At 45.3% G+C, this 57,671-nt stretch carries 48 protein-coding genes and 1 riboswitch (2 of these 49 cut by a window edge); of the genes, 24 read left to right on the top strand and 24 right to left on the bottom strand.

Annotated features, from left to right (window positions below; all coding sequences use genetic code 11):
- Window positions 1–1,531, bottom strand: the 5' portion of a protein-coding gene (locus B9A91_RS15070) for a DUF7133 domain-containing protein (RefSeq protein WP_084239843.1). It extends 749 nt beyond the left edge of the window; 1,531 of the gene's 2,280 nt are visible here — the first part of the coding sequence; its start codon is at window positions 1,529–1,531; its stop codon lies off the left edge, out of view.
- 6 nt (window positions 1,532–1,537) lie between these two features.
- On the bottom strand, window positions 1,538–1,987 hold the full coding sequence (gene rpiB / locus B9A91_RS15065) for a ribose 5-phosphate isomerase B (RefSeq protein WP_084239842.1): 450 nt from the start codon (window positions 1,985–1,987) through the stop codon (window positions 1,538–1,540).
- 161 nt (window positions 1,988–2,148) lie between these two features.
- On the opposite strand from rpiB, the gene B9A91_RS15060 reads away from it, so the two are divergent.
- Window positions 2,149–2,847 carry a DUF4397 domain-containing protein gene (locus B9A91_RS15060; protein WP_084239841.1) on the top strand — a complete coding sequence of 233 codons (699 nt, stop codon included), beginning with the start codon at window positions 2,149–2,151 and terminating at the stop codon, window positions 2,845–2,847.
- A gap of 75 nt (window positions 2,848–2,922) precedes the next feature.
- On the opposite strand, the gene B9A91_RS15055 is transcribed toward B9A91_RS15060, so the two are convergent.
- Complete coding sequence (locus tag B9A91_RS15055; protein WP_084239840.1) at window positions 2,923–3,390, bottom strand: hypothetical protein; 468 nt, start codon at window positions 3,388–3,390, stop codon at window positions 2,923–2,925.
- Between the two features lie 238 nt (window positions 3,391–3,628).
- Between B9A91_RS15055 and B9A91_RS15050 the strand changes: the two genes are divergently transcribed.
- The 4 genes from B9A91_RS15050 to B9A91_RS15035 are packed head-to-tail and all read left to right on the top strand — an operon-like array spanning window position 3,629 to window position 6,434.
- Window positions 3,629–3,901, top strand: coding sequence for a hypothetical protein (locus B9A91_RS15050; RefSeq protein ID WP_084239839.1), 273 nt, complete (start codon window positions 3,629–3,631; stop codon window positions 3,899–3,901).
- Complete coding sequence (locus tag B9A91_RS15045) at window positions 3,901–4,575, top strand: response regulator transcription factor (protein ID WP_084239838.1); 675 nt, start codon at window positions 3,901–3,903, stop codon at window positions 4,573–4,575. Before B9A91_RS15050 ends, B9A91_RS15045 begins: the two co-directional genes overlap by 1 nt.
- A complete protein-coding gene (locus B9A91_RS15040; protein ID WP_084239837.1) occupies window positions 4,576–5,895 on the top strand; it encodes a sensor histidine kinase in 1,320 nt (439 codons plus the stop codon).
- 44 nt (window positions 5,896–5,939) lie between these two features.
- A complete protein-coding gene (locus B9A91_RS15035; protein WP_084239836.1) occupies window positions 5,940–6,434 on the top strand; it encodes a redoxin domain-containing protein in 495 nt (164 codons plus the stop codon).
- Between the two features lie 14 nt (window positions 6,435–6,448).
- Here the strand turns inward: B9A91_RS15035 and B9A91_RS15030 are convergent, their stop codons facing one another.
- From B9A91_RS15030 to B9A91_RS14990, 9 genes are all read right to left on the bottom strand, one after another.
- On the bottom strand, window positions 6,449–8,587 hold the full coding sequence (locus B9A91_RS15030) for a prolyl oligopeptidase family serine peptidase (protein WP_084239835.1): 2,139 nt from the start codon (window positions 8,585–8,587) through the stop codon (window positions 6,449–6,451).
- Between the two features lie 9 nt (window positions 8,588–8,596).
- Window positions 8,597–9,418 (bottom strand): universal stress protein, encoded by an 822-nt coding sequence (locus B9A91_RS15025; RefSeq protein ID WP_235012571.1) that lies wholly within the window; start codon window positions 9,416–9,418, stop codon window positions 8,597–8,599.
- Window positions 9,419–9,527: 109 nt separating this feature from the next.
- Window positions 9,528–10,316 (bottom strand): DUF3050 domain-containing protein, encoded by a 789-nt coding sequence (locus B9A91_RS15020; protein ID WP_084239833.1) that lies wholly within the window; start codon window positions 10,314–10,316, stop codon window positions 9,528–9,530.
- 76 nt (window positions 10,317–10,392) lie between these two features.
- The gene (locus B9A91_RS15015; protein WP_084239832.1) at window positions 10,393–11,727 is read right to left on the bottom strand and encodes a serine hydrolase domain-containing protein; all 1,335 of its coding nucleotides are present in this window, start codon (window positions 11,725–11,727) and stop codon (window positions 10,393–10,395) included.
- Between the two features lie 89 nt (window positions 11,728–11,816).
- Complete coding sequence (locus B9A91_RS15010; protein WP_084239831.1) at window positions 11,817–13,496, bottom strand: RagB/SusD family nutrient uptake outer membrane protein; 1,680 nt, start codon at window positions 13,494–13,496, stop codon at window positions 11,817–11,819.
- Window positions 13,497–13,515: 19 nt separating this feature from the next.
- Window positions 13,516–16,917 carry a TonB-dependent receptor gene (locus tag B9A91_RS15005; protein WP_159451705.1) on the bottom strand — a complete coding sequence of 1,134 codons (3,402 nt, stop codon included), beginning with the start codon at window positions 16,915–16,917 and terminating at the stop codon, window positions 13,516–13,518.
- 178 nt (window positions 16,918–17,095) lie between these two features.
- Window positions 17,096–18,148, bottom strand: a complete 1,053-nt coding sequence (locus B9A91_RS15000) for a FecR family protein (RefSeq protein ID WP_084239829.1) — start codon at window positions 18,146–18,148, stop codon at window positions 17,096–17,098.
- 77 nt (window positions 18,149–18,225) lie between these two features.
- The gene (locus B9A91_RS14995) at window positions 18,226–18,807 is read right to left on the bottom strand and encodes an RNA polymerase sigma-70 factor (protein WP_084239828.1); all 582 of its coding nucleotides are present in this window, start codon (window positions 18,805–18,807) and stop codon (window positions 18,226–18,228) included.
- Between the two features lie 131 nt (window positions 18,808–18,938).
- The gene (locus B9A91_RS14990; protein WP_084239827.1) at window positions 18,939–20,099 is read right to left on the bottom strand and encodes an MFS transporter; all 1,161 of its coding nucleotides are present in this window, start codon (window positions 20,097–20,099) and stop codon (window positions 18,939–18,941) included.
- A 231-nt stretch (window positions 20,100–20,330) separates the two neighbouring features.
- On the opposite strand from B9A91_RS14990, the gene B9A91_RS14985 reads away from it, so the two are divergent.
- A complete protein-coding gene (locus tag B9A91_RS14985) occupies window positions 20,331–20,735 on the top strand; it encodes a YtxH domain-containing protein (protein WP_235012570.1) in 405 nt (134 codons plus the stop codon).
- A 39-nt stretch (window positions 20,736–20,774) separates the two neighbouring features.
- Here B9A91_RS14985 and B9A91_RS14980 read toward each other — a convergent pair whose 3' ends face one another.
- Window positions 20,775–21,926 carry an MFS transporter gene (locus B9A91_RS14980; protein ID WP_084239826.1) on the bottom strand — a complete coding sequence of 384 codons (1,152 nt, stop codon included), beginning with the start codon at window positions 21,924–21,926 and terminating at the stop codon, window positions 20,775–20,777.
- A 156-nt stretch (window positions 21,927–22,082) separates the two neighbouring features.
- Window positions 22,083–22,170: riboswitch (TPP riboswitch) on the top strand.
- A 59-nt stretch (window positions 22,171–22,229) separates the two neighbouring features.
- Here B9A91_RS14980 and thiS point away from each other — a divergent pair.
- The 10 genes from thiS (at window position 22,230) to B9A91_RS14930 (ending at window position 30,521) form a co-directional block, all read left to right on the top strand.
- Window positions 22,230–22,433, top strand: a complete 204-nt coding sequence (gene thiS, locus B9A91_RS14975; RefSeq protein ID WP_084239825.1) for a sulfur carrier protein ThiS — start codon at window positions 22,230–22,232, stop codon at window positions 22,431–22,433.
- A gap of 22 nt (window positions 22,434–22,455) precedes the next feature.
- Window positions 22,456–24,339, top strand: a complete 1,884-nt coding sequence (gene thiC, locus B9A91_RS14970; protein WP_084239824.1) for a phosphomethylpyrimidine synthase ThiC — start codon at window positions 22,456–22,458, stop codon at window positions 24,337–24,339.
- A gap of 3 nt (window positions 24,340–24,342) precedes the next feature.
- On the top strand, window positions 24,343–24,933 hold the full coding sequence (locus B9A91_RS14965) for a thiamine phosphate synthase (protein WP_084239823.1): 591 nt from the start codon (window positions 24,343–24,345) through the stop codon (window positions 24,931–24,933).
- Window positions 24,921–25,676, top strand: coding sequence for a hydroxymethylpyrimidine/phosphomethylpyrimidine kinase (locus B9A91_RS14960; RefSeq protein WP_084239822.1), 756 nt, complete (start codon window positions 24,921–24,923; stop codon window positions 25,674–25,676). Before B9A91_RS14965 ends, B9A91_RS14960 begins: the two co-directional genes overlap by 13 nt.
- Entirely contained in the window at window positions 25,673–26,314 is a 642-nt protein-coding gene (locus B9A91_RS14955) for a thiamine phosphate synthase (protein WP_084239821.1), read from the top strand. Before B9A91_RS14960 ends, B9A91_RS14955 begins: the two co-directional genes overlap by 4 nt.
- A 3-nt stretch (window positions 26,315–26,317) precedes the next feature.
- Window positions 26,318–27,085 carry a thiazole synthase gene (locus B9A91_RS14950; RefSeq protein WP_084239820.1) on the top strand — a complete coding sequence of 256 codons (768 nt, stop codon included), beginning with the start codon at window positions 26,318–26,320 and terminating at the stop codon, window positions 27,083–27,085.
- A 6-nt stretch (window positions 27,086–27,091) separates the two neighbouring features.
- Window positions 27,092–28,201 (top strand): 2-iminoacetate synthase ThiH, encoded by a 1,110-nt coding sequence (thiH, locus tag B9A91_RS14945; protein ID WP_084239819.1) that lies wholly within the window; start codon window positions 27,092–27,094, stop codon window positions 28,199–28,201.
- The gene (locus B9A91_RS14940) at window positions 28,174–29,235 is read left to right on the top strand and encodes a HesA/MoeB/ThiF family protein (protein ID WP_144008950.1); all 1,062 of its coding nucleotides are present in this window, start codon (window positions 28,174–28,176) and stop codon (window positions 29,233–29,235) included. The genes thiH and B9A91_RS14940 overlap by 28 nt, the downstream gene beginning before the upstream one ends.
- 121 nt (window positions 29,236–29,356) lie before the next feature.
- Window positions 29,357–29,743, top strand: a complete 387-nt coding sequence (locus B9A91_RS14935) for a hypothetical protein (RefSeq protein ID WP_084239818.1) — start codon at window positions 29,357–29,359, stop codon at window positions 29,741–29,743.
- The gene (locus B9A91_RS14930) at window positions 29,673–30,521 is read left to right on the top strand and encodes a CvfB family protein (RefSeq protein ID WP_084239817.1); all 849 of its coding nucleotides are present in this window, start codon (window positions 29,673–29,675) and stop codon (window positions 30,519–30,521) included. Before B9A91_RS14935 ends, B9A91_RS14930 begins: the two co-directional genes overlap by 71 nt.
- A 331-nt stretch (window positions 30,522–30,852) precedes the next feature.
- Here B9A91_RS14930 and B9A91_RS14925 read toward each other — a convergent pair whose 3' ends face one another.
- From B9A91_RS14925 to B9A91_RS14875, 11 genes are all read right to left on the bottom strand, one after another.
- Window positions 30,853–32,553, bottom strand: coding sequence for a GMC oxidoreductase (locus B9A91_RS14925; protein WP_200815669.1), 1,701 nt, complete (start codon window positions 32,551–32,553; stop codon window positions 30,853–30,855).
- Window positions 32,554–32,579: 26 nt separating this feature from the next.
- Complete coding sequence (locus B9A91_RS14920; RefSeq protein WP_084239816.1) at window positions 32,580–33,164, bottom strand: gluconate 2-dehydrogenase subunit 3 family protein; 585 nt, start codon at window positions 33,162–33,164, stop codon at window positions 32,580–32,582.
- Between the two features lie 145 nt (window positions 33,165–33,309).
- A complete protein-coding gene (locus tag B9A91_RS14915) occupies window positions 33,310–35,178 on the bottom strand; it encodes a RagB/SusD family nutrient uptake outer membrane protein (RefSeq protein WP_084239815.1) in 1,869 nt (622 codons plus the stop codon).
- A 4-nt stretch (window positions 35,179–35,182) separates the two neighbouring features.
- On the bottom strand, window positions 35,183–38,569 hold the full coding sequence (locus B9A91_RS14910; protein WP_084239814.1) for a SusC/RagA family TonB-linked outer membrane protein: 3,387 nt from the start codon (window positions 38,567–38,569) through the stop codon (window positions 35,183–35,185).
- A 202-nt stretch (window positions 38,570–38,771) separates the two neighbouring features.
- Window positions 38,772–39,683, bottom strand: coding sequence for a FecR family protein (locus tag B9A91_RS14905; RefSeq protein ID WP_084239813.1), 912 nt, complete (start codon window positions 39,681–39,683; stop codon window positions 38,772–38,774).
- A 59-nt stretch (window positions 39,684–39,742) separates the two neighbouring features.
- Window positions 39,743–40,321: an RNA polymerase sigma-70 factor gene (locus tag B9A91_RS14900; RefSeq protein ID WP_084239812.1), complete on the bottom strand. Its 579-nt coding sequence runs from the start codon at window positions 40,319–40,321 to the stop codon at window positions 39,743–39,745.
- A gap of 161 nt (window positions 40,322–40,482) precedes the next feature.
- On the bottom strand, window positions 40,483–43,074 hold the full coding sequence (locus B9A91_RS14895; protein ID WP_084239811.1) for a BamA/TamA family outer membrane protein: 2,592 nt from the start codon (window positions 43,072–43,074) through the stop codon (window positions 40,483–40,485).
- Window positions 43,075–43,103: 29 nt separating this feature from the next.
- The gene (locus B9A91_RS14890; RefSeq protein WP_084239810.1) at window positions 43,104–45,461 is read right to left on the bottom strand and encodes a GAF domain-containing protein; all 2,358 of its coding nucleotides are present in this window, start codon (window positions 45,459–45,461) and stop codon (window positions 43,104–43,106) included.
- A gap of 81 nt (window positions 45,462–45,542) precedes the next feature.
- Complete coding sequence (locus B9A91_RS14885; protein ID WP_084239809.1) at window positions 45,543–46,427, bottom strand: SdiA-regulated domain-containing protein; 885 nt, start codon at window positions 46,425–46,427, stop codon at window positions 45,543–45,545.
- Window positions 46,428–46,439: 12 nt separating this feature from the next.
- The gene (gene ppk1 / locus B9A91_RS14880; RefSeq protein ID WP_084239808.1) at window positions 46,440–48,404 is read right to left on the bottom strand and encodes a polyphosphate kinase 1; all 1,965 of its coding nucleotides are present in this window, start codon (window positions 48,402–48,404) and stop codon (window positions 46,440–46,442) included.
- A 7-nt stretch (window positions 48,405–48,411) separates the two neighbouring features.
- The gene (locus tag B9A91_RS14875) at window positions 48,412–49,593 is read right to left on the bottom strand and encodes a Pycsar system effector family protein (protein ID WP_084239807.1); all 1,182 of its coding nucleotides are present in this window, start codon (window positions 49,591–49,593) and stop codon (window positions 48,412–48,414) included.
- 221 nt (window positions 49,594–49,814) lie between these two features.
- On the opposite strand from B9A91_RS14875, the gene B9A91_RS14870 reads away from it, so the two are divergent.
- From B9A91_RS14870 to B9A91_RS14840, 8 genes are all read left to right on the top strand, one after another.
- On the top strand, window positions 49,815–52,217 hold the full coding sequence (locus tag B9A91_RS14870) for a heavy metal translocating P-type ATPase (protein ID WP_084239806.1): 2,403 nt from the start codon (window positions 49,815–49,817) through the stop codon (window positions 52,215–52,217).
- Window positions 52,214–52,399, top strand: coding sequence for a cbb3-type cytochrome oxidase assembly protein CcoS (gene ccoS / locus B9A91_RS14865; RefSeq protein WP_084239805.1), 186 nt, complete (start codon window positions 52,214–52,216; stop codon window positions 52,397–52,399). Before B9A91_RS14870 ends, ccoS begins: the two co-directional genes overlap by 4 nt.
- 73 nt (window positions 52,400–52,472) lie before the next feature.
- Window positions 52,473–54,584, top strand: a complete 2,112-nt coding sequence (gene ccoN, locus B9A91_RS14860; RefSeq protein WP_084239804.1) for a cytochrome-c oxidase, cbb3-type subunit I — start codon at window positions 52,473–52,475, stop codon at window positions 54,582–54,584.
- A gap of 19 nt (window positions 54,585–54,603) precedes the next feature.
- Window positions 54,604–54,771, top strand: a complete 168-nt coding sequence (locus B9A91_RS24255) for a hypothetical protein (RefSeq protein WP_200815668.1) — start codon at window positions 54,604–54,606, stop codon at window positions 54,769–54,771.
- Window positions 54,768–55,580, top strand: coding sequence for a cbb3-type cytochrome c oxidase N-terminal domain-containing protein (locus B9A91_RS14855; protein WP_084239803.1), 813 nt, complete (start codon window positions 54,768–54,770; stop codon window positions 55,578–55,580). The genes B9A91_RS24255 and B9A91_RS14855 overlap by 4 nt, the downstream gene beginning before the upstream one ends.
- A gap of 2 nt (window positions 55,581–55,582) precedes the next feature.
- Window positions 55,583–56,980, top strand: coding sequence for a cytochrome c oxidase accessory protein CcoG (gene ccoG, locus B9A91_RS14850; RefSeq protein WP_084239802.1), 1,398 nt, complete (start codon window positions 55,583–55,585; stop codon window positions 56,978–56,980).
- Between the two features lie 3 nt (window positions 56,981–56,983).
- Window positions 56,984–57,409: a FixH family protein gene (locus B9A91_RS14845; protein WP_084239801.1), complete on the top strand. Its 426-nt coding sequence runs from the start codon at window positions 56,984–56,986 to the stop codon at window positions 57,407–57,409.
- Window positions 57,406–57,671 carry the beginning of a sulfite exporter TauE/SafE family protein gene (locus B9A91_RS14840; protein ID WP_084239800.1) on the top strand. Its footprint extends 415 nt past the window's final position, so only the first 266 of its 681 coding nucleotides appear in the window; it begins with the start codon at window positions 57,406–57,408; its stop codon lies off the right edge, out of view. Before B9A91_RS14845 ends, B9A91_RS14840 begins: the two co-directional genes overlap by 4 nt.

Raw genomic sequence — 57,671 nt, 5'->3', positions numbered from 1 at the left:
GTATAACACTCAAAGCCTGCATCCTGACTGGCCATGATTCCGATTTTAACAATGCCAGTACCTCATTGGTTTGCAAAGCAGATAAGCCTTCCAGCACCCACATGGCATGCATAACCTGCAAAGGGCTACCACTTTTAAGCGTCTCACGCAAATAAGGCACCGCAGCATTATGATGACTATCAACCAGCATTTGCTGGGCCATATCCCGCACTTGTCCGTTTGCATCTCCCAGCAAGGCTACCAGACTTTTAGCGTCCTGGTTAAACTTGACTTTAGCAGCTGCCTTGTTTTTAGGCAGCACTTTATAAATCCGTCCGCACCCCAGAGGTTCCGATAGCTTTCTTTGTTCTATTACATTTTTAAGATAAGGTGTCACATAAGTTTTGTGCTGGATAATCCCCCGGTACATATCTACTACATATAACGCACCGTCCAGGCCGTTATATAAACTCACCGGACGAAAACGCTCGTCGGTACTGGCCAGAAATTCTTTGCCCTGATAAGCCTGTTTACCTGTTACCACAAGCCCATTTTCAACAAGGATATCCCGCTTAATCAGGTTGGCAGAGGGCTCTGCTACAAAAGCATTAAAACGATAGGCGTCACCAAATAAATCACCTCTATAAATTATAGGGCCGCAAGCTGCTGTAAAATTCCTTAAGCGCAAACTGTCGTCCAATGTACCTGGCATATAGCCCCTGTTTACACCCGGAGTCGGCCTTGCCGGATAAACGCGGTTATCCTTTACTGTCCGTTCTGAAAAGCCCTCTACTGTTCTCTGGTGGGGATTCGTTGCCCCATAGCCAGGGGCAAAATAATCACCCATCAGGTTGGTAGAGTTATCGTTATAATACAAACGTCCATAGTCATCCTGACTGATACCCCACTGTCCCCTGAAATGGGTTTCCTCAATGATCCACTGTAAACCTTTTTTACGGTAGCGTTTGGTCGACTTGGCATTGTAGATCCAGTTGTCCATAGCCCTCAGCAAGCCATTGGGCTGATGTTCCACATTACCCTCATCCGCATATTTACTATCTACCAATATTCTCTTTCCGGGTTTATCGTTATGGATCTCATAATACCAGAGATTCGGTGATTCGGCTACCAATATGCCTCCGTCGATCAGACAAATTGCCCTGGGCAGCACCAGTGAATCCAAAAATACTTTTCTTTCATCCGCCACACCATCCCCATTTTTATCTTCCAGGATCACAATTTTCCCATTGGGTTCATCTTCTCCTTTTCCATACACATCCGGCATATAACCCATCATTTCCACCACCCAAATCCGTCCTTTATTGTCAAATGTCAGTGCTACTGGAGCTGTAACAAGAGGTTCAGCAGCAACCAGCTTTACTTCAAAGCCCTCTTCGACCTTCATTAGCCTAATGGCCTCAGCAGCATTGATCACTGGCGATCCTGTAGTATCTGGTACAACCGTAGTACCTGTATTTGTTTTTTTATAGGTCTGGCATTGATACAAGGTAAATACCAGCGCTGCCATAGCGATGTAAATGTATAATTTCATAAAGCTTTAAAGTTCCTGGTTTTCTATGGCGGTTATCTTTGCCAGTCTTTTTACATGGCGCTCCTCATGGGTAAATGAAGCTTTTAAAAATGCAAGGGCAATGTCTTTCGCCAGTTCAATTCCGATAACCCGCTCTCCCATGCACAATATATTTACATCATCATGTTCAACACATTGATGTGCAGAATAAGTGTCATGACAAACACCGGCCCTTATCCCCTTAAATTTATTGGCAGCAATACTTACCCCCACTGAGCTTCCGCATACCAGTATCCCTCTGTCGCCCTTCCCGGCAATAATTGCCCGCGCCACATCGGCAGCATGGTCGGGATAATCGCTTGGCTCATTGGTGTATGTCCCCAGGTCCAGGATCTCATATCCCGCATCCCTTAAGGTACTAGTCAAAATATTCTTATAGTTGAAGCCTGCGTGATCCGACCCAATAATTACTTTCATTGCTTTATTTTTTTACTACGTGGAAACGTATATTTGATAAAATGTTCTAATGTAGCCAAAAGAATAACTTTGTACAAAACCGATTTGTGCTTTTTATTGTAGCGTTTCTATGACAGCATACGTTTCAATAAAGTCACATTTACAAATTCTAAAAAATAATTATGAATAAATCAACTTACTTTAAAACCTTGACTATCGCTGCAGCGCTAACACTTGGCGCATTGTTGTTCAATTCCTGCTCTAAAGATCCGGCCCCCACACCTGAAATTTCTTATCTGAACATCACCAATGCATCCCCGACATTAAACAGTTACAATATATACGTTGGATCAGCAAAAGTAAACCCCGCGGCATTGGGCTTTACGAGCGTTGTTCCCTACGGGCAATACGTTCCGGGTACCAGCGCCATAAAACTAACTACAGGCAGCAGTACTGAAAGCGTATTCACTAAAAACGTAAACCTTGAAGCAAACACTGTACAATCACTTTTTGTAATTGGTAAAGGAGCTACGATCGATTACCTGGTGATTAAAGATCAGCTGGGCAGCCTTACGTCCGACAAAGCATTTGTCCGGTTCATCAACCTCTCACCAGATGCAGCAGCATTAAACCTTACAATTAAAGATGGCAATACTATTGTAACCGATAAAGCCTATAAAGCCAGCAGCGAATTTGTTGAAATCGAGGCAAAAGCCTATGTGCTTCAAATTAAAGACAAAGCAAGCGGAGCAGACAAAGGCCTTACCTTTAACCTGGATGCCAAAGCTGGCAAATCGTACACTGTTATGGCGGCTGGCATGCTTAGCCCGGCCTCTGATACCGAGCAAGCTTTTAAAGGCCACGTGATTAACAACCAATAATAGTTACGCTATAAACAGAAAGGGCGCCTACATTGATACATGTATGGCGCCCTTTGGTTTGTTGGTTTCAGTTCATTAATGCCTTCCCCGGCCATGTCCATGTCCTTTCCCTCTATCATGATCACGGTCCCGGCCCCTGTCACGGCCTCCCCAGTTATGATCCTCCCTGTCGTAATCCCTTGAATAATATTTTTTTCCATGTCCGTGTCCGGAGTAAATTACCCTATGACGGTCAAAATCCCTGTAGGCATTCCTGGAATTTACCACTACTGTACGTCCGTGATAAAGGTCGTATCCTCTCCATCTGGATGGTAAAGACCGTGAAAACCTCCACCTGCTGCCTTCCATATAAATGAACTGACGTTTTGGTACATGATAGTAGCATTCGATATCAGGCAGGTAATAATAATCTACGTAGTCATAGCCCCTTGGCCCCCAGGCCGGCTGCGAACCAATATTTACGCTTATACTCAGCTGTGCCGATGCCTGGTAAGGCAACCAAGCCAATAACCCAAGCAATCCTGTTAATACTAACCTTTTCATAGTCTTGTTATTTTAATGTTTCATTTGTGTGTTGTTAAGCCAAATCTCTATAGCCAACATGAAATCAACATGAAATTTTGGGATTATTATTTTTTTTGTTTTTCATCTTAATTTCATGTTCGATGTTCAACTTTGATCTATAATTACAGTGGCGCGGATATTAAAACACACAAAAGTTTTAAGTTGAGGGGAATGTTAGTTTGCCTCGCAAGAGGCAAACTTTCTTTATATTTACACCATGAGCACGCTTCGTTTTTTACATTTACTTACTGTAGCCACACTCCTCACCTGGCTTCCATCCGGTACCTTTGCCGGCGGCAAACATGCAACACCTTCGTTTTTAACCGAAAATAGCTGGCAGGACAGGCGGGGCAAAAAACAGGAAAAAGGTAAAGAAGGCCGAAAAGAAGAGGTAAAAGAAGTCCCCCAATCCAGGAAACAAGGCAAACCGGAAGAAGTAAAATCTGATAAAAGAGGAAAACCTAAAGACAATAAAAGAAGGAATGACTGATGAAGGTACTGATCGTTGAAGATGAAAAAACCATGGCCTATGAAATGAGGGATTTTCTGAAAAAGGCTTTTTATATCTGCGACCTGGCCCATAACATCAAAGACGGGCTTGAAAAGATGGAAATGAACAGTTACGATTTCATCCTGCTCGACCTTGGCTTACCTGATGGTGATGGCCTTGCCTTATTGCCCAAAGCAAAAAAATACAATCCCGATGCAGCCTATATCATCCTTACGGCAAGAGGAAACCTGGAAGACCGCATCACGGGGCTCGACCTGGGGGCCGACGATTACCTGCCCAAACCATTCTCGCTCCTGGAGCTGCAGTCCAGAATGCAGGCCATAGCCAGACGAAAGTTCAATGTTAAAGAAGAGTTGTTGCCTTTGGGCGATTTTAAACTCGATCTTCAGAAAAGGCTCATCCTCTTTGAACAAAATCATATCGAATTGTCCAGAAAAGAATTCGACATCCTGAGCTATCTCTTTCTGCACAGCAATAGGGTACTTACCAGAATGCAACTCAGTGAGCACATCTGGGGCACCTTTGCCGATGACGACTACGATTCCAATTACATAGATGCGCACATCAAGAACATCAGAAAAAAACTCAATGCCTGGGGACCCACAGATTTTCTGGAAACTGTACGCGGGGTGGGCTACAGAATAAGGAAATAAATGAAACTATCGTCCAAACTGATCCTCTTCATTACCGGCTCAAAATTGGCCATAGTATTGCTTTTTATCATCTCTCTACCTTTCCTGGTTAATGAAATTGTCTCACAGTACATTACCTATTCTTTGCGCACACAGCAAGACAAAGTCATCAGGATCATCCATAAAAACGGAATAGATTATTACCTGCAGGGCGACAACAATTATGGTAGTTATACCATGCTGAAGGAAGAATACATTGCCCTCGAACCGGCAGCCGCAAACAGCAGGATAGATACCATAAAAACAGCCCGGCGTGTGGTAGAGCGCGACACCCTCAATTACCGGATCCTGATGCATACCTTTAATTATGAGCATAAAAACTACCTGCTCGAAATCGGCAAAACCACCAGCAGCATCAATCAATACAGCAAGCCTTTACAACGCATTGCATTGTACGTCCTGATGGGCCTTATTGTGCTCAGCCTGCTGTTCGACCTGTTTTTCACCCGTGTACTCATTAGCCCGCTTGGCAAAATTATCAAATCCAAACTGATCAACAGGAAATTTCCTTTTAAAGACCAGCCCAGCAAAGTACCTACCTCTACGCAAGACTTTAAATACCTGGACGAGTCACTGATCCTGCTCATGGAACAGATCAATGAAGCCTTCGAAAAGGAACGTGAATTTACCGCAAATGCTTCGCATGAGCTCATGACACCCATCAGTATCCTGCAAAATAAGCTGGAAAATATGATTGGTGATGAGCAGCTTAACGACGATGCCGTCATGAAGATTGCCGATATGATGAAAACGCTCGACCGGTTAAAAAAGATCTCTGGTTCCCTGTTGCTCATATCCCGGATTGAGAATGAGCAGTTTGTAAAATCAGATAACATTCAACCCATGCGGCTGTTAAACGAAGTAACAGAAGAGATCAGTCACCGGCTGGAAGAGAAAAAACTCAGGATCAACATCAACCTGAACGAAAGCAAAACGATAAAAGGCGTAAACCACGATCTGTTGTTCCAATTGTTTTACAACCTGATCAACAATGCCATCAAATACAATGTAAATAATGGCAGTATCAGCATCAGTGACGAAGAATCCGGCAAAAGCCGCTATACCATAACCATAAAAGATACCGGGATCGGCATTCCAGCAGAAGAACTTCCTTTCATTTTCGATCGTTTCAGAAAAGCGAACCTGGGCCAGAATGTAGGCTATGGACTGGGCCTTTCCATTGTAAAAAGCATTGCTTTATACCATGGTATCACCATCAATGTAAATTCAAAACAAGGCGAAGGCAGCACTTTCAGGCTTCATTTTCCTCAAAGCAATTGACGGGGCCTTAAAAAAATCAGATATTAGTAATTTTAAAACAGATTATGAAACGACTATTTTTTGTCTTTATCCTGGGGTTATTTTCAACTGCTGCTTTTGCGCAGGCACCAGCACCCATTGTCGGAACTGATATGCCTTTAGCCGGCTTTTACCGGGCCGATGGTTCTGTATTTTCTACAGAACAAATTCCTAAGGGTACAAAATCCTTTATCATGCTGTTCGATGCCACCTGCGAACACTGCCAGAAAGTGGTATCGAACTTTTCAAAACGGAGTAAGGAACTGGAAGGTGCCAATTTTTATCTTGTTTCACAGGATGAATACCGGTCCATCAACTATTTTATGGACAATTTCGGCAAGCCGCTCAAAACCATGAAAAATGTTATGGTGCTGCAAGACCGCAATCATATTTTTATTCCGCTGTTCCATCCCAAACAATATCCTTCCATGTACTTGTATGGAAAAGACAAAAAGCTGGAGCTTTATTCTGCCGATGAAAGGGATGTTCCACGTTTCATCAGCAGAGTTAAATCCAAATAGATAAACGCTGATACTTAATTGCGGTACTTCAGTCCCATATTGTAAAACATAAAGGCCCAGCGGTCAGCAATTTCCTCTATCGCCTTGTCTGTAGGTTTACCTGCACCATGCCCCGCATTGGTCTGAATACTGATCAGTACCGGCGCATCCCCTGCCTGATCTTTTTGTAAGGTAGCTGCAAATTTAAAAGAATGTGCAGGCACTACCCTGTCATCATGATCGGCCGTGGTTACCAGCGTGGCCGGGTATTTGACCCCTGGCTTTAAAGCATGTAATGGTGAATATTTGTATAAATATTCAAACATCTCCTTCGAATCTGCAGCTGTACCATAATCAAAACTCCAGCCCGCGCCGGCAGTAAACTTATGGTAACGCAACATATCCATTACCCCCACCGCCGGGAAAGCGACTTTGAACAGATCGGGGCGCTGCGCCATCGTAGCACCCACCAGTAAACCTCCGTTAGAGCCGCCCATACTGGCCAGGTAATCACTGGAAGTATATTTATTGGTAATCAGATAGTCTGCAGCTGCAATAAAATCATCAAACACGTTCTGCTTCTGCAGCTTTGTTCCGGCAACATGCCATTGCTCTCCATACTCTCCTCCTCCTCTTAAATTTGCTACTGCATATACCCCACCCTGATCCAGTAATACAATATTTGCAGTACTAAATGCAGGAGTTAAGCTCACATTAAAGCCTCCATAACCATACAATACTGTCGGGTTCTTGCCATTTAGCAAAAGGCCTTTTTTATAAGTGATGATCATAGGCACCTTTGTGCCATCCTTCGAGGTGTAAAACACCTGTTTGGATTCATAGGCAGCAGGATCAAAATCGACCCCTGATTTCTTATATATTTCCGATTTACCAGTGGCTACCGCATATTTAAAAATGGTGGCCGGGTAAGTATAGGAAGTAAAGGTATAATAAAGTGTTACATCCTTTTCTTTACCAGAAAAACCACTTACTGCACCAATCCCGGGCAGATTGATCTGATGTTCCAGTTTTCCGTTCATGTCGTATTGCAGTACCATAGAAACCGCATCTTTAAGGTAATTGGCAAACAGTTTTCCAGCACCCGTGCCAGGCTGCAATACATTCGCTGTCTCTGCAATCAGTACCTTCCAGTTTGCCGGCTTAGGATTTGCAGCATCAACCGTTACGATACGGCCGTTTGGCGCCCCGAGATTGGTATAAATATAGAGTTTGCTCCCTTTATTGCTGATGATGCTGTGGTCTTTTTCAAAGTTATCTACCACGTTAATGATCGGCGAATTGGGTACCGACAGGTCCTGAATGTACAATTCGTTCCCAGATGTAGAATTTGCAGCAGTAATGACCAGGTAACGCTCATCTTCGGTCAGTCCCGCCCCTACATAACGCCTGGGCGTTTTGCTTCCGCCAAAAATCAGCTGATCGGTACTCTGGGGAGTGCCCAGTTTATGATAGTACAGTTTATGCTGATCGGTCATACCTGAAAGCTGACTGCCATCTTTGGGCTTATCGTAGCTGCTGTAATAAAACCCTTCGTTTCCTTTCCAGGCAATACCCGAAAATTTTACATCTATAAGTGCTTGGCCAACAACCGTTTTATCTGACGCCTTTAAAACCACTACTTTGGTCCAGTCCGATCCACCTTCTGAAAGCTGGTAAGCAAGTAAACTGCCATCTCTACTAAAACTGATGCCGGCCATAGCTGTGGTTGCATCTTTTGAAAAGGTATTCGGGTCCAGAAAAATTTCCGGCTCGGCACCATCTTTCTGCCGGTAAAGCACGCTCTGGTTTTGCAGCCCTGTATTCTTGTAAAAATAAGTATAAGCGCCTTCCTTAAATGGCTGTGAATATTTTTCGTAATTCATCAGATGCCTCAGCCTGTCCTTAATCTGGTTGCGGTAAGGGATCTGGTCTATAAATTTACGGGTAACCGCATTCTGCGCATCTACCCAGGCTTTCGTTTCTGCAGAACGGTCATCCTCGAGCCAGCGATAAGGATCGGCCACTTCAGTTCCAAAATAATTGTCGGTTATTGCTGTTTTCTTGGTTTCAGGATAAGTCATTACAGATTTTTGTGCGATATTGTTCAATTGTGCCATGGTAAACAGAGGTGATAGTAGGGCCATTGCAATCAGGCCTTTTATATTTTTTTTCATAGCTCGTTTTTATATAGGGATAGAAAGTAAGGGAATATGCAATCCTGAGGCCATCATCCTTGTTTTACTCCGATGTATCAATGAGGCCCAGAAACCATATTTCTTGGGTACCATGATCAGCATATCAGCTCCAAATATCTCTATTTCCTTTTCAATTTCAGCTATAACTGCATAGGATTTAACATTTTTATAGTAATAACTGATTCCCTCCAGCGCTTCATCTATTGCGTTGGTTGACAGCTGGTTTTCACTTTCTGGCTTTAGTTCTTCCAGCACTTCATTTACACTAAAAACCTCTACTTCGGCGTTCAGGCTTAAAGCCAGTTCCTTAATTTGTGCCAGTACCCTTTCAGATACCCCGCTAAGCACATCACAAGCAAACAATACTTTCCTGGCGCCCTCAAATCTGGCACCCAGCGGCACCGCCAGCACTGGGAATTTTAGCTGTTTAATGGCCGAAGTGGTGGTATTGCCCCAAAGGTCCTGCTCCAGGCTTTTTGTACGCATGCCCAAAACGACCAGGCTGGCTTCATATTTCAGCAGCAATGCTTTCAATTCGTCTTCCACGAAAGACAAAGCAGATTCATGACCTACCTCTATATCATAATCCAGGGAAAGGGCGATTGCCCTTTCTATCAGCCTGATCTCATTATCGCTTAGCAACTTCTGAATACTCGATGCAGGCAAAAGGGTATTGGCAGCATGTACAGGCATTTCAAATGAATTGAAAAGGATCAACCTGGCATTGCTGTGTTTTGCTATCGCTGCCGCGTATTCTACTGCATTTTCCGCTACTTCCGAAAAATCGGTCGCTACAATTATTGTCATCATTACTAAGGTTTTTTGAATCCCGTAAATCTAACCATAACCTTTTTCAATAGGCTTTATCCAGGCCTGAAAGCAAACTAATTTTACACTAAGATAACCGTAAAACCGGGGCTCATTTCAAATCTGCATTGCGGCGCAAAATGGCTTCATAAGCGCCGTCCCAAAGGTGTATCCTTTTTTGAAGCGCTGTAACACTGGCCTGCTCCGCTTCCTGCCAGCAAGCGGCATTGTCGCCGCAAAGTTCCGCAGTCATGGCCAGGGCCAGATAGCTATGGTGGTCGCCATCCACTTCAATATGACGGTCCAGGTAGTATTTAAAGAGCGACAGCTGCTCAGGGAATTTCTGGTTCAGGTCATTCACAATAGACAGGAACATATTCGGGATCAGGTCTTCCCTGCCAAAAGTAAAAGTACTTGCCTGTAAATGCGCCTGGTTGCTCCGGATAATCTTAAAGGTAAAGTCTACAAAGTCACGTGCATGTTCAGGACTTCCGGCCAGTTCAAAAGCAGTATGCAAATCGCCCTTGTTTTTCAGCGCTGTTAAGAAATTTCCTATTTCAACAGTCGACGCACCACATTGCTCCATGGCATCAAGATACATCTCAAAATGACTTTTACGCTGCCCCGTGCTATCCACATCCGATTCTTCTCCGGCCACAATTTCATTAATAAGGTACCTTGTATTGGCCGATCCTACAGGAAACCAGGGAATGGTGGTACAGGTGAGGTTAATCTGCAAAGCTTTTAAGATCGACATGAAGTCCCATACCGCATATACATGGTACTCCATAAAAATCCGTAAGTCTTCCACACTGTTGATCAGTTCATAAACCTTATGATTGATGATCTGCTGACGTAAAGGTTCAATATGATCCTGGATTCTTTTAAGTGCTTCGCTCATAACAGTACTGCATATTTTTGGCGCAAATGTAACATTTAAGCGCTACAGTAGTTTAAGCTCTTTGTCATTTCTTGTGCTACTTTTCCCGGGCATACCGGAAGGTTTTCCCTCCTTGTTTCAGCAGCATCAGACCTTTTTCCGGGTTAAATTCCATCATTAGTCCACTGGGATCGAATTTAAAGCTGTTGGTACCAATCGCTTCCATCTGAAAAGCGCCCTGCCCTGTTGCCTGTCCCATCAGCGTATCCTCTTTCCGGCTTATGGTAATTTTCAGCGGCATATCTGTACTCGAATAAAGCCCCAGCAAAGGTTCCAGATCTTTCGCTGCAACTGCAATTTTTTTGAAGGAAGGAAGTTCAAAAGGTAGCTTATAAACTACATTCAGCATCGCTATATTGATGTCATTTAAGGGATAGCTCAGCCCGTTTGTACAAACTGCCATTGCTAAACTATCAGGCCCAAAACGCTGCAACACCGAAAAACTGCCATAAGTCCCCCCGTTATGTCCATATCCTTTCTTCGAATAAAATGGAAACTCAAAAAGCCCCATTCCCGAAGTATTTGGTCCATCTCCAGACTTCATAATGGCCAGACTTTTACTACTCAGCAATTTGCCGGTATCCAGCGCCTCCATAAAAAGGAGCAGGTCCTGCGGGGTAGATAAGATGTCGCCAACCGCAACTACATTGCCAAAGTAAATGTCTTTAATATCCGTCCATTTGCCCTGGAAGTGATAAGCCCTGGCTTCCTCCACACCTGTATTGTTGGCCAGACCCGACTGTGAATTTTTCATTCCCAGTTTGTTAAAAATCCTATCGGCCACAACTTTCGGGTAGGGCTTTCGGGTCAGCTTTTCTATCAGGTACCCCAGCAGCAAATAACCCGAATTGCAGTAAGCAGATCCTTTGCCCGGTTCAAAGTGCGTTTTGCCGTTTTTAATAGCCACCAACAGTTCGGTTTTGCTTCGCGGCACCGTTACCCAGGTCTGGTCTTTGGTATCATTCACATAATCATACAGTCCGCTGGTATGCTTCAATAAATCAGCTATACTAATTAATTTTGCACCGGGCAGCTCCGGAAAATACTTATCAATCCTGGTATCCAGGCTTAGCTTTCCTTGTTCTATAAGCTGAAATACGAGCACAGCAGTGAAAATCTTGGTAATGGAGCCAATTCGATATTGGGTACTGGCCTTTGCCGCAACCTTTTTGTCGCCTTCAACTATGCAATAGCCAATCGTCTTGTGGTAAATAACCTTTCCCTTTTTAGCAATGGCAAAACTGCCCATGGCTTTGTTGTTCCCGGCTAAAGTATTAAAGAAACTATCCAATTTAGCGGTATTGATTTCCTGAGCATTAAGCCTGCCTGCAATAAGAAAAACAAGCAGTAAAGAAACATGAATCTTAATCATAGATAATCATAGTCAGTTGTTTCCGAATCTAGTTATTCTTTACCAAAATAAAAAGCGCTTGTTCATTGACCTGAACAAGCGCTTTTCTGCTAGTTGTACCCGTCGTTCTGCGACAGCTGAGGGTTCCTGGTACGCTCCTCTGCCGGAATAGGCCATAAATAATGTCGCTTATCAAAAGTTCCCAGGGCAGGGTTCGTACCGCCATTCTTGTTGGCAGTCCAGTATTTCACCATCTCATCGGCAAATACATCCCATCTGATCTGGTCCATATACATATGTCCCCATTCAAAGGCCAGTTCCCTGTAACGTTCCTCCCTTAAAAACTTACGCATCTTTGCCTGATCGGAAATGATCGCCTCTCCCCTTACCGTTTGTAAGGTTTGCAGTGTTGGCATCATCACGCTTGGGCGCTGTCTTACTTTATTGATGTAGACTGCCGCATCAGCCGTCCGGTTCAGTTCAATCAATGTTTCGGCATACAACAGCAGCACGTCTGCATAGCGTATCACAATCATGTTGCCCGGACTATCCCCAGCTGTAAGGTCGAGTTTACCTATAATGTATTTCACCGTATTATGGCCGTTGTCTCCCGAATATTCCTGCAGGTATTTTACCCCGGTTTGTCCGGCGCGCGATTGAAATTCAGCAATATAAGGTGTGTTTTCATACCAAACTGTCCAGGCCAGTCGCGGATCACGATTGGCATAGGGTTGCGCCTGGTTAAATGCAGGATCGGCCGATTGATAGTTAAATTTAAACCTGTAGGCAGGGCCTGATGCAGTACGGCTTACAAAAGTACTGCCTACGGTATAACCCGTTGTCGTTTCAAACAGATCGGTATAACTTTCTGTTGGGGTTACATAACCAAAACCTGCAGTAGAGATCTGCGACAATGTATTCGGCGCTGCAAAGCGCACATACGAATTCCCTTCCTTTACACCACCATGGTACTGGATCTCAAATATCGATTCTTTGCCGTTCTCTGTTGAAGGCCAGAAAAGATCCAGGAATTTAGGCTCCAGATCGTAATCTTTATCTACATTGATCACCTCATTTAATTTAGCTTCGGCCTCAGGCCACTTTTTCTCATATACGTAGATCTTACCCAGTAAAGATTTAGCAGCCCCCCTGCTGGCGCGACCCAGCAAAGGCTTGGTATTGCGGTATTCCGTTACCGAGGGCAAAAGCACCTCTGCCTGTTTAAGATCGGCAATTAAACGCGTAACAATCTCTGCTTTCGGATTGCGCGGAACCAGTGCTTCCTCATATTTCTGCTCTTTAAGGATCAGCGGCACGTCCCCATACAAGTAAGTCAGGTAAAAGTAAGCCAGTGAGCGCAGGAACAAGGCCTCTCCTTTTAAGCGGTCATGCGCCTTGGCCGTCATGGTCACCCCATCGGCATCAATGCGATCGAGCACCACATTTGCCCTAAAAACCACTTTATACCAGGCGGCCCATAAAGTCTGGCCCATGGTCCAGCCCGCATTTATACCGAAAATACCATTGTCGTATTGTCCGAAACGGTTCTCCCCGAAACCGGCAAAAGGCGTGGCAATATCGGCCATAGGGAAAAAGCTCAATTCTCTGTCAGCCTGCAATGCGTCGTAAATACCGTTCACTGCATTGGTAAAGTCGGCCTCAGTTTTATAGAAAGTCTCGGCCGAAAGGCTATTCTTAGGGTAGGAATCCAGGAAGCCCTTTTTGCAACTCTGCTGGCTCATCGCCATAAAAAGAACAACCAGCGCTATTGTATATTTAAATTTGTTCATGTCTTTAACGATTAAATGATTAAAAAACCAGGCGGGCACCAATAGTGATCGATTTTGCTACCGGATAGGCATCTACCCCTCCACGCGAATAAGCCTCTACACCCGATGGCTCCGATGGCTTCATTTCCGGATCGTAGCCTATAAAATCTGTCCAGGTAATTAAATTGGTTGCATTAACATACAGGCGCAGCGATTCGATCTTCAGCGGTGCCATCAGCTTTTTAGGAAAAGTATAGCCCAGCTGCAGGTTCTTTACCCTCAGGTAAGAAGCATCCTGAACCAGAAAACTGCTCCAGATCATATCGCCTTTTACCGCACCGGCTGCCGGTGTGGTACCACTGATTACGTTGCCACTCGCATCCAGAATAGCCCTGTTGTCCCAGTAATATTTATCTATATTGTTGTTCTCACCCTCACCGTTTCCACCAAAAACAGATTCAACCAGCATATCCTTGTCTTTCTCTCCCTGCAATAAAACAGACAAGTCCAGGCCCTTCCAGCCAAACTCAAAGTTAAAGCCGTAAACGTATTTAGGGATATTGCTACCGATCACCGTTTTATCATCTTCTGTTATCAGACCGTCCCCTGTACGATCTTTAAACCGCACCATGCCCGGACGGTCGCCTGTCATGCGCGGATTTGCAGCTACTTCTGCCGCAGTTCTCCAGATGCCCTCAGTCTCATAACCCCAGTACGAATACAAAGGCAGGCCAACATCCGACTTTAACGGACCACTGATCAATGGCTTAACACCACCCAGATCAAGCAGTTTATTTTTGTTGTGCGATAGGTTAACAGATGCGCTATAGCTAAAGTCGCCCTTTTTGTCCTGATACCTGAGCATCATTTCCCAGCCCTTGTTCTGTACTTCGCCAATGTTCACTACCGGACCCGATGTGAAACCCGCAGTAAAAGGAATGGTAGCATCCAGCAGCATATCTGTCGTGCGCTTGTCGTAAACATCCCCTTCAAAGGTCAGACGATCTTTAAAAAGCCCTATTTCTATCCCCAGATCAGTAGAAGTTGTGGTTTCCCATTTTACCCGCTCATTTGCCATCTGCGTGGTATAATAAGCAGGCTGACGGGTTTGCGGATTGCCAAACACTGCACCACCACGTACATCAATGGTACTGATCCAGGAGTAAGCAGGGATGTTTGCATTTCCAAGCCGCCCCCAGCTACCACGGATTTTTAAATTACTGATCGCCTTTACATTTTCCATGAAAGACTCTTCAGATACCCTCCACCCGGCAGAGAAGGATGGGAATACCCCGTATTGCCTGCCCGGTGCAAATACTGAAGATCCATCACGGCGCACATTGGCCTGAAATAGATACCTGCTGTTGTAAGAATAATTGATCCTTGCAAACTGAGAGATCAATGAATACGGGCTCACAAAGCCACCGTTTATGGCGCCCAGTGTGTTGCCGGCATCCAGTGCCCTCAGGTCTTCATTAGGGAAATCTGTTTTGGAGGCATCGAACTGGTAGCCATCGCCTTTTTCAGCCGAGAAACCCAGTAAAGCATTGACACTATGCTTTCCAAAAACCTTATCGTAAGTCAGCAAATTCTGGATTTCCCAAACATAGCTTTCCCTTGATACATTGCGCAGACTAGCCGTTGCGCCCTGCGCCAGCGGGTTCAGGTGTTCCAGGTCTGTAGGCGAATAAATGGCCCATTTACCTGTCCACTCTTCATTAAAATTCTGAGTCACCGATCCGTTCACCGCCAATTTATACTTTAAACCGGGTATAAGATCGGCCTCGGCAAAGAGGTTCCCGAAGGTACGGTTGGTTCGTGCATAATTATCCAGCATGTTGTTGGCAATCGAAGGCGTTTTCCAGGTGGTATTGGTAATGAAGGCCTCTCCAGGGTAGCCCGGGCGCGGTGCTCCCGGCCACCCATCGGGGTTATAGGCCGGAATAGTAGGCGGCGCAGCGGTAATTCCGTTTAGCGCCGCCGGTTGAGAGGATGAAAATGCAGTAATGGTAGTAGCATAGCCAGAGCGGATATAACTCATGTTTGCACCCACACGGATGCGCTTGCTCAGCTCCTGCTGGAAATTCATACGCAGGTTGGCCCTTTTAAAATCTGTTCCTATAATGGTACCTTTCTGGTTGATATAGCCCAGACCAATGGCAAATTTTGTTTTCTCATTACCCCCGTTTACACCGATATGATAATCCTGAACAGGTGCAGTACTGAATACATAGTCCGACCAGTCTGTCCATTCCGTAATGGTTTCCGGTGCCTGGGCATCAATCCAGAAAGGCGATTTACCGTTGTAGATCCTGGCTTCGTTCTGGTGCCTGGCCCAGTCTGGCCCGTTCAGGTAATTGGGTTGTTTGGTGAGCGACTGCCATCCATATTCCGATTTAAACTCTACATTGGTTTTACCTGCCTTCCCCCGCTTGGTGGTGACCAGCAAAACGCCATTTGCGGCCCTTGAACCATAAATTGCTGCTGCAGAAGCGTCCTTTAATACTGTAATGGATTCCACATCGTCAGCATCCAGGTCATTGGTACTGCCTACAAAACCATCTACCAGGACAAGCGGACTGTTCCCCGATTTTACCGAACCTACGCCACGTACCTTGATATCAGCACCAGCACCCGGCTGACCTGAAGTTTGTGTAACCTGCACACCGCTCATCCGGCCCTGAACAGCCTGCCCAAGATTGGTTGAAGTAGCTTTATTCAGATCGGCCGAGCTTACTGTACCCACGGCACCGGTAAGGTCTGTCCGCTTAATCGTGCCGTAACCTACCACCACTACCTCCGAAAGGTCTTTAGACTGCTCCTCCAGTTGTACGTTGATGGTTTGACGTCCGTTGATGATCACTTCCTTGGTATTGAAGCCCATATAGGAAAAAACCAATACCCCCTCAGTAGCCGGGGCAGCAATGCTGTATTTCCCGTTCGTATCTGTAGTGGTACCACCTTCAGCGCCTTTAAATTTAATGCTTACACCAGGAATAGGCTGTCCGTCGGCCGCTGTAACCTGCCCCTTAATTACCGTTTGTTGCGTAGCACTACCTGATAAGGGCATTTCCGAAGCAGGCGCCTTGCTCAGGATGATCCTGTCGTTGATCACCTCATAGGCAATGCCTATCGGCTTCAGCAGCTTGTTCAGTATGCTTTCGAGCCGCTCATCATTCGCCGCTACAGATACTTCCTGATCCGATTCTATAATGTTCCGGCTGTATACAAATTTCACGTTGGCAAACCTTTCAATTTGTCGCAAGGTTTGACCTAAGGTCGAATTATCGATCTTAAATTTCACGGGCCGGTTTAAAAGGGCCTGTGCTTTAATATTCTCGGCATAAGACATGCCGGTAAGTACTAAAGCTATGATCAGCTGACTCAGTGTGATCTTCATAATTCTACGCCAGTCAATGGAGTTTAGTAAATAAAAATTCATAAATTTGATTGTTTCGTTGGTTAAAAATGAGACAAAATGGCACCGTTCACCCATGCCCTACATAGGTGTTTAATTACGGTACTTTAACGATTAGGGGTGTTGCAAGCGCCCCTAATCTCCTTAAAAAATGTATCCTGTTTTTCTGTTCATGCTATTGGTTTAAAATTTGGTTATCTGGTCATTTCGTTTGTTGTTTCAATAGGATATCCCTGTCCTCAATGCTATAGCTAATGTTCAGTGATTTTTCCATGATGAGCAGGATTTCCGGTAAACTTTGCCCCGAAAAATCTGCTTTCAGCACGTAATCGTTCAAAGCCTGATCGGCTGTCGTTATATTTACTTTAAATTTCACATTGAGCACCTTAATAATCTCTTTTACAGTAATATTATCAAACATCACATCTTCCTTTTTCCAAATGCTTACCGCTGAATTCTCCGTAATTTTAGTCTTGCTTAATTTGTGCGATCCGGAATAAACGGCCTTCTCATCTGGCAGCAACATCAGTTCGTCAGAAAGTGCTCCGGAATGTTCCGGGGACTGCGCTTCAGAACGTTCTTCCGGGTGTTTATTGGCACTTACAGAAACCTTGCCCGTCAGTACTGCCACTTCCGTACTCCGGGTTTCCGGGTTATAGGATATGCTGAAACTGGTTCCCCAAACTTTGGTGATCAGCCCTCCGCTATAAATCACAAAAGGATGCTTTTTATCTTTGGTGACTTCAAAGAAGGCATCCCCTTTCATCGACACCTTCCTGATTCCCTGTACGAAATTTTTACTATACATAATCATAGCTAAAGGCCTCAGCCAGATTACACTTGAATCGGGCAAAATATGTTTTTGCAGGCTTGAGGTTTTATTGTGTACCACAACAGGCACGACAGTTTCTGTATTATATTTTTTGCCTGTAAAGTACCTGTCTTTAAAATCAGATTGGTATAAAACAATTCCCAGGATGACGATGAAAATTGCAGCTGCACTTACCACCCAGCTGTACAAGAGCGGTTTCATGCGCTTGTTTCTGCGATTGGCGCCAACAGATCTAATATTTGTCCTGATGCGGCCAAGCATACGCATTTTGAGTTCCAGCTGCTCTTTCAATTCCAGATCGATCAGCGGATCAGGTTCATTTTCGAAAGATGCATACCAGTTGTGCACCGTTTCCATCTCCTCAGGCGTACAGTTCCCGCCAATATATTTACGGATCAGTTCCGGCGAAATATTCTTATTCATTGCAGGTCTATTATATTAGGTTTATAATAGTAAGTGAGCCAACTATGGCTCATCCCCTACGCCGAAAAGAAAAAAAATTAAAATAGCGTAATCATTAACAGCGACAAGCTCATCAGCAGACTGTTTAAGCTGAGTCTTAAACGTTTTAAAGCCTTGGTCAGCTGGTTTTCTACCGTCTTTTCAGATATCCCCAGTTCGGCAGCAATCTCTTTGTTTGATTTATTTTCCTTACGGCTCAGTTCAAATACCGATTTGCATTTTACCGGCAGTTGTTCCACAGCGACGTTAAGGTTGGTTACCAGGTCTTTCAACAGCACTGTTTCTTCAGTAGAATTATCCACCCTATTGAGGTATAAAGAATCCTTATAATTGGCCCTCACCATTTCTTTCTGAACCTGGCCAAGTACCAGGTACCTTACCGATGTAAAAAGGTATGCAGCAAGCGAGGTATGAATGTTTATTGTATTTCTGTTTACCCAAAGGGAGGTAAAGAGGTCCTGCACCAACTCTTCCGACACCTCTTTGGATTGCAGCCTTTTATAAGCAGCAGCATAAAGTTTATTCCAGTAACGGTTATAAATCTCCTCAAAAGCAGCCATATGCTCTTGTTTCAAGAGCTGTAGCAATTCTTCGTCCCGGAGTATGTTCAGATTTGGCATGGTAAATACAGCACCCCATCTCCTGCTTTTAAAGACAGGTTTGCCTAAATATTTGGTTGGAGCCTAAATTAGACAAAGATTTAAGGATTTCAAAATGCAACGCTGGAATTTAACGTCTGGAGCGGTAAAATCTAGCTTGCAAGCGCCAACCTTTTGTTCCGGGCAATCAGCATCCAGGCAAACATAGCCCCTGTTAAAGCCATCAATGTTCCCACCCATACAGGTGAAGTATAATCGTACCCGGCTGCGAGTGGCAAACCACCCAGAAAGGCACCAAGGGCATTGCCGATGTTAAAGCTGGCCTGACTCGCCGAAGCGGCAAGCATTTCGGATCCTTTAGCGGTAGTAATCATCAGCATCTGTATAGGGGCCGCGAGTGCAAAGGCAACGGCGCCGGTTACAAACGTCATGATCAGCGAAAGGGTTTGGTTGGCCGAGATGTAATGCACAATAAACAAGGTCACTGCCATGGCAATCAGTAACGAAACGGAAGCTTTTGCAGGCGAGAATCTATCGGCCAGTTTACCGCCAATAAAGTTCCCCACCAGCATGCCCAGGCCAGCCAGCACAAGGATGTACGTGATGGAATCAGCTGAAAAACCGCCCACATCCGTCAGCAAAGGTGCTATGTAACTGTACCACGAGAACAATCCCCCTGTTCCAATTGCAATCATCAGTATGATGAGCCAGGCTTCCGGTAGTTTAAAGAAACCAAGTTCCTTTTTCAGGTCCCGGTTTTTTGTAGCCGGCAAAGCCGGCATCCATAACTTCAGACTTAAAAGTGTAATTAAACCTACAATTACTATGATTACGAAGGTATAACGCCAGGAATAATTATGCCCGATGAAAGTCCCGAGCGGCACCCCAATTACATTGGCTACGGTTAGACCTGCAAACATGAGCGAGACAGCAGAGGCTTCCTTGCCTTTATCGGCAATACGGCTGGCCACTACAGATCCGACGCCAAAAAATGCGCCATGCGGCAGCCCTGCCAGTAAGCGGGCAATAAACATGGTAGTATAATCAGGAGAGAAGGCCGACATGGCATTAAAAGCCACAAACATCATCATCAAGGCCATCAATATCTTTTTCGGCGGGTAACTCCCCGCAATAGCGACCAGTAAAGGCGCGCCGATCACTACCCCAAGGGCGTATGCAGAAATGAGGTGCCCAGCCTGTGGAATGGTGATAGACAAGTCTTTTGCAATATCAGGCAAGAGGCCCATCATCACAAATTCCGTGATGCCAATCCCCAATCCGCCAAGGGTTAAAGTGAGTAAGCTTTTCTTCATTTTGTATATTAGTTAGTGTAAAAAATACACGAAACAAAAATAGACAATAAAAAACCTCCGTTTAGTCTTTTAAAGGTAAATTTTATGTGAAGTCAAGTATACGACACCCTACCTGTATAAATACTTTTTGCTACCTGGTAAGGCCCGCTGTACGGAATAAATTCTATTCCATTTAAAACAATTTTGTTCTGTCATTGTTTTCCACTAAATACTAATCAACAGGAGAGCATTATGAATTATAAGAAATTAATGGCCAATCGTTTTGCAGGCATGTCGCACAGACCGGTTGATACTTCCACCGCTGTGATCGGCTTATTGGCCGGATTGGCAGTTGGGGCTGTACTTGGTGTGTTATTTGCACCAGATAGTGGTAAAAAAACCAGGGAACGAATTTCTGACAAGGCACTGGACTTAACAGATAACATTAAAGACGGTTATCACTCGGTAAAGGAGCGGATGTCTTCAGGAAAAGATGAGCTTGCTCACCTTAAGGATCGTGTGGTGGATAATGTAAAAAATAAAGCGGCGGCAGTATCCCAGGAATTTAAAGAGTTTAAGGAAACAGAACGGCAGAAAAGCAGGTCGGCAGCACAGGATTCAGCATATGATCCTGACAATGCAATACAGGATATTTAATCTTCCCTGGTTAAACGAAGCAAAGGCTTTTGGACCAACCTATGTGGTTTGATCTGAAAGCCTTTGGTGTTTAAAGAACATTTGTGTAATTGGGACCAACAGGATACCGCAAATGGCAAATATGACAAAGGAAACCCTTAAATTAAAAGCATGGGCCAGATAGCCAATTAACGGAGGCCCAAGCAGCATGCCGGTTATAGAATAGGTAGCTATAATAGATATGGCCATGCCGGCAGAGTACTTTTTAGATGCCCCTGCCAGGGCATAAGACATGGGAATAATGGCCGCCGTGCCAAAGCCTACCAGCGAGAAACCGATCATGGCCGTCCAGAAATAAGGAAAAATAATGGCCAGGCTTATTCCGGAAACAATAAATGCAGCGCTCATAAGGTAAGATCTCGGCATCCCGAAACGGGCAACAATGAGATCTGAAAGAAACCTTGATGCGGCCATAAAGGTCATAAACACCAGGTATCCATAGGTAAACACTTTTACTTTGATGATCTCCTGGAAATAAATCCCGCTCCAGTCGAACATTCCCCCCTCGCATATGGCACAAAGAAAAACTACCAGTCCGAGATAAGCTATATAAGGATCTGGCTTTTTTAAATTGAGTTTATTCCCGGTTTCGGAGCGGTCACCTTTCAATAAAAACTGGTAGGAATACAGTGTTATGATGAGCATAACAATAGCTACAACCACAAAATGTACCTGTATAGAAACGTTTAGTCCGATCAAAAGGGTTGATATCAGGATTCCGCCGATACCGCCCATACTCCAGTAGCCATGAAAAGAACCCATGATCTTTTTATCGAAGCGCTTTTGCAGGGTGATGGCCTGGGTATTTACAGAAATATTAAAGATACGTGTGGTAAAGGCAAATATCACTACCGCGGCAACCAGGGTAAAAGTGTTGTGTGCAAAACCGATAAGTGCCAGTGCAAATGCATTGAGTCCGTAACCTACCGTTAAAGGCACCCTGCTATTGTATTTGGAAACCAGCCAACCGGAAATGGGCAGGCCCAGTAAAGAGCCAATGGGCAAGGCCAGCAGCATGCTACCCAGTTCTGCTTCGTTAAAGCCAAAAATAGTTTTAATGGTAGGGATCCGGGAAGCCCAGGTAGAAAAACTTAAGCCCGACATGAAGAAGAAAAGGCTGAGAAAGAAACGGTGTTTTAAATTAGAGATCATTGCAATCGTTTTGCGCCGCAAATTTAGGGATTCATTTGCTGGTATTTTCGGGAAAAATGTCAGAAAGCGGTAAAGGAATTTGACGCGATTTAAAAATTGCCTTTATAACAATTGAAGGGGTATTTTTGGTTTTATGGAAAAATAACCTAGCTTTACAAAAAACTTTAGGGGTGCCTTGCGCTGAGATATACCCTTTGAACCTGATGCAGTTAGTACTGCCGAAGGGAAAAGTAGAAGCAAATCTATTGCTGTCTTTTCGACCCGTTATGGGCTATCCCCTACAGTTTTCCAATTTTTTTAAATATGGATATCACTGTAAACCACAAAACTTATGTTGTTGATGAAGCCTGTTCGGTTGAGCAACTGCTTGGCCTTGTGCTCCGCCAGGAGGCCAAAGGAATAGCTGTAGCCATTAACCAAAACATTGTAGCCAAAACTGACTGGTCTGTACACACCCTAAGGCAGGGCGACCAGGTAATTCTCATTACAGCCACGCAGGGCGGATAATTCACACCTTAAAACTTAACGGATGAAAACTGAAAAAATTCCCAACGAACAAGTCATTACCCGTAGCCCCTTTCCGGCCTCACGCAAGATTTATGTAAAGGGACAACTGCATGAGATTGAAGTCGCCATGCGCGAGATCTCTTTAACAGACACCAAAATCCATAATGGCTTTGGTCTTACCGAACCAAACCCGCCAGTTACCGTATACGACACCAGCGGCCCTTATACCGATCCTGACATCCTTATTGATGTAAAAGGCGGACTACCGCGCTTAAGGGAAAAATGGATCACCGGCAGGCAGGATGTGGAACAGTTGGAGCAGATTTCTTCTGACTACGGACAGCAGCGCCTGGCAGACCAGAAACTGGACACGCTTCGTTTTGAACACCTCAATAAACCCTACCGTGCGGTAAAAGGAGCCAATGTTTCGCAGATGCATTATGCAAAAAAAGGCATAATTACGGCCGAAATGGAATACATTGCTATTCGCGAAAACCAAAGGATAGACCTCTTGAATGAGCAGCTGGGCAAGCAGTATGAGGTGATGAACCACCAGCACAAAGGTCATAGCTTTGGCGCCAATACGCCTAAGGGTTACATTACACCCGAATTTGTGCGTGCTGAAGTGGCTGCAGGCCGCGCAGTCATCCCCTGCAACATCAACCACCCGGAACTGGAGCCTATGATCATTGGCCGCAACTTCCTGGTAAAGATCAATGCTAATATCGGTAACTCGGCCGTTACTTCTTCTATTGAGGAGGAGGTGGAAAAAGCGGTATGGGCCTGCAGATGGGGCGCCGATACGATCATGGATTTATCCACCGGTAAAAATATCCATGAAACGCGTGAATGGATCATCCGCAATTCGCCTGTGCCGATTGGTACCGTGCCTATTTACCAGGCATTGGAAAAAGTAAACGGCAAAGCCGAAGACCTGACCTGGGAACTGTTCAGGGATACGCTGATTGAACAGGCGGAGCAGGGCGTAGATTACTTTACCATTCATGCCGGTGTATTGCTGCGTTACGTGCCTTTAACGGCCAAAAGGGTAACCGGAATTGTATCGCGTGGAGGCTCAATTATGGCCAAATGGTGCCTGGCGCATCATAAAGAAAACTTCCTGTACACGCATTTTGAAGAAATCTGTGAGATCATGAAGGCCTATGATGTGGCCTTTTCATTGGGCGACGGCTTAAGGCCGGGCTGTATTGCGGATGCGAATGATGAAGCGCAGTTCGGCGAGCTGGAAACCCTGGGCGAGCTGACCAAAATTGCCTGGAAGCATGATGTACAAACCATCATTGAAGGTCCGGGCCATGTGCCGATGCACCTGATCAAAGAAAATATGGAAAAACAGCTGGAACACTGTTCTGAAGCCCCTTTTTATACTTTAGGCCCGCTTACCACAGATATTGCCCCAGGTTATGACCACATCACTTCGGCCATCGGCGCTGCTATGATTGGCTGGTTCGGCACCGCTATGCTGTGTTATGTTACCCCTAAAGAGCACCTGGGGCTGCCCAATAAGAAAGACGTAAAAGACGGGGTAATTACCTATAAGATTGCAGCCCATGCGGCCGACCTGGCGAAGGGACATCCGGGGGCGCAATACCGCGACAATGCCCTAAGCAAAGCGCGTTTTGAATTCCGTTGGGAAGACCAGTTTAACCTGGCACTGGATCCGGATACTGCCCGTGAGTTCCACGATGAAACCCTTCCGGCCGATGGTGCCAAGATTGCGCATTTCTGCTCCATGTGTGGCCCTAATTTCTGCTCTATGAAAATTACCCAGGACGTAAGGGAATATGCGGCAAAGCAAGGTGTAGACGAACAGGATGCGCTGCAAAAAGGCATGGCCGAAAAGTCGAAAGAGTTTGCAGCAAAAGGCAGTGAAATATACTTTTAGGCCATGAAGCTGTTCGTCATCTCACCGGCACATTTTTTTAAAGGAGAAGCAGCGCTGATCAATCAACTGTTCGAGGCCGGCATGCCGGTGCTCCATTTGCGAAAAGAAAACCCGAACCCGCGGCAATATGCCGGTCTGATTTCGGCTGTAGATGAACGTTATCACCACAGGATTGCCTTGCACCAGTTTCATGAACTGACAACAGAATTTCCGGCAATTAAAAGACTGCATTATCCCGAACGGATGAGAAATAAGTTAACACAGCCATTTAAAAATAAAGAATTTACAAGAAGTACCTCCATCCATAATTTAAATGATCTGAACGGAGTTCAGGGGTTCGCTTATACTTTTTACGGACCTGTATTCGACAGCTTATCAAAACCTGGATACCAAACCAGGCTTGCCGGGGATTTTAAAGTACCCGTACAGGAAAATACCGCCCAGCTCATCGCCCTTGGTGGTGTTGATGGAGACAAAATTGAATCCCTTAAACAAATGGGATTTAAGGGTGCGGCAGTTCTTGGCGCCCTATGGAATGACAAGGAACAGGCTTTAGCGAATTTCGATAAAATAAAGACAGCATGCAGCAGCTAAGACCATATGTAATGAGCCTTGCTGGATTTGACCCCAGCGCAGGGGCTGGTATCCTGGCCGATATCAAATGCTTTGAGCAATTGCAGGTATACGGCTTCGGGGTTTGTACGGCACTTACGATACAAACTGATGATGCTTTTTTAAAGAACGATTGGCTGGATGCCCGGCAGATCATTGATCAGACAGTACCATTGCTGGACAAATTTGAAATTAAAGCCTGCAAAATCGGGCTGATTAAAGACCTGGATACACTTCATGAAGTGCTTGACTTCCTGAAATTAAAAGCTCCCGCCATTAAAATCGTGCTCGATCCCGTATGGAAAGCCAGTACCGGTTATACTTTCCACCATTGGGATGAGGGACTAAAAAAAATGATTCCCGTTCTAAACCAGCTGGACCTGATTACCCCCAACTATCCGGAAATGCAGGCTCTGGCCGGAGAGGCAATTCCACAGGAAGCGGCAAAAATATGGTCGGCCTATTGCCCGGTTTTGCTGAAAGGCGGACATATCAGCACAGCCGCAGGCACTGATTATTTATTTGAAGCTCGAGGTTTAAGGGTGCTTGACCCCGATGCGGGTCAAGTATACCAGAAACATGGCTCGGGCTGTGTATTGTCGGCCGTGATAACCGCAGAACTGGCGAAAGGCTCGGACCTGTACGCGGCATGCCTGCTGGCCAAGAAATACATTGAACAATTTTTAAACAGCAGCCCCAGCCTGTTGGGGTACCACCATTTATGATAGACAGATTACATTATATATCCCAGCCATCCGCCAACGGCTCCCACCTGGAAGCTATAGAAAAGGTATTGCTCGCCGGAGCAAGATGGATTCAGCTAAGGGTGAAAAACCAGCCGGAAGAAGAGGTTTTAGCCCTTGCGCTGAAGGTGGCACGCCTGTGTAAGGTACATGAAGCCAGGCTGATCGTAAACGACTACCCCCAGGTAGCTTTGGCTGCAGGAGCATACGGACTGCACCTTGGCCTCAACGATATGCCCGTTGCTGAAGCAAGGGCTATTGTCGGGCCTGAAATGATCATAGGTGGCACCGCAAATACCTATGCGCACATCGAGCTCCGGGCAGCTGAAGGTATAGATTACATCGGCCTGGGGCCATACCGATTTACCGCTACAAAACAGAACCTGAGCCCTGTTATTGGTCTGGAAGGTTATACCCGTTTGATGAAGCAGATGCAGGAAGCAGGCATCCACTTACCGGTAATTGCGATTGGCGGTATTGAAGCTGAGGATATCCCGCCTTTGATGCAGGCGGGTTTGCATGGTGTGGCAGTTTCTGGCGCCTTAACGCGACAGCCTGACCTTTCCCTAACGCTCAGGGAGATGTACAACAATTTACAAGCCGTTCATTCTAACTGTTAAACAATGTTAAAGATAGCAGACAAAATATTCAATTCCCGCCTGTTTACAGGCACAGGGAAGTTCAGTTCGGCCCTGAAAATGGAAGAAGCCCTTCTGGCTTCGGGTTCTGAACTTGTTACCGTAGCGCTGAAAAGAGTGGACATGCATGCTCCCGATGATGACATCCTGCAGCATCTAAAGCACCCGCAGATCAGTTTACTGCCCAACACTTCGGGGGTAAGGAATGCTAAAGAAGCAGTTTTTGCGGCCCAGATGGCTCGTGAGGCCCTGGAAACCAATTGGCTAAAACTGGAAATACACCCAGACCCTAAATACCTGATGCCCGACCCAATTGAAACATTAAAGGCTACGGAGGAACTGGCAAAATTGGGCTTTATAGTATTGCCCTATATTCATGCCGATCCGGTGCTCTGCAAGCGACTGGAAGATGCAGGAACGGCGGCGGTTATGCCTCTTGGCTCGCCGATAGGCAGTAACAAAGGCTTAAAGACCATTGATTTTCTGGAAATCATCATCGCCCAAAGTAAAGTCCCCGTGGTGATAGATGCCGGAATAGGTGCGCCTTCCGATGCCGCAAAAGCGATGGAAATTGGTGCCGATGCGGTGCTGGTAAATACGGCCATTGCCATTTCGGAAAATCCGGTTGCCATGGCCCGGGCATTTAAAATGGCTGTAGAGGCCGGCAGAATGGCTTTTGAAGCCCGTTTGGGTGCAGTGGCCACAGATGCCCAGGCCATCGCCAGCAGTCCACTTACTTCCTTTTTAGATTAACCGGTGATGAGCAGTTTTAAGGATATTTTTGAAAGCTGCAGCTGGGAAGATACCAGCCGAAGCATTTATGCCAAAACCAGTGCCGAGGTAGAAAGGGCCTTATCGGCATCAAAAAGAACACTGGAAGATTTTAAAGCACTGATCTCTCCTGCCGCGGCCCCCTACCTTGAACAAATGGCACAGCTGAGTCAGCAACTGACCCTGAAACGCTTCGGCAAGGTAGTGCAGATGTACGTACCGCTGTATCTTTCCAATGAATGCAACAACATCTGCACGTATTGCGGTTTTAGCTACGACAATAAAGTAAGGCGCAAAACACTTTCTGCCATAGAGCTTATGCAGGAAGTAGCTGCCATAAAGAAAATGGGCTTTGACCATGTGTTGCTGGTTACAGGCGAGGCCAATCAGTCGGTACATACCGATTATTTTAAAATGGTGCTGGAACTGATCCGCCCTCATTTTGCGCAGATTTCTATGGAAGTACAGCCCCTGGACTTATCTGATTATGAAGCACTAAGGCCTTATGGCTTAAATACCGTTCTGGTGTATCAGGAGACCTACCACCAGGAAGATTACAAAAAACACCATCCCAAAGGCAAGAAATCAAACTTTCAATACCGTTTGGAAACACCCGACAGGCTGGGCCAGGCAGGAATTCATAAGATGGGCCTGGGCGTACTGATCGGACTGGAGGACTGGCGTACGGATTCTTTTTTTACGGCCATGCACCTGAATTACCTGGAAAAAACGTATTGGCGAAGCAAGTACAGCATTTCATTTCCGCGACTAAGACCTTTTAGTGGCGGACTGGAACCCAAAGTGGCTATGAGCGACAGGGAGCTGGTACAATTGATCTGTGCTTACAGGCTTTTTAACGAGGAAGTGGAGCTTTCAATTTCTACCCGCGAATCACAGCTTTTCAGGGACAACATCATTAAACTGGGCATAACTGCCATGAGTGCCGGTTCCAGGACCAATCCGGGTGGCTATGCAGTAGAACCGCAGTCACTGGAGCAATTTGAAATATCGGATGAACGCAGCGCGGCCGAAATTTCAGAAATGATTGGCAAACAGGGGTACGAAGCCGTATGGAAAGATTGGGACAGGTTGATATGAAAAGATACGACAGACAAATCATGTTACCGGAAATGGGTCTTGCCGGTCAGCAGAAACTGCTGAAAGCATCGGTACTGGTTGTTGGTGCAGGTGGACTAGGCTGCCCTATATTACTCTATCTTGCTGGCGCCGGTATTGGCCAAATAGGGATTACAGATGCTGATGTGGTAGAGGAAAGCAACCTGCAGCGGCAGGTCATGTACCAGATGCCAGATATAGGAAAGCCAAAGGCTGAAATTGCGGCTTCGCGGCTAAGGATGCTGAACCCTGAACTGGAAATCCGCTCTTTTCCTTTCAGGCTGACAGCAGAAAATGCAGCTGACCTGGTTGGCCGGTACGACCTGATCATAGACGGCACCGACAACTTCCCTACCCGTTATCTTGTAAACGATACCTGTGTACTGCTAAGCAAACCCTTGGTATTTGGCTCCATTTTTCAGTTTGAAGGTCAGGTAACTGTATTTAATTATCAGGGCAGTGCCGACTACCGCTCCCTGTACCCCGAACCTCCGCCGCCAGACGAGGTACCAAATTGCGGAGAAAGTGGTGTAATTGGCACCCTTCCCGGGATTATCGGCAGCATGATGGCCAATGAGGCCATTAAGATCATTTGCGGGTTTGGAGAGGTGCTGGCCGGAAAACTCCTGACTTACAATGCCCTCAGTAATGAAAGTGTGCTGTTCAATTTCAGTAAAAGCGCAAACAGACCCGCTGAAGAACCTGTGGGTACACATCCACAGCAAAACAAACCTGCTCCATCATCCCTTAGCCTGGATGAACTGCGGGAAATGGACGAAAAGGGGATCAATTATCTGCTGATTGATGTACGGGAGGCTTATGAATATGAAGAACACAATATTGGGGGAATAAATATACCGCTTTATGATTTAAGCCAGCATATTCCGGAGTTTCTGCCTTACAAAATTCTTGTTTTTTGCTGTTCCGCGGGTACCCGAAGCAGGATTGCGCTAAATTTGCTCAGGGATTGCTTTCAGGGAAAGCTGTACACCATGGATGTTCCAAAGGCATATTAACGGTATTTCAACCGTTATTTTATTGTACCTAAAAAATAACTAAATAAAAGATATATTTTTTAACCAGCGAATATCTGTTTCTGTATAGACTTGTAATTATTCATCAATAAACCAATTCTTTATGGAAACAAATGTTCAAAAAACGGAAGAAACACTTAAAAAGTACAGGATCGAGGAATGTATTGACAATTTAAAACGAAAAGAGTACAAAGTTATACTCAAATCGATACCCGGCATCATTGGCAAGGGCATGACTACTTTTTACAATTACCGTGACCTCCGCATCACCGACCGGGAAGATATACCTTATAAGATTGCCCGAAAGCTGGAAATTTTGTTCGGACTGGAAGCCGGTGAGCTGGAAAATGTAAAAACCGTAGGCAAACACTACACCCAAATTTTAGAGGAACATAGAAATCAAATGCTACCTTTGCAAAATGATAGCAATAGGACAATACAACGATCTGCGGATTATAAGAAAAACAGAAGAAGGCCTCGTATTAACTGAAGGAGAAAAAGAGATCCTACTGCCTTATGTTGATGTACCTAAAAATGCTGAAATTGGCGACAACCTGAACCTTTTTGTGTTTATGCAAAAGGATGGCAGGCTGCAGGCCACTTCTAAAAGACCACTGGCCTGTGTAGGAGATTTTGCGTATCTCACCGTAGTTGATGAAACTGAAGATGGCGGTGTATTTATGGATATAGGCATCGGTAAAGATATATATGTACCTAAGCGCGAGCAGAAACGTCCCATGTTCAGGGGCGACAAGCATGTGGTTTACGTATTTCTGGATGAAAGTAACGACCGTATGCTGGCTTCTTCAAAGCTGATCAATTATGTAGAGGAAGAAGAAATAGACCTGGAAGAAGGTGATGAGGTAAGCCTGTTGATTGCCGACCGCTCCGACCTGGGCTACAATGCCATTATCGACAATAAATATATAGGGCTGTTGTATACCAATGAGCTTTTTGATGAGCTGAACCCTGGTGAAACACGCAAAGGCTGGATCAAAAAAATCCGGGTAGAAGGTAAAATAGACCTGAGCCTGCAGCCCATGGGTTATGGCCATATCCTGGAAACCAAGGACGTGATCCTGGAAGACCTGAAATACAGTGGTGGCGTAATTTCACTTGGTGATAAAAGCTCACCTGAAGCCATCTATCAGTATTTTAAAATCAGCAAGAGTGCTTTCAAAAAAGCCATTGGCGGCTTGTATAAGGATCGGCTGATCACAATTTCTGATCATGAGATCAGGCTGAATATTGATCACGAAGCTGAGTAACGGGAAAAATAAACCATTCTATTCATTGTCTGGCATCTGCCTTCCAGCTTTTTTGGAAAAGCTGGAAGGCAGCGCCTAGGCCAATTCATAGAAGGTATATTTTTCTGCCTACATGATGCATAAGAAAATCGGCTGGTTTTGAACCTGATTATACACTATATCAGGTAAGCATCATGCTAAGAAAGTAAAAATGCTTACTGTGAAGAGGCCTAGGATTCATTTGTTTTTCCCTTTTTGGGAAAAACAATTTATTCCAGCCTCAGAACAGTACAGCTTTTTTACTTTCCAAAAAATAAACGAGTTCCTGATTTTCTAAAATCTCAAACAACTATTAAATATTACCTTTTTTCAGCTCTTTAACCGCATAATCAGACGCACGGGCGGTTAATGCCATAAAAGTTAAAGATGGGTTCTGGCAGGCGATGGACGGCATACAGGAACCATCGGTAACAAATACATTTTTCACTTCATGCATCTGGTTCCACTTGTTGAGTACCGATGTTTTAGGATCATTCCCCATCCTGGCAGTGCCCATTTCGTGGATGGCCATTCCCGGATAACAACCGTTGTCGTAAGTTTTGATGTTTTTCATACCAGCAGCTTCCAGCATCTCGGCAGCATCATTCATCATATCGATACGCATTTTTTTCTCGTTTTCCTTGTACTCACAGTCGATGGCCAAAACAGGTTGCCCCCATTTATCTTTCTTAGTCTTGTCGATATACACCCTGTTTTCATAGTAAGGCAGCATTTCGCCAAAACCACCAAGTCCCATAGTCCATGCCCCTGGTCTGCTCATTTTTTCCTTGAAGTCGGCCCCGATTGCCAGCTCAGCGATATCGCTTTGCCAGTTTTTGCGGCTTGCTCCACCCTGGTAGCCAAATCCACGCAGGTAATCACGTTTATCGGTCCCCACATTGCGGTAACGCGGCACGTAGATTCCATTTGCCCTGCGGCCGAAAGTATATTTATCTTCAAAACCCGGTGCTTCACCAGAAGCCCCGCAGCGGAAGTGGTGGTCCATCAGGTTATGTCCGAGTTGTCCGCTTCCATTACCTAGTCCGTTAGGATGTGCCTCGGAAACAGAGTTCAAAAGAATAAACGTTGAACCTAGTGTAGAACCATTTACAAAAACAATTTTAGCATAAAACTCCATCGTTTTGTTGGTTTCGGCATCGATCACCATCACTCCTTTGGCCTTTTTGGTATTCTTGTCATAGATGATGTGGTTCACGATAGAATACGGTCTTAAGGTTAACCTTCCTGTTGCTTCGGCCGCTGGTAAGGTAGAAGACTGTGTACTGAAGTAAGCTCCAAAAGGGCAACCTCTGCTGCATAAATTCCTGTACTGGCAATTGCCGCGGCCTTTATGCGGAACCGTTAAATTGGCCACACGACCGATGGTCATGATACGCGTTCTTTTATAGTGTTCTTCTATCCTCTTTTTCACAGATTTCTCTACGCAGTTCAGGTCCATAGGCGGTAGGAATTGGCCGTCTGGTAATAAAGGCCAGTTTTCTGCCTGTCCGCTGATCCCTGCAAAACGCTCTGCATAATCGTACCATGGGGCTAAATCTTTATAACGGATTGGCCAGTCGTTGCCATGACCGTCTTTGGCATTGTCTTCAAAGTTATGGTCGCTGAAGCGGTAACTCTGCCGTCCCCACATCAAAGATTTACCGCCAACATGGAAGCCGCGGTACCAGTCGAAGCGTTTGTCTTCCGTATAAGGGCATTCCAGATCATTTACCCACCATTTCTGGTTGTACTCTGAATAAGGATAATCCCTTTTCTGAACGGGGTGGGTACGTTTCATTTCTTCGGTTAAACGTCCGGCATGCTGAAACTCCCATGGGTCTTTCATGGCAGTATCGTAGTCTTTCACATGTTCTATGTTCATTCCGCGCTCCAGCATCAGTACCCTCAGGCCTTTTTCTGTCAGCTCTTTTGCAGCCCAGCCGCCACTAATCCCCGAGCCTATAACTATAGCATCGTATGTATTTTCTTTCTTTAAATCGGTATTTATATTCATGATTGCTGATTCCTTATTCCAAAATATTAACTGGCCCATGATTTTTGTCCGGGTTTGAGGTCTGTAGCACCATCGTAACGACCAGGAATGGCCAGGTATTCACGTGCCTGGGTACAGCCTATCTCTGATGCAAAATAGCCCAGAACGGTCAGGTCCCTGGCAATCACGAAAAAATAAGGTACATTCTTTTTGGCGGCCTTATCGGCTTTCTGTTGTGCAATGGTATCCAGACGCAATTTATTAACCAGTTGTTCCCTTTCCTGGCTGGAAAGGGAAAGGAAATCTTTGTTAAAATCTTTCAATGCTGTGGCCTCCATGGCTTTCAGTCCTTCGGCAAATGCTTCCTGCGTTTTTGCCGGGAAACAGTCTGTCACCATCATAGGTATAAAACTGCCTAAGCCAGCTGCTTTGGCACCGGGTATGTCTTTGGTTGTCGGGATGATGATCTCTGCGAGTTCTGCCAGGACCTGCTCCTGCCCTGCCGAGAATGAGACGGTGTTCTTCTCATTTTCAGGAAGGGTAAAACTCTCAAATAAAACACCAAAGGTTGTTGCGGATATTGCCGTACCCAACCAGACAGCGGTATTTTTAAGCGCTTCTCTTCTGTTCATTTGGTAATTGGTTGATTTGTGTATTTGGTTAATTTGTGTTTAAAATCAAGCATTGAAAGTAGCAGTTATTTACAGCAAATCAAAGTAGTTATTGTAACTTTTACAATAAGGTCTTTAGCTACCCCAAAAATGCGTTCCCTTAACGTTACCAGCCATAATTCTGCACTAAATTAGGATCCTTATCTATTTCGGTTTGCGGAACAGGCATCAGGTAATGTTTGTCTACGAAAGTACGGGTCTGGATTACGGTTGGCTTATAAAATACCGCTACACCTGCAGCTTCGGAAGTCACATTCAGTCCGGTTGCAGCAAGTTCTGCCGCGGCAGGACGTGCATTCAGGCCGTGCACTTCTCCGTTATCTACAGTCTTAGCGATCAGCCATCGGCGCACATCCCAGAAACGGTGATTTTCAAAAGCCAGTTCAATGCGGCGTTCGTTCTGTATGCGTCTGCGCATACCATCTTTGGTATTATCGGCAGCCAGTATAGGCAAGGCCGGCATAGACACGCGGTTCCTGACCAGGTTGATGTACTGGTATACGCTGGCATCAGGTACATCCAGGTATTCGTTCATCGCCTCTGCATAATTCAGGTAGATCTCCGCAAGGCGGAAAATCGGGAAGTTTCTTTTGCCTGTACCGGTGTTTGCATTCCGGTCTACCTCTGGCGAGATCCATTTACGCACATTATAGCCCCATGGATTGGTACCTGCCTTACTGGTTGCCCAGCCATCTGTCTGCCCGTTTCCGGCACCCCACCAGGCCAGCTTTACCGGTCGTTTCATCGCGTCAAAACGCCATACGGCATATTGAAAAAAGATGCTGGCATAAAAACGCGGATCGCGGTCTTTATACATATTGGAGATATTGCTTACATTCTGGTTTTTAATGCCATCCCAAAGTTGTCCGCTCCAGGTCCCTGTAGTTGCATACTGCGAACCCGGTTCGTTGATGGGATATCCATTTTTCATCTCATAAGCATCCACCATTTCTTGCAGGGGAGTAAACTTGCCGTTACCTTTAAAAGGCGGGCCATTGGGTACCAGCTGTCCGTCTATAGTTGTAGCATTGGCCAGGATGCGGCAAAAAATGGTTTCCGTATAATCCCTGGTGTAAAACTGGGCGGCGTAGTTCTGAACCGGGTTATTGGGAAAAGGGCTATACAGGTTGTAGATCCCCAGATCCATTACCTGTTTCGCGGCATCGGCTGCTTTTTTCCATTTTTCCTTATCGTATACGGGGTTAAACAAAGATTTACCATCATGGTTTTTGATGCCGCTGTACATGGGGTTGCCATTAAAAAGCGGACTGGCGGCATACAACAATGTGCGCGCCTTTAAGGCCAGCGCAGCTCCTTTGGTTACCCTGCCCACCTGTGCATCCTCCTGCGTTAACGGAAGTGTATTTACAATTTCGTCGCATTCCGAAGTGATAAAACCGACTACCTCATCAACCGAATTCCTGGAAACCTGTGTTTCTTCCAGGTTATCCGGATCAACATTAATGGCTTTTGTTAACAGCGGTACTGCTCCGTAACGCTTAAACAATTCAAAAAAGAACTGCGCACGGATAAACCTGGCCTCAGCTTTGTAACGGGGCACCCAGAGCGCATAATAATCGGCCCTGTTCAAGGGAATGGGCACGCCTTCAATCTTTTCAATAAAGATATTGGCACGCCTGATGTCCTGGTATTTTCCGCCCCAGTTGCCCATAGGATTGTCATTCTCGCTCCAGCTGCCCAGATTATACTTATAAGCAGTAACCCCTCCTGACGCATCATACCAATGGTGGAAAGATTCGTCTGTATAGGCGGCATAATCTGAAGTAAGCTCATTGGGCAAGGCGTTGTACAGGCGCGCCAGAGCCTGTTCTGCCAGGTTGATATTGCCATACACATCCTCCTCTGTGGTATATTCAGAAGGGACTACATCTAGGTATTTTTTACAGGAACTTCCTGCCACGAGTATTCCCAGTAAAAGGATGGCATAAGTACATTTTATGTTAATCTTGTTCATTTTATTACATTGCTATATTTAAACCAAAATTGATGACACGCTGCTGCGGGTAATTTCCAAAACCGTCGGGAAGCTCAGGATCAAAAACTTTGAGTTTATCCCAGGTATAAAGGTTTGTTCCGTTGGCGAATACCCTTATATTGTTCAACCTTATTTTTGTGAGCAGCGACTTCGGCAGTGTATAGCCGATCTCGACATTTTTGAGGCGCAGGTAATCGGAAGATTTAAGCCAGAAGGTAGAGTTCCGGTTGTTGTTGGCATTGTCGGCCGAAGTTAAGCGCGGGTATCTTGCATTGGGATCAGGATTTTGCGGACTGTACCGACCGGTCATGTAATCGGCCAGCACTGCGGTATTGTCGGCAAAAGCCCAGGCGGATACACCATTCAACCACCTTTTACCGCCTATTGCCCCCTGAAACAATATGTTCAGGTCAAACTGTCCGTAAGTATAGCTTGCCGTAAAACTAAGGACAGATTTGATCGCTGTAGGTGCCCCAAGATAGCCTTCATCCTGCGAATTGATCACACCGTCGCCATTACGGTCGAGGTATTTGATATCTCCGGGCTGTACTTTACCAAACTGCTGCACTGCACTGTTGTCAATATCAGCCTGATCTTTGAACAGGCCAAGCGCGGTTAAGCCATAAGCTTCAAAGATCTGGGTGTCCTTTTTCCCTTTATAGGCCAGCTTATAATTGGGTTCGGCAGCATAGTCAATGTTATTGGTCGAATAAGAATAAGCACCGCGCAGCATCAGGTTATGGTTACCTATCTTTTTACGCCAGGTCAATTCTGCCTCAAAGCCTTTATTGCTTACCCGCCCGGCATTGATAGCCGGCAGGCTCTGTACACCAATTACTTCCGGGATAATCAGGGCTGTAGTCAGGATCTGACTGCGTTTTTCCTGAAACACATCTCCGGTAAATACCAGGGAGCTGTTAAACAACTCGAGATCTAAACCGATGTTCGTTTTACGTGCCCTTTCCCAAGTCAGGAATTCGTTTCCTGTCGCACTTTCCTGTGCACCGCTGTAGCCATTGCCATCACTGGCCGCACCAAATTTATAACCATTGGTATTCCCGATCTGCCAGGTACTCAAATAAGCAAAACGTCCTACACTGTTGTCAACCCCTACCGTACCTATCGATCCGCGGAGCTTAACCAGATTAAAAGTTTTTGAATTGCTTAGGAAGGCCTCATTTGAAATGATCCAGCTGGCAGATACTGCCGGAAAGAAGCCCATACGATGTCCTTTTTTAAAGTTTTCAGAACCATTATAGCCTGCATCGAATTCCAGTACATATTTACGGTCATACGAATAATTGACACGTCCGACCAGACCAAGCTGCTTATAAGGCAATGCAGCAATGGCATCGCCACCATTGGTAAAGCTTTGCGACTGGTTGTAACGGATCATTCCGGTAAAGGCGTGTTTTTCGTTAAAAACACGATCGTAGTTGAGATAGGCCTCGTAGGTAGATTTGCGGCTTCCGTTTGCATTTACTGTAAACCCCAGCAAACCGTCGCCGGTGGTAATTTCGGTGTATTGCCCTTTTGTGAGGTCCATTTGCTGATCATCCGCCATGCTGAACTTATAAGTAGAATAATTCCTTTGCCGCGTAATGTTGCGGTAGCTCTGTGCATCGAATGCAAAACGTGTCCTGAAACTTAAGCCCGGGGTCACAAAAGGCATATCAAGTTTAAAACCTGCTATTGCACCCAGTGTGTTTTCAAACATCCTTGCGTAGCCGTATTGGGTTAATCTGCCGTAGGGACTTGGAGGTGAGTCTTTTTGTCCCGGTATAGAACCATCAGGATTGCTGAGCGGGTAAAGGTAAGGCGGCGTATTGCGCAGCTGTGGCCAAAAATCGCTGGCACTCTCATTCGGATAGTTCCTGTCCCGCACCACATCCGATAAGTTCAGTTCCATGCTCAGGTGTTTGGTGATGTCGACATCAATATTACTCCTGAAATTGTATTTGTTCATGGTGGCATTGATGTTATAATCGTTCAGGTTTTCATATTTGTAGAGACCATCCTGGTTCAGGTACGACATGGAAACAAAATACCTGGCAGAGCCTGATCCACCACTTACATTGAGGTTAGTCTGGTTCATGAGGGAATTCTTTTTCAGCAGCTCCTTATGCCAGTCTACATTTGGATAAAGGTATTCATAGGCAGGCATACTGCGGTCGCGGAACTTATTCAGATATTCATCTGTGTATAAGTTGGCATTTAGCCCGTCATTGTTCAGCGCTTCGCGGAACAGGGTCAGGGCATCAAAAGAATCCAGGTATTCAGGCAAACGTACAGGCGATTGGCTGGAAAGCTGGGAAGTGAGTGAGATGACTGGCTTTCCGATCTTACCGCGTTTGGTGGTAACCAGTACTACCCCATTTGCGCCCTTCATGCCGTATACAGCAGTTGCCCCGGCATCTTTTAAAATACTTACAGATTCCACCTCATTGGCATCGATGCGGTCAATGGCGTTTTCAATACCATCGACCAGGATCAGCGGACTACGTCCCTGGTAAGTACCAAAGCCACGGATATATAAAGTAGAGCCATCGGTTCCCGGCTCCCCGCTGTTTTGTATGGTTACCAGTCCGGGTAAACGGCCAGCCAGGCTGTTGGTTAAGCTGGCGGTTGGTGTCCGGATCAGGTCTTTGGTGGTAACGGCTGCGATGGAGCCGGTAACATTGGTCTTTTTTTGGGTTCCGTAAGCTACAACTACAACCTCACTAAGGTCAGATTTGACTTCTTTTAATACCACATTTAAGGTGGTACCGTTTATTTTCGCTTCCCGGCTTACGTAACCGACATAACTAAAAATAAGGATAAGGGCATCGTCAGGTACCTGCAGCTGGTATTTACCATTGATATCGGTAACCGTTCCGAGCTCCTTATGGCCTGCCACACGGACCGATACACCTGGCAGGGTCATACCTGCGGTATCCAGCACCGTCCCTCTGATGATCCGGTCTGGTTTCTTCTCCAGAACTTCCTCCCTGATCTTCTGTGGCTGTTTTTTAAGAATGATGGTATTCCCTACCACGCTGTAATTGATATGGTTGGGAAAAAGGATCTGTTCCAGCACTTTGCCCAGCTTTTCCTTTTTGAAGCTGGTATTGACAAATACCATGGGGCTGATCACTTCCGCCTGATATGCCAATTTTATGTTGGCCGTCCGGGAAATCTGCTCGATGGCATCCTGAAGCCTGACCTTGTCGAGTGTAACAGTGACCGGAATGTTTAAGATTTTTTGTCCGTAGGAACGGTTTGCATTTGCAATAGAAAAGAAGCTGCAAATGATTAAAAAGACAGCAGAACTGTATTTCATAAATAGTAAAACATGGTAAAGTACTCTACGTTCATATAGAGATTTTTTCATAAATTAGTGGAATTAATGGTAAGAAATTATACCTCATTTGCCCTATGATTTCGAAGTCCAGGCAAATCTGGTATCTGGCTTATTTTTAATTACTCCCTGTCCTGTTCATTCAGACAGGGTTTATTTTTAAGGCCCCTTTAATGTCATATTTTGCTGTTTAATACGGTAAGTAATCGTTTATTTATCTGGTTATGTGTGCTCATCATTTGCAGCCATTGCCCTTAAGCAGGTAACCCCCGGATGTACGAACCACCTGTGCATTGAGCACCTGTGAAAGCACAACCATGACTTTATTTATGGACTCGTTATTAAAATCTACAGAAATCCTGCAATCTTTAAATGCGGCGTTGACAGCTATGCTGACATCATATTTTCTTTCGATGGCGGCAAGTACCTCAGTCAACGCTGTCCCCTTAAAGATCAGCTTTCCTTCGCGCCAGGCGATCAATGTGGAAGCATCAACAGTCTTAACCTTCATTGAGCGGCCGCTTCGGTTATAGACCACCTGCAGGTTTGGCGTCAGGAAAACAGGCTTTGCACCAGCATCGGCGACCCCTACCTTTCCGCTAAGTACAGAAACACTGATATTTTCCTGTTTTTTATAAGCGTTGACGTTAAAGGTGGTACCCAACACCGTGGTGGTAAGCTGACCTGTACGGATCAGAAAAGGCTGTGTTTTGCGATGTGCGACCTCAAAATAAGCTTCCCCGGTTAGGCTGACTGTCCGGGTATTGCCTGTAAACTTGCTGGGATAGGTAAGCGTGCTACCCGAATTAAGCCATATTGTCGTTCCATCGGCCAGGACCAGGTTAACAACCTTACCATTTTCAGCCATGGCGGTCGCCATTTTTACCGGTTCAACCAGAGCGTCCTTGTCCAGTTGCAGATAAGCAAATATTGAAATGCCACCAAAAAGTACCGCAGCAACTGCACCTTTCCGGAATCTCTTAAAGAAACGCTTTTTCTTTTCAGCTCGTTCTATTCCGGAACTAATGTCACTGTAAAGGGCATCCTGATCAAATTCTGCACTTGTGATATCCAGTATCTGGTCATCCTGCTGCAATTCATCATAATAGCGCCTGATCTGCTCTTCTGTATTTGGTCTTTTTTTCATATCGCTTCATAATGTACGATGCAGAAAAATCGACCAGCCCCTAAATGAATTTGATTTTTTTACAAAAAGTCTGAAAATATAGAAACGAGGAAGATGAAATGGCCTATGGAAGCCTTTAACCTGTGAATGGCATTGGTAATGTGGTTTTCTACAGTTTTTACAGAAATCTGCATCCTATCGGCAATTTCCCTGTTGGAAAGTTGCTGCTTCCGGCTCAGTATAAATACTTCCTGACACTTATCGGGCAGGGCCTTGATAGCATTTTCTATAGCGATATTCAATTCCTTTTCTCTTACCCGGGTATCCGTGCTGTAATTGGAGGCCAGGAAATCAAGTGCTTCATTGTCGAGCAGCACTTTCTTTGTACGCAGTTTCATCAAAACCCTATTCCTTGTAGCCATAAACAGATAGGAACGTAAGGTCACAATTTTTAAGGCAGCCCTGTTTAACCACAGGTGAATAAAGAGCTCCTGTACAATATCTTCACATGTTGCCTTATCTCTCAATAAGTTGTAAGCAGAGGCATACAGCTTAGCAGCATATTTATGGTAAATATGCTTGAATGCACGCTGGTCGTCTGACTGGATCAGTTCCAGCAATTGTTCATCAGTCCAGATCGGGATCTCCTTACTGTGCATACAAAGGCTGTTTTATTTGGTTCATATCTGTAAGCTGGCAAGCACAGGTATTGCCGGCTGCAAGATATAAACTTACAAATTAAAAAAACAAATCCTAAAAGGAAGCTCGTTTTAAGACCGCGAAACTAGCCGTACAAGGTTATTTTAATATTAAATCAACATTAAAAATTAAAGCCGACAGACAGGTATAGCATGCTGGTTTCTTTGGAAGCACCTACACTGGCCTGCAGCAGTATCACCTCTCCAGGCATTACATACAGGCCGCCGCCATAGCCCTGGTGCCAGCGGCCGGACTGCTCTCCTTTTTCCCAGACCCGACCAACATCGGTAAAGCCCAGTATCCCTACCGTACCCGGAACCAGGTAGGAAGTGAAATTGAAGAGCTTAAGCCTCAGGTCGAGGTTATTATAGAACATCGATGTGCCTGTGAAACGCTTGCTGTTAAAGCCCCTGAGGCTATTCAGCCCCCCCAGTTGCATGCGCTGAAAGAAAGTCGGATCGCCAATAGTAGTGCCGCCACCGGTTCTGTTGGCAATTACAAAACCCGATTTACCGGGATTAATGTAAAAGCGGAATTCGGAAGTAATGGCCCCATACTTATCGCCTGTTTTATCCAGCCGGTGCTGGGTAACCAGGCTTGTTTTCCAGAATATCCCCTTTTTAGGTATAGCCACATTATCCCTGCTGTCGTAAATCAGGCCGGCTACAAAACCACCGTACCATTTGTCACCAAATATATCCTGCTCAGGGTTTAGCGCATTGTATTCGTTAAAAAACTTTTCCTTATTGCCTGAGGCCGTACTGGTATAATAAGACAACAACACCCCGGCGTCTAATCTTAAATGCCTGGCCAGTTGCCTGCCGAGTTTAAGATCAGCGTTCAGGTAATCGTAGCGATTGCGGTAATAAGAGATGCCATCTTCCCGCTCATCCCCTTCATCATCATCAAAATCGTGATCTATGTTTTCAGTATTATTGCCTAAGCCGAAGAAATTGCTGAGGTTATTCGGGCCGAGCAGATTGGCATGTATGGTCAGGTCATTATTGCCGATTGCTTTTTTAAAATCAGACACATAATCGAGGATAAAAGACCTGCGGCCACTGTTATAATTGGCCCAGAACTCATGTTTACGTGCATAAGGGGATTTCCGAAAGCCCTGCTTTTCGATCACATAACCAAGACCGATCTGTATGCCCTGGTCGATGTTATAGCCCCCGTTAAAAAGCACACCTGTACGGTCGTATAGAAAGCTGTTTTTATCGAAACGGTTCACCAGAGAATCATTCGAGAGCCTGAATTTTGCAGCCGAACGAGCCGGGAACTTATTTGAACTGTCTGGCCTGTCGTAAATAAAAGGTTTGTTTTTTACCTCTGTTGCTACCTGGTATTGATTTACAGCAGTACCACCTATCAGACGGACACGGATTTTAGAAGAAGATGCGCCTTCGACAATAAAAGTATCTTCGCCATCTATGCCAAACAGCCGCAGCTCTTTGGTGATCTGCTGATCAAAGGTTCTTTTATAAACCAAACGTCCCTGTTTACCTTCTTTATTGATGTTATGAATGCTGATTTCTACATCGCCGTTGTCCAGGTTCTTTACTTTAAGGATCTCCTTTTTGGCAGATGCGGGTATATCTACATGAGTAGACAGGAAACGGTAATAATGCTGCGTAAGCGAGTCCAGCTTGTTTTTTCTGGAGGTAAAATTATGGATCAGTTCTGCTCCGTTCAGCTTAAAAATGGTATCGGGCATTTGTTTGAATGCCTGAAGTATGATCTCTTTGCTGAGCTTTTGCTGTACATATTCCGCTTCTTCCTTCCAGTCCTTTTCGCTGAGTTCATTTAAAAAATAACGGTCGAAATACCGTTCATTGAAGCTCCAGTGGTCTACATCCCTGATGTTATCGCTGTAAGGCTGTAAATGCGTTTTCAACCATTGGTGGGTAAGCACCCATGGAAAAACGCCTGTGGTTTTGTAAAAGACCTTGTCACGGTCGCGCGGCACAGGAATATAGGTGGTTTCACCTTTGTCCTTTTCTGCCAGCCAGCGCCAGTTGTCTTCATGACGGTCCCAGTCGCCCAACAGGAAATCGAGCATCCTTGCCCTCAGTGTGAGCCTTTGATCGGCCCTGGTGTCATTGTTCTGCTGTATTTTACGCTGTGCTTTTTCGGTATTGTCTGTTTCTTTTTCAAAAGGGCTTCGTTCTTCGATCAGGTAAACCGCATTGGCAAAGTCTTTCCGGTATTCCTTTAAGCCCGGATCATCCCCTACATACACAATTTCCGGTTTGGAATGCGGAATGCCAAGAGCTGTAGCCAAAGTTGGAACCACCAATGAGGCAAAAGGATGGTTGGTAGAGACCTGGTCCTGGGCAATGTCTTTGGCAATGGTGGCCCTTAGATTTTCGGCCATGCCCTGCTCCGGGTACTTCTGAACGGTACGCAAAGCCCATTCCTTACCGGTAGGGTCTACCAGCCGCAATGAACGCGTTTGCATTCCCCCTCCCAATTTTACGATGCTGAGTCCGCCTTTTTCCTTTTGAAGATCTAGGATGCGCAATTTTACAGGGGTGGCCCATATCCTACGGTAGCTTTCGCCAAGCCAGAAACGATGAAATGCACCTACACTATTGTACTCTGGTGCAACTGCTATGGTAATGGAGTCTTTTGCAGAAGACAACTGCGCTTTGGCAGCCGAAAAGGTAGTAACAACAACCAGTGTAAATAGTAATACTTTTTTAAAATGCATATTTATTGTTTTTTCCAGTATTACCGTAGCTATTGATATTTGACGCCTATCCTCAGGGCTTTTAGACCTTCGACTCCCTGTAACTCTTCCAGTTCAAGGTGTTCCAGGTCATCGTTCAATAAACGTTTGGCCTGTAGCTTTTTGATGTATCCGATATATTCTTTGGCTTCAGTACTGTTAAAATAAACAATCGCTATTTTACCGGGCTGAGTAAGCCGTTCTGTTGTATCTTTGATCAGCGCTTTATCAATACGTTTCTTTACCATTTGGTAACGGATATTGTAGCTCCCCTCTACATCAAATCGTTGTTCATCGATTCTGAAACTGATGTCAATTGGTTTCTCATATACAAAGATCAGCTGCGTAGTTTCCAGTGGCGTTGAAAAATATGGGCCCAGGTTATTGGTTGTACGGGCAATTTCGGCCAGCACACGCAGCTGCCTTAACCTGAAATCGTGCAGAATACCAGGAGGAAAAGCGATGCCAGGGGCTATAGACTGACCAAGGTACATGTCGAATTCCACACCATCTGTCCTGAACTTTTCGAAATAACATGGGTAAATGCTTTGCAATTCGGCATTGAACTCATCCAGATGTCTGGTTACCGCTACATTGATCATTTGCATGCTCTTTTCGTAGCGTTCCCTGTTTTCAAAGATCCTCCCTTTATCGCCCGTCAGTTTAAAATAACTGTCTACCACCCCGGCAACTTCCGGATAGGCTTCCTTCAGGTGCAGTAAGGTAGCAGGAATCTGCCGCTGCAGGTAATCTTCTGTTTTAAATATCTCCCGGTCCGAAAGTTCGTCCAGGTGTTTGTAGTTCCATACCGCTGCTCCTTTTGGAATTTCATTTTCGGTACAGCCACTGGCCTGATCCCTGATGCCTCCCAGTGTTTTCTCAAGGATTTCAAAATGGGCATAGAGGTCCCGCCTGATAGCAGCATTACGCTGTATACTGGAATTACGGATGTCTACAGCGCCATAAAATGGATAAACATCCCTGAAGAATACCGGTTCAATAGGAAAATTCCGGTCCCTGGCCCCCGATTGTATGTAATTGTAGGCGGCTTCATGGAAACGCCATTGGACAGAGGGCTGCAAGGCTGTAAATTTATCCATAATAACATCCTGTATATCGTTGTTAAAATCGATAATAACCGTATGAAACAGTTGTGCAAGCAAAGGGAACGCAGTTTCTATCTTACTAAGTGTATGCCCGTTAAACTGGCTGGAATCTTTGGTATACAATTCCAGGCAACCTACCATGCGGGCATTGTAATACAGTGGGAACAAGGCATAGGATGTGATACCTTCTGTTCCAAGCAGCTTTAACATGGGATACTTAAGCTGCTCCTCCGCAGTTATTTCCGGGAATATCAATGTCCGGGGCTGCCCAACATAATCTTCGATCAGCCGGTTGTAGTTCTGTTCGTCAAGTCCCTGTTCCTTAGCCAGGGTAATCAGGACGCTATTGAAACCGGAGAGTTCATTGAGCTGAAGTTTATTGTTCAGTTTGATGTAAGGGATGAGCCCGAAATTAATCTGATCTGTTCCAACCAGTGTTTTCAGCGCAGTGGCAATCTCCTCTGTATGCATTCCCTGCTGAGACTCATTGTGATGTATGACCAGGTTTTTAACCGTTTCGAGGGCATATTCGCTGGTTACTTCTGTTAGGGTAACAATGGTGATCCCTTCAATCTTAAACAGCTCAGGCGGAATGATCTTGGTGAGCATTTTTAAGGTATTCCGCTCGTCCTTAATGTAGTCTTTTACGTCTTTCAGGTTAAACTCTGGTAATTTAACCCTCGTGGTAACGTCAAGAAAGCGGGTATCCACATTCAAACGGTAATATTTCAGCAAATGCGTCTCGGGATCTACAATCGCATGGATCACCAGCTGATCGCCCGTTAATGAGAAATTGTAAAATTTCTCCATCACGATATTGTAGAATGCAGAAAGCAGCTTTTTTTCCATTTCCTTTTCGGATGGCAGGTCGATACCGGATTTTAGCCCACACCTGTCCTCATTCATAAAAACGTTGTAAAAAGCATTTGTCCCATAATGAAAACATGGGGAAACTGGTGTACCCAGCGCCCAGTAGTGCTGTTTTTCTTCGTTAATGATGGGTGATAAAGCGGTATATATCAGTTCAAAAAGCTGGCTGTAGTGCTTTGCATTTTCCGGCAAAATCGGATCTTTAAGCTCAGGATACGCATTAAACTGGCCCAGTATATATTTGTAAAAATTAACTTTTACAGTCTTCTCCTCTTCCGCCCTCCGCTCAACATATTCAATAAAAGGGCGCAAAGAGAGTTTAATATCAGCACCAACAATATGTCGGCCGGACTGGGTTATACTCTTATTTAGATCTAGCGTTATTGCCTGCATTTATATGTTTTGTTAGGGAAGCCTGGCAGCTGCGTTTCAAATTTACTACCTGTTTCGGCATAATCAGTAAAAAGAAGGTAATTATTTCTTCTTAGCTGGTAAATATCTGAATTTTATAATGTTGCCATCGTTGATCTCATCCCCTTCATTGGAAATAAAGAGGTTCAGGTTGTTGTCGAAAGCAATGCCTTCAGGTTGGTTAAAGGTAGTTGAACTGAGGCGATGCACGGCGGTGATCTTCCAGCTGGCGTCAGCAACCAGCAACAGTTTATTTGTAGAAGACAGGATGTACCACTCTTTAGTTGCTGGGTTCTTAGCCAATGCGGAGGGGCTTAAACTGGCTTTAAGTTTAGGGTTTAGTGCTTTGATCTGGTTCAGATCCACACTAAAAATTGCCGGACCGCTAAGGCTGTCGGCAGCTGCATTATAATCGAAAACATAGCCTGTAAGCTGTTTGGTCTTTTTATCCTGCGGACAGCTTTTACATAAGACATAGAGTTTGCTGGTCTCCGGATCAGCATACATCCCTTCGTATTCGCCTTTAGGCAGTAGCTTTTTTCTTTCCTTAACCTGGTCAGATTCCTCTTTAACTGCTTCCGAAAAAGGGAATGAATAGATGCTGCCATTGCTTTTCAACACAAATACCCGCTCATGGAAAATAGCCAGGTCTTCGTAATCGCCCTTCGGAGCAAATTTCATATTGTGTTGCTTTTTAACGTCCCATCCTTGCCTGAACAGCTTCCCATCCTCATCCTGGATGCTGTATACCGTATCGCTGTTGCCCTTATAAAAAGCTATTCCGGATATTTCCAGCAAGCTTGAAGGCATATTGAATTTATCTGGCTTGGTAAAGTCATATCCTTTCGGACTCGTATACTTCTTTCCTCCCGGATACTTACATGCACATGCCCCAAAAATGGAAAGCAACAGTACAACGTATAAAAAATTCTTGTAAAAAGGTTTCATAAGCAGCTCTGGTTAGCCTTGTTTATCCTGCAAAAATAGGTAAATTGATTCCTGAACATTATCATTTAGCTGTAAGTTAATGATTTTGATCAGCAATTGCTTCAGGTCCTGGTCATAAACCGGAAAACAAACCTCTATCCTGCTGTAAATGTTACGGTTCATCCAATCGGCCGATCCCATATAGATTTCCTGCCTCCCATTGTTCTCGAACAGGAATATGCGCCCATGTTCCAGGTAACGGTCTACGATCCTGGTAACGGTAATGTTTTCACTGAGGCCAGTCATGCCAGGTATCAGGCAGCAGATGCCCCGGACGATCAGCTTAACCTTTACCCCCGCCTGCGAAGCCTCATAGAGTCTGGTGATCAGTGTACGCTCCTCGAGATTATTTAATTTTATAGTAATTCCCGCTTGCCTGCCAGCACGGGCATGTTCGATTTCCCTTTCTATCAGTTCCAGAAATCTTTGCTGCAGGTTAAACTGCGCTACCAAAAGGTGCTCAAAGTTAATCATGTCCTCGGCAGCAGGGGCTTTTTTGTTTTTACTTAAAAATCCAAAAAGTGCTTCCAGTTCTTTTAGCATCGGCTGATGCGCAGTCAGCAGGATCTGATCGGTATAGAACCTCGCCGTAATTTCGTTCAGGTTCCCTGTTGCGAGCAATCCAAGGTATTTGACCTCTCCACCAATCCTTCTTTTTACCAGTGCAACCTTGGCATGTACCTTCAACTCTAAGCTGCTGTAAATAATCTTCACACCGGCAGCTTTCATTTGTTTGGCCCATTTGATGTTGTTTGCTTCATCAAACCTGGCTTTCAATTCGACCAGGGCTACTACCTTTTTTCCGTTCCTTGCGGCGGTCATCAGCGCACTTACAATTCTGGAATTACTGGCCACCCGGTAAAGTGTGGTATATATTTCTTCAGTATGGCTATCGTTTGCGGCTTCGTTAAAAAATCGAAGCACCGGGTCGTAGCGCTGATAGGGAACATTGATCAAAATGTCTTTTTTAGGGATAAGCTCAAAAAGCGTCTCCCTTTCAGGTATGTGAACAGCTGTGGCTGCCGGCCATTTGGGATAACTGAATTCATCCCCCTTTAACGGAAAATTACCAAGGTCTTTTAAATTGTGATAGGTCCCTCCCTCGACAACAGCGGCCTTGTGCAGTTTCAACGCATAAATGATGCGGTACAGGCTCCTTAAAGGAATACCCGGCTCGGCCAGAAAACGTGTAGCGAAACCAAAATCCCTGGCTTCCAGCTGACGTTCCAGCGCCTCTGTGAGGTCGGCCTCTGTCCCGCTTTCAATTTTAAGTTCAGCATCCCGGGTGATTTTGAGGTTAAACACCCCTTTGATGGCATCGGCCGGAAATAAATAGTCTATGTTGTGTTTGATGATGTCTTCCAGAAAAACAACATACTGCTTATGACCTTCTGTGACCGGATATAACCTGGGCAAGGTTTCAGAGGGGATGTTGATCAGCTCCAGCCGTTCCTTCCCCGCTTTGTCTTCCAGGATAACCAGCTGGTAAAGTTTATTGTTCTCGGCAAAAAAATCGGCTAGGTCGTTGTCTATGCAAACCGGGTAAATATAGGCCAGCACTTCTGTAAAAAAGACTGCTGCTACTTTTGCTGAAATATTTTCGGGGATGGGCTCATTGTAGATCCAGTGAATGTGATGTGTCAAAAGCTCGGGAAGGATCTGTTCTTTAATAATGACACCAAACTGCTGCTGCTGTTTGTTGATCTCAGCTTTGGCCAGTTCGTAATTACTGACTTCGTCGGTGGTTTTATGGTGTTCGTTCACCGCCATCAAAACAGGGATCCTTACCCTGTAAAACTCGTCGAGGTTGGATGAATAGATGGACAGAAATTTAATGCGTTCCAGCAAGGGCACTGTTACTTTTCCGGCTTCCTGCAGTACACGTCCGTTAAAGCTAAGCCAGCTTAAGTCCCTGTTGTAAAAAACAGCTTTCTCCATAAAGTGATTACATGGTTACCCAGGCAGAAGCTGCGATAAAGGCCAGAACAGCGGCCACAATGCCGAACATAAATACGCTGTAGGCAATCCTCAGCAAACGGTATTTACGACCTAAAACTACACCTTGCGAATATACATCTTTAATTAAGCTACCATAGAGAAAATCCCTGTCATCCATCATCTTAATCATACCATCCTGATAATCTGAAAGGCTCATGCGATAAAAATTACCAAAGAAAAGCAGATTTACCTTTTTCTGGCTGATGTCGTCGGGTGTAAATACCCCTTCAGGGATGGAAGGCCTGGTAGCCAGGATAGAAAAGACCATGGTTACCACACAAATGATGAGCAGCAATAAAGTAGGGATAATGAGGTGCGGGTTATCTTCCAGCTTACGCAACAGCAAACTCAGAATTACCGACAGGATAATGGAATTGGTCGATATCATGATGTGCGCCTTGTTATCGGCCATATCGCTTAAGCGCTGGTGGTTGGTTGAGGAGATCCTGAACATGGTTTCCACACCACGCTCCGGCCTGTCGCTTTTTTTCTTTTTTTCTTCTTTTACAATTGCTGTTGTCTCCACGGTTTGTTCGGTTTTGAGCTTATGTTCCATTTCAGCCAGGTTCTGTGCTTTCCTGGCGTTGAGCAGGTTCTGGCAAAAATCGGTATGGTAATGATGTGCTTTAAACAGGGCAATGGTCTTGATCCTCCACTCTGTTTTATCAATAGGCCTGTTGCAAAATGCCCCGGCTTCTTTGCGCATCAGTTTATTGCGTTCTTTAAAGCTATCACTACCCAGGTGAAACAGGTCGGCATCGCAAACAATCTGCTGCAATAATCCTTCTGGTTTCTGGGGCATCTTTGTAGCCATAATACAGCCATATACCTGATCCACTACCTCCTTTTCCATTCCCTTGCCGGTCAGAAATTCTACGGCCATGGCCCCACCTTTGGTTTCATGCTGTCTGCAATCGAACAAATAGCCCATGTCATGAAACCAGCTTGCTGCCACCACAATGAAGAAATCCTGATCGGATAGCTGATAATGATTGGCAATTCTAACGGTGTTTTCAACTACCTGTTCGGTATGGTGCAGGTTATGGTAAATGAAACGCTCATCGTTGTGGGCGTGAAAAAGGCTTGCAACATGGGCACGAAGCTGATCTAATATTTCCCGGTACTGCATCTCTGATAATGTTCTTTCATTAAACAAACTTTCATGTTTCCATGATCAATTCATTTTATAAATATGCAGGTTTTAATCTTTAAAATTTAAAATTCTTTAAAAGATATTCAAACGATGACATTCAGCGTCTTTTAGGTGACCAACATCACTTCCTTTTCTGACATCCGTCATGTTATGATCCGGCCTCCGGGCCGACCTTTGCCTACAAATTGATCAGGATCATGTTTGAACAGAAGACCGTAGAAACAGAAACGCAGTGTTACCACTGCGGAGACGATTTGCCCGCAGCACCCTATCGGCTCGACAACAGGAATTTTTGCTGCGCGGGATGCAAGGGCGTTTACCAGATCCTGTCTGCCCACAATCTGTGCAACTACTATGCGTACAATGATGTACCCGGACAAACGCAAAAACAGCAGAATAGTCATTTTGAATACCTGGAGGAACCAAAAATTGTTGCCGGACTGGTCGATTATACTGACGATAAACTCACTTCCATTACGCTATATATCCCTGCCATTCACTGCAGCTCCTGCATATGGTTGCTGGAAAACCTCTACAAAATCAATCCTGCAATTGTACAATCGCGGATCGATTTCCTGAAGAAACAAATGTCCATTACTTTTAAGAACCAGGAAACCAGCTTAAAATCGGTGGTCGAAACCCTCGCTGCGATTGGCTATGAACCGCAGATCAGTTTGCAGGACGTGGTCAAGAAGCAGATGTCCGACTTTTCGGAGCGAGAACTGGTTACCAAAATCGCCGTTGCCGGTTTTTGTTTCGGCAATGTAATGCTCCTCAGCTTTCCGGAGTATTTTGGTTTATCTGACCTGGAATCACGGTTTAAGTTGTTTTTTGGCTGGTTGAACCTGGCCTTTGCCCTTCCTGTGGTGTTTTACAGCGGGAGGGATTACTTTATATCTGCCTATCACAACCTGAAGAAAGGCATATTAAACCTCGATTTTCCACTGGCTTTGGGCATTGCCGTCATGTTTATCCGATCTGTTGCAGAGATTGCCAGCCATACCGGCGCAGGCTTTGTGGATACATTATGCGGACTGGTATTTTTCCTGCTGATCGGGAAATGGATGCAGCAGCGCACCTATCATCACCTTTCTTTTGAAAGGGATTACCGCTCTTATTTTCCGGTAGCCGTAACCCTGATTAAAGCAGGAAAGGAAAAGCCTGCCCCACTGAATGAATTGGTGGTGGGCGACCGTATGCTCATCAGAAGCAATGAGATCATTCCGGCAGATGCTATTTTACTGAAAGGAACGGCAGAAATTGACTTCAGCTTTGTAACGGGCGAATCGGTTCCGGTACAAAAAACACTCGGAGAAGTGGTCTATGCAGGTGGCCGGCAGCTTTCGGGGGTCATAGAACTGGAAGTGGTAAAACCCGTTTCGCAAAGCTACCTTACCCAACTCTGGAATAACGAGGCTTTTTACACGCAAAAGGACCACATCAAAACTTTTAGTGCCACGGCAAGCAAATACTTCAGCGTCGTATTGCTGCTTATTGCCATCGGCTCGGCTGCCTTCTGGATGCTGAGTGCAGGTGATACCGGCAAAGCTATTGCCGCTTTCACAGCGGTGCTGATCATCGCCTGCCCCTGCGCCCTGGCCCTCAGCTCCCCATTTACGCTTGCCGCAGTGCTGAGCATATTTGACAGGAACAGGTTTTACCTGAAAAGTACAGAGGTTGTAGAAGAACTGGCACGCATCAATACTTATGTATTCGATAAGACGGGTACCATTACCAGTCCGGAGGCATCTGGATTAAGTTTTGCCGGTGTGATGACCAGACACCAGAAACAACTGCTGAGCGACCTGGCACGCAACTCCGGCCACCCTTTAAGCAGGGAACTGACGAAACACCTGGACCTGGAGAAGGTTTATTCAGCCGATAATTATTCGGAAAAAATTGGAAGAGGGATCAGCGGAGAGATCAATGGAAATAAAGTGAAATTGGGAAGTTCCGCTTTTATTGGTCTGCCGCTGACGAACTCTCCCACAAGCAGCAACGTGCACGTGATGATCAACAACGAATACCTGGGTTATTTCACTTTCAGGCAGCAATGGCGGGAAGGCTTTAAAGAGCTGACCTTTAAACTGGGAAAGCAGGCAGACCTGCACCTTTTGTCGGGTGATGAGGACCATGACAAACAAAGTCTGGTGCCATTCTTCCCAAGGGCGCAGCAGATACAGTTCAGACAGAGTCCGCAAAATAAACTGGACTACATCAAAACACTTCAGATGAACGGGAAAAAGATCATGATGCTGGGCGATGGCTTAAATGATGCAGGAGCATTAAGACAAAGCAATGTGGGGGTGGCAGTAACCAACAATATCAATAACTTTTCCCCCGATTGTGACGCGATACTGGACGGTGCTGCTTTCCACATGCTGCCTCAATTTGTTCAGCAGGCAAAAGATGCCGTTAAGATTATCCACATCAGCTTTGCCATTTCCCTAACCTACAACCTTCTGGGCTTATATTTCGCTGTACAGGGCCTGCTTTCGCCCTTGTTTGCAGCCATACTAATGCCTATAAGCACAGTCACGATCATTTTGTTTACCAGCATAGCCGCAAGGCTCTATGCACGAAAAAACAAGCTGTTATGAACATGATCTACTTTTTAATAGGCTGCAGTATTTTACTGGCGCTTATTTTTCTTGCAGCCTTTTTCTGGGCCAGCAAAACGGGGCAACACGACGACACTTATACCCCCGGTGTACGCATCCTTTTTGACGATGAAACAGGGGAAGAAAAATTGTCGGAAAAAAGTGACCAGAATCACCTTTAACAACAATATCCATCATTCCCCAGACGGCTGTACCGGGTTAATTTTACAGCTATAAACTATTCATTATTTTCACATGACTGAAAAATTTTACTACGACAACAAGATCGTCAGAAACTTTGCCATAGCCACCATAGTATGGGGCATTATCGGCATGACGGTCGGATTGCTCATTGCCATGCAGCTCTTTAAACCTGCATTGAACATGGGCTCGCAATACACCACATTTGGCCGTATCCGCCCATTGCATACCAACGCGGTCATCTTTGCCTTTGTAGGGAACGCCATATTTATGGGTGTTTATTACTCTTTACAGCGACTGCTAAAGGCGCGTATGTTTAGTGATGTGTTGAGTAAAATTCATTTCTGGGGCTGGCAGCTCATTATTGTATCGGCTGTAATTACATTGCCCCTGGGATTAACTTCATCGCATGAATATGCAGAACTGGAATGGCCAATCGACATCGCCATTACGGTAATCTGGGTAGCCTTTGGCATCAACATGTTCGGTACCATCATCAAACGCAGGGAGAAGCACATGTACGTGGCCATATGGTTTTACATTGCCACCTTCGTAACAGTTGCTGTACTGCACATCGTGAATTCCTTCCAGTTACCTGTATCTGCATTTAAAAGCTATTACCTGTTTGCAGGTGTGCAGGATGCGCTGGTACAGTGGTGGTACGGACACAATGCGGTTGCTTTCTTTTTAACCACACCCTATCTGGGTATGATGTACTATTTCCTTCCGAAAATGGCGAACCGGCCTGTCTATTCGTATAAACTGAGTATCCTTCACTTCTGGTCGCTCATTTTTATCTACATCTGGGCCGGTCCGCATCACCTGTTATATACCTCTCTTCCGGGATGGGCACAATCTCTGGGTGTTGCCTTTTCTATCATGCTCATCGCACCAAGCTGGGGCGGTATGATCAATGGTTTACTGACCCTTCGCGGGGCATGGGACAAAGTACGTGAAGATGCTACACTTAAGTTTATGGTCGTAGGCTTAACTGCATATGGTATGGCCACTTTTGAGGGGCCTATGCTCGCTTTAAAGCAGATCAACGCCATTGCGCACTATACCGACTGGATCGTAGCGCACGTGCATGTGGGCGCATTAGGTTGGAACGGATTTTTAACTTTCGGTATTCTGTACTGGCTGATCCCAAGGATCTACAGAACGCCACTATACTCTAAGAAACTGGCATCCTTCCATTTCTGGATCGGTACGCTGGGCATCATATTTTATGCTGTTCCGCTATATTTTGCCGGTTTTACGCAGGGGCTGATGTGGAAAGAGTTTACCGAAGAGGGCATGCTGAGGTATCCTAACTTCCTGGAAACAGTCCTGCAGATTATCCCAATGTACGTATTGAGGGCCATCGGCGGTGCCTTGTACCTGACCGGGGTAATTGTCATGACCTATAACCTGATCAAAACTGTAGGTACCGGTAAATTACTGGCCAACGAGCCTGCCGAAGCACAGCCATTGCCTGCAGTATACCATCCGCAGGGTTCTGACAAAAAACTGCACCGTGTATTGGAACGTAAGCCTATGGTATTCCTGGTGCTTTCACTGATCGTGATCCTGATTGGTGGTATGGTGGAAATGATGCCTACGTTTACCATTAAATCAAATATCCCCACCATCAGCAGTGTAAAACCTTATACCCCGCTGGAGCTGCAGGGCCGCGATCTTTATATTAAAGAGGGCTGTGTAAGCTGCCACTCACAAATGATCCGTCCTTTCCGCTCCGAAACCGAACGCTATGGCGAGTACAGTAAGGCCGGAGAATTTGTGTACGACCATCCGCATTTGTGGGGTTCCAAACGTACTGGTCCCGATCTGCAGCGCGAGGGCGGAAAATACGGAAACGTATGGCATTTTAATCACATGCTCGATCCGCAGACCATGTCGCCCGGCAGCATAATGCCTCCTTATGAATGGCTGATCACACAAACCTTAGATACGACCACCACCAGAAGCAAAATTAGCGCGATGCGACGTCTGGGTGTCCCTTATCCGGAGGATTATGAAGACCGGGCCAACCGCGATCTGGACCAACAGGCCAGGGAAATCGCAGAAGATCTGCAGAAGAACAATGTAAAAGTGAAAAGCGACAAAGAAATCATTGCACTTATTGCCTACCTGCAGCGCCTGGGGACAGACATTAAAGCAAAGTAAAACATTAAAAGATACAGTTATGTTTAAGCAATTTTTGGATCAGGCCACAGGACATCAGGGATACCTTATCACCTCCCTGGCCATTTTCATGATCTTTTTCCTGGTCGTGGCCATCTTACTGATCACTATGAAAAAAGATGAAGTAAAGTATATGAGTGAACTCCCCTTAAATGATGATGTAAAATGAGTGATATTTTAATTTGGTGCCTGCTGTTCATTTCAGTAAGCATACTGGTTGTTTCTATCCTGGTTTTAAAGGTGATTAAGATCTTCATCCAGCAAACTTTACATCCCACAACTTTTGCATCCGCCGAAGAAAGAGCGCGATACCTCAAAGAACGACTGCTGGATCAGGCCAGGATTGAAGCTGAAAAGCCGGAAAAGAAAACCATCTGGACCAGGCTGCTGGGCCTTCGCCCGCTGGCTGAAGAAAAAGACCTGGTAATGGAACATGAGTTTGACGGCATCGCAGAACTGGACAACCCTACTCCCGCCTGGTTCATGGTATTGTTTTATGGAACCATCATTTTTGCCATCGTTTATATGTTCAGCTACCATGTAATTGGCTGGGGCAAACTGCAGGAAGAGGAATATACTGTAGAACTCCAGCAGGCGGAGGAAGCGCGGATTGCACTACTGCAAAAACCTGGTGGCGGCAGCGCCAACAAAATCAATGAAAGCAATGTGGAGCAATCGACCGATAAGGCTGTGCTGCAAGCCGGAGGGGCGCTCTTTAAAAACGTTTGCTCTCCTTGTCACGGCGAACATGGAGAAGGCGCTGTCGGGCCAAACCTGACCGATGAGTACTGGCTGCATGGCGGAACGGTGAAGGACATCTTTAAAACCATCAAACATGGCGTTCCTGAAAAAGGTATGGTAGCCTGGGAAAAATCTATGAACGGCAAGCAGATATCAGACATTGCCAGCTATATCCTATCCTTGAAAGGAAGTAATCCTGCGGGTGCAAAAGCACCACAAGGCAAAAAAGAAGAATAATTATGTCGCAAAGCCCAGGTCATTTCAGGGATCAGCTGTCTACGCTGACGGACGATGGAAAAAGCCGTAAATGGATTTATCCAGGAGTGGTAAAGGGAAAGCTGTACCGTTACCGCTCTGTCCTCAGCTATTTCCTTCTTGTTCTGCTATTTGCAGCGCCTTTTTTAAAGCTGAACGGGGAACAACTGGTGTTGCTGAATATACTGGAACGGAAATTTGTTTTTTTTGGAGTGATCTTCTGGCCCCAGGACTTTTACCTGTTTGTGCTGGCCTTGCTTACCTTTATGGTGTTTATTGTACTGTTTACGGTGGTCTTCGGCAGGGTATTTTGCGGCTGGGCATGTCCGCAAACTATATTCCTGGAAATGGTTTTCCGCAAAATTGAGATCTGGATAGAAGGCGATCAGCACAAACGCAAAAAGCTGGACGAGGCGCCGCTCAGTGCTGGTAAATTCTTCAAAAAAGCCTTAAAGCATGGCATTTACCTTTGTATTTCTTTTTTGATTGCCAATACTTTTCTGGCTTACCTCATTGGGTCGGCCGCACTGACTAAAATCATCACGGAACCTGTAAGCATGCACCTTTCCGGCTTCCTTTCCATTTGTGTCTTCACCCTTGTTTTTTACCTGGTATTCTCAAAAATGAGAGAGCTGGTATGTACCGTTGCCTGTCCGTATGGCCGTTTGCAGGGGGTACTGCTGGATAACCAAAGTATTGTTGTGGCTTACGATGATGTGCGTGGAGAGCCCCGGGCAAAGCGTGTAAAAGAAAAGGAAAACCAGAATGGCGATTGTATAGACTGTAAACTATGTGTAGACGTGTGCCCTACCGGGATCGACATCCGCAATGGTACACAAATGGAATGCACAAACTGTACCGCCTGTATTGATGCCTGCGATATGGTGATGGAGAAAATAAACCGTCCGCTCCGACTGATCGGATTTAAATCTGAAGAGGAAATCCGGACGAAACAACCCTTTCATATCAATAAACGCATTTATGCTTATGGGGCCGTTTTACTGGCGCTGATGAGTGTATTGTCGTACCTGCTGGTTACCCGGAGCGAGGTCAAGACCACCATATTAAGGGCTGGAGGAACGCTCTACCAATTGAAGGATAAAGATAAAACTGTCAGCAATTTATACAATGCAGAGCTGATCAACAAAACCAATAGCAGCATCCGTTTTGAGCTGATTGCTGAAAATCCTAAGGCCAGGATACAATACATTCAGAAACAGGATTCGATTGCATATGGCGGAGTGGTGAATCTTACTTTTTTCCTTATACTTCCGCAGGATGAAATTCACAAATACAAATCTGAACTGCGCTTTAAACTGGTATCAGGCAGCAAGGTTTTAGACCGGTTTGAAACTACATTTATTGCACCACCAAATCTTTAAAATATGAACTGGGGAACAAAATTAATGATCGGAATGCTTTGCTTTATGAGCTTTATTGTGGTATTAGGCGTGCTGATGTTCAACAGCAAAACAGACGCCCTTGTAGATACGGACTATTATGAAAAAGGCCTGGATTACGATAAGGACTACAACAGGAAAGCGCAGGTGCAGGCCGACAAGGCCAGGCCGGAAATAAAGCTGTCTCCCGACCATCTTATCCTCTCTTTCAAAGCGGCAGCTACAGGAGAGCTAAGACTGCTACGCAATTCAGATAAAAAAATGGATAGACGGGTAGCCATAAAAACCGATGAGCATAATCAGGTTAACATCCCCCTTAATGCAATTGCAAAAGGGCGATGGCGCATTATACTTTCCTGGGAAAGCAATGGAAAAGCATATTTAGATGAACAGGAGGTCAGCATAGAATGAGTACTGAAAAACTGGCATTTATGATTGGCTTGCTGGGCAGCTTACATTGCATCGGCATGTGCGGGCCATTGGCTTTTGCTGTTCCCATTCAAAAACGGGGATGGCTGCTGCTGGTGGCCGACAAATTACTTTACCAATTGGGGCGCATCGCTGCGTATTGTAGTTTAGGGGCTATCGTCGGACTCCTCGGTCGGCAGATCTGGATAGCTGGCTTTCAGCAGGGTATCAGCGTGCTTAGTGGAATATTGATTGTACTGGCCGC

The organism is Pedobacter africanus (genome assembly GCF_900176535.1).
GTDB classification, from domain to species: Bacteria; Bacteroidota; Bacteroidia; order Sphingobacteriales; family Sphingobacteriaceae; genus Pedobacter; species Pedobacter africanus.
Note: the sequence above shows the minus strand (reverse complement) of the source record. Positions and strands in the feature narration are given on the sequence as shown.

Excerpts from the sequence above, each read along its gene's own strand:
- rpiB (WP_084239842.1), bottom strand. The coding sequence starts at position 1,987 with ATGAAAGTAATTATTGGGTCGGATCACGCAGGCTTCAACTATAAGAAT.
- B9A91_RS15060 (WP_084239841.1), top strand. The coding sequence starts at position 2,149 with ATGAATAAATCAACTTACTTTAAAACCTTGACTATCGCTGCAGCGCTA.
- B9A91_RS15055 (WP_084239840.1), bottom strand. The coding sequence starts at position 3,390 with ATGAAAAGGTTAGTATTAACAGGATTGCTTGGGTTATTGGCTTGGTTG.
- B9A91_RS15050 (WP_084239839.1), top strand. The coding sequence starts at position 3,629 with ATGAGCACGCTTCGTTTTTTACATTTACTTACTGTAGCCACACTCCTC.
- B9A91_RS15045 (WP_084239838.1), top strand. The coding sequence starts at position 3,901 with ATGAAGGTACTGATCGTTGAAGATGAAAAAACCATGGCCTATGAAATG.
- B9A91_RS15040 (WP_084239837.1), top strand. The coding sequence starts at position 4,576 with ATGAAACTATCGTCCAAACTGATCCTCTTCATTACCGGCTCAAAATTG.
- B9A91_RS15035 (WP_084239836.1), top strand. The coding sequence starts at position 5,940 with ATGAAACGACTATTTTTTGTCTTTATCCTGGGGTTATTTTCAACTGCT.
- B9A91_RS15030 (WP_084239835.1), bottom strand. The coding sequence starts at position 8,587 with ATGAAAAAAAATATAAAAGGCCTGATTGCAATGGCCCTACTATCACCT.
- B9A91_RS15025 (WP_235012571.1), bottom strand. The coding sequence starts at position 9,418 with ATGATGACAATAATTGTAGCGACCGATTTTTCGGAAGTAGCGGAAAAT.
- B9A91_RS15020 (WP_084239833.1), bottom strand. The coding sequence starts at position 10,316 with ATGAGCGAAGCACTTAAAAGAATCCAGGATCATATTGAACCTTTACGT.
- B9A91_RS15015 (WP_084239832.1), bottom strand. The coding sequence starts at position 11,727 with ATGATTAAGATTCATGTTTCTTTACTGCTTGTTTTTCTTATTGCAGGC.
- B9A91_RS15010 (WP_084239831.1), bottom strand. The coding sequence starts at position 13,496 with ATGAACAAATTTAAATATACAATAGCGCTGGTTGTTCTTTTTATGGCG.
- B9A91_RS15005 (WP_159451705.1), bottom strand. The coding sequence starts at position 16,917 with ATGAATTTTTATTTACTAAACTCCATTGACTGGCGTAGAATTATGAAG.
- B9A91_RS15000 (WP_084239829.1), bottom strand. The coding sequence starts at position 18,148 with ATGAATAAGAATATTTCGCCGGAACTGATCCGTAAATATATTGGCGGG.
- B9A91_RS14995 (WP_084239828.1), bottom strand. The coding sequence starts at position 18,807 with ATGCCAAATCTGAACATACTCCGGGACGAAGAATTGCTACAGCTCTTG.
- B9A91_RS14990 (WP_084239827.1), bottom strand. The coding sequence starts at position 20,099 with ATGAAGAAAAGCTTACTCACTTTAACCCTTGGCGGATTGGGGATTGGC.
- B9A91_RS14985 (WP_235012570.1), top strand. The coding sequence starts at position 20,331 with ATGAATTATAAGAAATTAATGGCCAATCGTTTTGCAGGCATGTCGCAC.
- B9A91_RS14980 (WP_084239826.1), bottom strand. The coding sequence starts at position 21,926 with ATGATCTCTAATTTAAAACACCGTTTCTTTCTCAGCCTTTTCTTCTTC.
- thiS (WP_084239825.1), top strand. The coding sequence starts at position 22,230 with ATGGATATCACTGTAAACCACAAAACTTATGTTGTTGATGAAGCCTGT.
- thiC (WP_084239824.1), top strand. The coding sequence starts at position 22,456 with ATGAAAACTGAAAAAATTCCCAACGAACAAGTCATTACCCGTAGCCCC.
- B9A91_RS14965 (WP_084239823.1), top strand. The coding sequence starts at position 24,343 with ATGAAGCTGTTCGTCATCTCACCGGCACATTTTTTTAAAGGAGAAGCA.
- B9A91_RS14960 (WP_084239822.1), top strand. The coding sequence starts at position 24,921 with ATGCAGCAGCTAAGACCATATGTAATGAGCCTTGCTGGATTTGACCCC.
- B9A91_RS14955 (WP_084239821.1), top strand. The coding sequence starts at position 25,673 with ATGATAGACAGATTACATTATATATCCCAGCCATCCGCCAACGGCTCC.
- B9A91_RS14950 (WP_084239820.1), top strand. The coding sequence starts at position 26,318 with ATGTTAAAGATAGCAGACAAAATATTCAATTCCCGCCTGTTTACAGGC.
- thiH (WP_084239819.1), top strand. The coding sequence starts at position 27,092 with ATGAGCAGTTTTAAGGATATTTTTGAAAGCTGCAGCTGGGAAGATACC.
- B9A91_RS14940 (WP_144008950.1), top strand. The coding sequence starts at position 28,174 with ATGGAAAGATTGGGACAGGTTGATATGAAAAGATACGACAGACAAATC.
- B9A91_RS14935 (WP_084239818.1), top strand. The coding sequence starts at position 29,357 with ATGGAAACAAATGTTCAAAAAACGGAAGAAACACTTAAAAAGTACAGG.
- B9A91_RS14930 (WP_084239817.1), top strand. The coding sequence starts at position 29,673 with ATGATAGCAATAGGACAATACAACGATCTGCGGATTATAAGAAAAACA.
- B9A91_RS14925 (WP_200815669.1), bottom strand. The coding sequence starts at position 32,553 with ATGAATATAAATACCGATTTAAAGAAAGAAAATACATACGATGCTATA.
- B9A91_RS14920 (WP_084239816.1), bottom strand. The coding sequence starts at position 33,164 with ATGAACAGAAGAGAAGCGCTTAAAAATACCGCTGTCTGGTTGGGTACG.
- B9A91_RS14915 (WP_084239815.1), bottom strand. The coding sequence starts at position 35,178 with ATGAACAAGATTAACATAAAATGTACTTATGCCATCCTTTTACTGGGA.
- B9A91_RS14910 (WP_084239814.1), bottom strand. The coding sequence starts at position 38,569 with ATGAAAAAATCTCTATATGAACGTAGAGTACTTTACCATGTTTTACTA.
- B9A91_RS14905 (WP_084239813.1), bottom strand. The coding sequence starts at position 39,683 with ATGAAAAAAAGACCAAATACAGAAGAGCAGATCAGGCGCTATTATGAT.
- B9A91_RS14900 (WP_084239812.1), bottom strand. The coding sequence starts at position 40,321 with ATGCACAGTAAGGAGATCCCGATCTGGACTGATGAACAATTGCTGGAA.
- B9A91_RS14895 (WP_084239811.1), bottom strand. The coding sequence starts at position 43,074 with ATGCATTTTAAAAAAGTATTACTATTTACACTGGTTGTTGTTACTACC.
- B9A91_RS14890 (WP_084239810.1), bottom strand. The coding sequence starts at position 45,461 with ATGCAGGCAATAACGCTAGATCTAAATAAGAGTATAACCCAGTCCGGC.
- B9A91_RS14885 (WP_084239809.1), bottom strand. The coding sequence starts at position 46,427 with ATGAAACCTTTTTACAAGAATTTTTTATACGTTGTACTGTTGCTTTCC.
- ppk1 (WP_084239808.1), bottom strand. The coding sequence starts at position 48,404 with ATGGAGAAAGCTGTTTTTTACAACAGGGACTTAAGCTGGCTTAGCTTT.
- B9A91_RS14875 (WP_084239807.1), bottom strand. The coding sequence starts at position 49,593 with ATGCAGTACCGGGAAATATTAGATCAGCTTCGTGCCCATGTTGCAAGC.
- B9A91_RS14870 (WP_084239806.1), top strand. The coding sequence starts at position 49,815 with ATGTTTGAACAGAAGACCGTAGAAACAGAAACGCAGTGTTACCACTGC.
- ccoS (WP_084239805.1), top strand. The coding sequence starts at position 52,214 with ATGAACATGATCTACTTTTTAATAGGCTGCAGTATTTTACTGGCGCTT.
- ccoN (WP_084239804.1), top strand. The coding sequence starts at position 52,473 with ATGACTGAAAAATTTTACTACGACAACAAGATCGTCAGAAACTTTGCC.
- B9A91_RS24255 (WP_200815668.1), top strand. The coding sequence starts at position 54,604 with ATGTTTAAGCAATTTTTGGATCAGGCCACAGGACATCAGGGATACCTT.
- B9A91_RS14855 (WP_084239803.1), top strand. The coding sequence starts at position 54,768 with ATGAGTGATATTTTAATTTGGTGCCTGCTGTTCATTTCAGTAAGCATA.
- ccoG (WP_084239802.1), top strand. The coding sequence starts at position 55,583 with ATGTCGCAAAGCCCAGGTCATTTCAGGGATCAGCTGTCTACGCTGACG.
- B9A91_RS14845 (WP_084239801.1), top strand. The coding sequence starts at position 56,984 with ATGAACTGGGGAACAAAATTAATGATCGGAATGCTTTGCTTTATGAGC.